Source organism: Nitrospinota bacterium, from assembly GCA_029881495.1.
In the GTDB taxonomy this organism is placed as follows: domain Bacteria; phylum Nitrospinota_A; class UBA7883; order JACRGQ01; family JACRGQ01; genus JAOUMJ01.
Window position 1 is genome coordinate 1 of the sequence record JAOUMJ010000014.1, and the last position, 56,540, is coordinate 56,540.

Genomic DNA, 56,540 nt, shown 5'->3' on the forward strand with positions numbered 1-56,540 from the left:
CGGCGAGAATTATCATGTCATTTTCTTTAATCATCTTCTCGTTGTCGCCGGAGGTTTGTACGGAGTACTCCCGTTCCATGTACTCAAGCCTGTCGGCCCGAATGTCAGTCATGGTGATGTCGGCAGGTTTTGCCATCCCTGATTTCCGCAATCCCTTCACCAGCGCCTCGGCCATGAAACCGCTTCCGATGAAACCTATCTTCCTTCCGCTCAGCATCCGTCTACCCTACGCGTCCCTTTCTCCGAAAATTGCCGTACCGATTCGAACGATCGTGGAACCCTCCTCGATAGCGACTTCATAATCGCCGGACATCCCGAAAGAGAGGATATCCATCGATACCCCTTCAAATCCTCTTTTGGTTATCTCCCCTTTAAGCTCCGCCACTCTTTTGAAAAACGGCCTGCTATACTCCGCGTTGTCATTCGGTGGAGCCGGAGGTATCGCCATCAAACCCCTTATCCTTGCAAAAGGGAGGAGAGATATCCGCTCGGTTTCCGCGATTACCTCTGAAGGGTGCAGACCGTGCTTTGAATCCTCTTCCCCGATATTCACCTGCAGGAGCATATCCTGCGGCGCCAGCTTCCTCACGGACGCAAGGCGGTTTATTTCAATCGCAAGTTCATACGAATCAACGGAATGTATTAAACAGAAATTACCAAGGACGTATTTTACCTTATTTTTCTGAAGGTGTCCGATAAAGTGCCAATCGGCAGGGAGACCTACCATCTCCTGTTTTTCCCTCGCCTCCTGCACCCTGTTCTCTCCAACAGCCGTAATACCGGCCCTTATCGCCGCGCGAATGGAATCTATCTCAACCATCTTTGTTACGGCCAGTAGGGTTACCCCGCCGGGATCGCGCCCCGCTCTCTCGGCCGCTTTGGCAATCTTCCCTTTTATTACAGATAGATTATGCGATATCCGCTTTTCCAAAAGGTCATCATTTCCGATTGCCATATTGAATCGGATTATATCCCAGTTTTACTACTATTTCCCCTTATGTATCAAAATTGATACACTTTAAAAAACAATATCAATATTCATTGACAACCTTACAAGTTTCAATATATTGTATCTGACAGGGAAATAGAAATTGAAAGAGCCGTAAGATTCATGGCTGTCTGGAAAAGAGAGAGTCGGTTTTACGGGACAAGGCTGGAAAATCAAGAGGTTTTCTGTAGGAATGATTTTTAAACTGATAGGGTTTCTAATCGGCTTGAAGAGGCCGGTAATTTGTGGCGCCGGGGAATTAAACTTCTCCACATCACGGATAAGCAAAAATGACGATTCCAGTAACCATAATGGTTACAGATGGAAAAATGAATTAAAAGGTTCTTTGAAAACTGTTCAGAACATTTTCGCAGAATCTACAGGTATTGCAATACCGGTTCAAGTTCATTCGATAGCAACAAGATAGAATAGACCTTTCAGTTTAATGGATCGCTCCTCGGGATCCTTCATATCCAGTCTTGTATTTGCCTAATGGTCAAAGGACTTAGCGCCTTTTTTTAGGAGAGATATGAGATGAACGGTACTTCGACACTAACCTACTTCGGTATCAGCCTTGCGGCATTCGGGCTTGGTTTCGCGGTGAACTGGCTGATCGAATCAAGAAAAATAATGAAAGCCAAGAACAAGGCCGCACAGATACTTCGAAACGCGAAGAAGGACGCGGATAACATCATGCGCGACTCCCTTCTTGAATCGAAGGAAGCGATACTCAAGGTGCGCAATGAATTCGAAAAAGAGATGCGCGAATCAAAGCGGGAACAGATGAACACCGACAGGCGTCTGCAACAGAGGCAGAATACGCTCGACAGGAAACTGGATCAGATAGAACAGCGTGAAAACGAGTTTGAAGCCAGGGAAAAAGAGCTACAGCACCAGATGGACAAGGCTAAAGCCTCCGAAAAAAGATATGAGGACATGCTGTCGGAACAGATCGCCAGGATGGAAAAAATCGCCAACATGTCGAGCACAGAAGCAAAGGATGAACTCAAAAACCAGCTTTACGAACAGGCCCGAAATGAATCCGCAATGACCATTAAAAAAATAGACGACCAGGCAAAGGCAGAAGCTCATATCAAGGCGCAGAAGACTATCGGACTTGCAATACAGAGGTGCGCGGCCGACACGGTAGCGGAATCCACAGTCTCGGTAGTGCCGCTTGAGGGTGACGAAATGAAGGGGCGCATTATCGGTCGCGAAGGGCGAAACATCAAGGCTATCGAAACCCTCACTGGCGTAGACCTCATAATCGACGATACTCCGGAAGCGGTCATCCTTTCATGCTACGACCCTATCAAAAGGGAGATCGCCCGCCGTGCGCTGGAAAAACTTATTCATGACGGACGAATTCATCCGGCCCGCATCGAAGACATTATCAACAAGGTCAAGAAGGAGCTCGACAGGGCGATCATCGAGGAGGGTGAGAAGGCGGCGCTGGAAGTCGGTTGCGACGGCATCCACCCCGAGATCATCAAATCTCTTGGGCGCCTGAAATACAGAACCTCATATTCGCAGAACGTGCTTCTCCATTCCAAAGAGGTAGCGTATCTCGCGGGGATGATGGCCGCGGAACTAGGACTGGATGAAAAAGTTGCCCGCAGGGCGGGACTCCTTCACGACATAGGAAAAGCCACGAGCCACGAGGTGGAAGGAAAACATACCACCATAGGAGCCGACCTTGCCAGAAGATACCAGGAAAAACCGATCGTTATTAACTCGATCGAATCGCACCACGAGGACGTGGAAGCGGAATCTGTAATAGCAACTCTCGTTGCCGCCGCGGACGCCCTTAGCGCCTCCCGCCCCGGAGCGAGATCGGAAATGCTCGAAGCCTATGTAAAAAGACTCAAACAGCTTGAGGAGATAACGAACTCTTTCGCCGGAGTGGAAAAGACCTTCGCCATTCAGGCTGGCCGCGAAATAAGGGTCTCTGTTCTGCCCGACAAGATAGACGACGGAAAAGCGTATATTCTCGCCAAGGATATCGCCAAGAAGATCGAGAACGAGATGTCCTACCCTGGCGAAATAAAGGTAACCGTTATCAGGGAAACAAGAGTTACCGAGTTCGCGCGGTAATCCGGCGGACGCGCCCCAGATGAAGACACTAATTATTGGCGACATAATCGGCAATATCGGCAGGGAAACCCTGAAGGCCACTTTGCCGAAGGTTGTAGACATGTATAAGGTCGATTGCGTGATAGCCAACGGCGAAAATCTCGCCGGCGGTTTCGGGATCACCAAGGGAACAGCCGATCAGATCTTCGAGATGGGTGTGGACGTTATCACCTCCGGCAACCATATCTGGGACAAAAAGGAAGCGCTTAAACTCCTTGACCACGAAAAGAGGATATTGCGCCCTCACAACTACCCGCCGAACACGGTGCCCGGCACCGGCGCGAGGGTTTATGACATAAACGGTTTCAAGATCGGCGTCATAAATCTCATGGGGAGGGTATTCATGAACTTTTACGACGACCCTTTCAGGTCGGCTGACGAGATACTGGGGTGGATTAAAAATGAAACGAACCTGATATTCGTCGATTTTCACGGCGAGGCAACCTCCGAAAAACAGGCGATGGGATACTATCTCGACGGGAGGGTCACCTCCATAACATGCACCCATACGCATGTGCAGACCGCCGATGAGAGGATACTCAATGGCGGATCGGCATACATCACCGATGTCGGGATGGTCGGCCCGATAGATTCCATTATCGGGCTGAAAAGGGAAGAGGCTATGCGCCGTTTCCACACCCTCATCCCGCAACGCTTCATGGAAGTGCCGGAAGGGGAAGGAATAATGTGCGCGGTATTGGTGGAAGCGGATGAAAAAACCGGCAAGGCGAAATCAATTACCAGGCTCCAGCTGAAATATGACGGAAAAAGGAAAATGCATTAGCCCGGCAACTCCGGCACATACCGACCGGTCTCTGCTGAAAAACTTTTAAAACAGCGCTATATGGCGTTATATCAAGTTGGGTGTATAATGCTCATCTTTGCATGGGGCACCGTCGCCAAGTGGTAAGGCCGCGGACTGCAAATCCGCTATCCCCGGTTCGAATCCGGGCGGTGCCTCCAATTAATCCCCGCAAAAGGAATTTCCCGAATGTTGTCACGGTACAGACCCTCCTTTGGCGTCAGTGAATTCGCCGCCGCACTCCGCATCCCTCGCACAGACGATGTCGAAATATTCGAAACTGCGTTCGCGCAAAAACTTGGACACAAACACGCAATAGCCTTCCCGTACGGACGCACAGGACTCTCCCTTCTCCTCGAAGCGCTTGGAATAAAGGGGAAGGAGATCATCTGCCCAGCCTACACATGCGTTGTAGTGCCGAACGCAATCGCGCATAGCGGGAACTCCCCGGTCTTCGTCGACTGCGAAGAGAACGGGTTCAACATGGATCTCGATTTGGCGCTTGAGGCGATTACCGAAAATACGGCGGCGATCATCGCAACATCCCTTTTCGGCGAACCTGTCGACCTCGACAGGCTGAATGCCATCCAGAGGGAACATGGACATATCAAGATCATCCAGGACTGCGCGCACGCTTTCACCGCCGAATGGAAAGGGAGGCCTGTGCGAAAACATGGCGTCGCCGCCCTCTACGGCCTTAGCATAAGCAAGCCGATGACATCCATCTTCGGAGGGATGGTCGCCACTGACGACGATGAACTCGCCAGGAGACTCCGAAGCATTTCCAGGGAACGTCTGAAACCGGCGCCCCTTCTCAAGTCGATAAGGAGATTTTTCTATCTTCTCTTTGCATCCTTCGCCTTCATCCAGCCCGTTTACGCGCTCCTTAACAGGCTGGAGAGAGCCGGGATATCCAATCCTATATTCACCGACGATGACGGAGGCGAAACAGGGATGCCGAACGATTTCCTTATCGCGATGTCACCGCTGGAGGCGAGGGTCGGCATGGCGCAACTGGAGAAGCTGGACCGGATAGCGGAGAGCTGTAAAAAACTCGCGAAAATCTACAATGAAATCCTGGATGGCACACCGTTCCTCCGCCTCCCCCCGGCAACGGAAGGTTCCGTCTACTCGACCTACGCGGCGCGCATCTCACCGCCGGAACCGCTCGTCGAATTCATGGAAAAACAGGGGATAGAGCTTGGGCGGTTCATCGAATACTCGGTTGAAGAGCTTGAAGGTTTCAAATCGTGCAAATATATCGGGAACAAGCTGTCGCAACGATATTCCGAAACGGTGCTGAACCTTCCGACAGGCCCGCATATTGACGAAATTTCGGCAAGGAAGGTCTGCCGTCTTATAATGGAATTTACAGGATAAAACATGGTCGAGAACGGATGAAAGAGAGAATGGATGTTTCGAAACAGCTTATTTATTTTTAAGGTGCGGATGTTTATCTGGCGGTTTGAGCCTTTCTTCCGCAGATTGAAAAGGATCGTGGTCCTTTCCGCCCTGGTGACCATCCCCGCGGGGGGACTTGTAGGATATTCTCTGACCTACCCCGACATCTCCTCACTTAAAACCAAAAACCCGAAGAAAACCTCTTTCATGCAACTGAGGGAGAATGAGTGGGAACGAAAGGGGAGGAAGAAGAAGGTTGTCCAGCAGTGGATCCCGCTTGCGAATATATCACCGTTCCTTGTCGACGCAGTGCTGATACGGGAGGACGACAAGTTCTGGAACCATGACGGATTCGATATCGACGGAATACAAAACGCCCTGATAAAGGATATCAAGGAACTGGAACTTAAAGCGGGAGGGAGCACAATCACGCAACAGCTGGCGAAGAACCTTTTCCTCTCCGCGAAGAAAACGCCGACCCGGAAGCTCCGCGAAGCGATAATCACATGGCGGATGGAGCAGACATTATCCAAGAGAAGAATTCTCGAACTCTATCTGAACGTCGCCGAGTGGGGCGATGGGATTTTCGGCGCCGAGGCGGCCGCACGGCACTACTTCAATAAACCGGCGACGGAACTGACGCTAGAAGAGGCTACACGTCTAGCAATAGCTTTGCCGAACCCGCGCAAGATAAATCCCATCGGTGATTCGGAGTATGTGACAGAGCAGTCGGCAAACATCTACCGTGCGGTGGTAAAGCGGCACAAGGGTGAGGCTTTATACGAGGGACTGGAGCCTGAGCCGGAGGGATAGCGCACCCATCTCACTGCTATTCCAAACCGTTAGGAACAGAACTTCACAGCTCTCCTCGATTCTGACGGAGGATCAAGGAACGATCTACTGCCAAATCTACTACCCCTGCAGCAACTCAGGCTCGACAGCGATATTCCTCTTTGAATCGTCGAGCCAAATCTGCCCATCCTGAATGGTGCACTGAAGAGCCATCGTCCTGTCGGCCATCTCGCCTAGCGCTTTGGTTGCCGGGTATGGCAGGGCGATAACCTTCAGGTTCTCATGGCGCGCTACTTTTTCGCCTATACCGTCCCACCACGGTTGAACCGGTCGCCCGCCGTAGGCGTAAACGTAAACCTGTTTTGCGCGGTTGCACGCCTTCTTTATTCTCCGCTCGTCCGGGAGACCAACGTCTATCCAGATTTCGATTTCGTCCGTCATGCTTTTCTGCCAGATATCCGGCTCATCCTCGGAAGAGACCCCTTCGGTAAATTTGAGATCCTCCGAGGCGTGAAGCGCGAACGCAAGAAGGCGCACCATCATCCGCTCCGCCGTCTCTGATGGATGTTGCGCGATAGTAACGGACATCTCCTCGAAATAGCTCCTGTCCATATCCGACACATTGAGTTTTACTTTATATACCGTCGCCTTCGTCGCCATCTTGTTCTACTTCTTCTCCATCGCTATAAACATTTCGACTCCCTTTCTCATTCCTGCCCCGCTCTTCCGCGTCATTCCCGCCCCGCATAAAGTGCGTGGTAAACTCCGGCGGGGATCCAGCTTTCAACATACTTTATCCCTTTGCCGTAAATATAACCATAGCCACTGACCGGCATTTGGGACTAACCAATACAGCGCTCCTCACTTCACAGGTTGCCTTTTCCTCTCCCGCCTCCGCGCAGAACAACTCCATTGCTGGCCGAACTGCTTCCGATAATTTAACCCCCTAATACAAATTCGGCTATAATCGAAACGAAAGCAAAACTGCTCAATAAATAGAGAAGCGGAGGTATGTATATGAGCGAGGTTTACTTTAAACTGCATCTTGAAGCTCTTGAAGAGGGCGGGTACGTTGCCACTAGCAAAGATCTCCCCGGTCTTGTAGCACAAGGGAGAACATTGTCTGAAACTATCGAAATAGCCCATGACGTAGCCAGAAAGCTTATAGAATCCTACAAAGAACATGGCGACCCTATGCCCGAAGGAATCAGGAAACCGGACAAGGAAATTGATATCGATATCGCAGTCGGAATTGGTTAATGGGGCCGCTTGCAGGCTTTCGGTATGTGGAAGTAGTACGCAAACTTAAAAAGGCCGGATTTGAGTTCGATAGAAATGCCAAGGGGAGCCATGAAATATGGAGAAATCCCGTTACCCGTTTAAGGACAACCGTTCCAAACCATCCTGGCGATATGCCGGAGGGAACACTAAGAGCCATACTGAAACAGGCCGGAATAAAAGTAGAGGATTTTCTCAATATTTGACCTGATAAAGAGACCCATAAAACGAATATCAAAGATGGCACTTTCATTTGGAGAGAGAATAAAATGAAAAAGAAATGGATGGGCGAACTCGAAACAATCATGGAACAAAAGGATCCTAATGTTCGGAGACAAAAGCTTAATGAACTGGCAATACATATGGGTGTTTCAGTAGCCGCTATTGCAACTGCAAACGGCGTTATCGAGGAAAACCTTATCATTGAAAGAATAGAACAAAGAATTCTTTTACATAATAGAGAAAGGATAATTGAAAAGGAGAATTTAGACCTTATCTCACTTCGCTATCGGCATGAAGGAGGAGGCGTGTTTGATGAGGAAGGCGTCAAGCTCGTTATCCCCCACTATCTTTTGCGCTTCCTTTAACGCATCATCTAAAGTTCGGACGGGGGTCATCCCCATCCTGATCACAGCTTCATCCGGCAACGATGAAAGGAGGAACACCTTCACCGCTTCCGTTTTCTCCCTTGTCGCCATCGCTGTCTGTCCGTTGATGACGAAATTTTTCCGCAATGCCATGTCCATCTCGCCAACGGAGCGATGATCGAACCACTTTAAAAAATCGGCGTTCCCGATACCGTCGCGGCACTCCGCCAGCAACACCAGTACGCCGCCAGGCTTCACGCCCCTGTATGCAAAATCGAGCGACTTCTGCGACTGTATAAAGTTGATATCCGCCGGATAACCTCCGCATGAAGCGATGACAACATCACCCTTCCCTTTAATCGGAACCACCGAGAGCGATTCCGCCTCCTTCACCGCCTCGGCAAAGGAATCCTCTAACGTGCCGCCATTTATGAATACGATTATCCCCTCCTCATCCAGCACCGTATTGATGACGAAATCGACGCCTGCCATCTTCGCCGCTTCCGTCGCCGCTATGTGCATCGGGTTCCCTTCCAGTATCCCCGCCCCGATACGTGGATGCCGTCCGCTCCCTTCCGCATTCAGCGACAGCCTGTGAAAATCGATGCAGTTCTCATGCGATGCGACACCCGGCATTATCGCTTTCCGCCCACCGCCGAATCCGGCCAGGTAATGGAGCTTCACCCCGCCGATGATAATCTTCCCATCCGCCTCGGCGACATCCCTGTTTAGCATCAGCGGTTTGCCGAGAAAAGCGCCGACATCCGCCAGTTCCCCCCGCGCATCGTGGTCGACGCATCTGTATTTCGAATATATCTCTTCACCTACGATGGCGCGCTTCTCTTCCTCGCTCTGTCCCGGATGTATCCCGGTCGCAAATATGATAGTGATATCCGCAATTCCGATTTTCTCAAGCCGTTCCAATACCGTCGGCAAAAGAATATCGACCCCGCACCTCCGCGTTTTATCTGGCACGACTATCGCGACCCTCTTCCTGTCTTTGAATATCGCATTGAAAGGCCGGGAGCCGACCGGATTATCAAGTATCTTTTCCAGTAGCGCAGTTACATCACGGAGAGGCTTCTTCTTCGGCGCGGTCAGCTCTTCAAGCCGCCAGTTTTGGGGAACGCTCGCGCCAACTTTTCCGGAACCGTACGGTAGAGAGATATTCCGCGCGGACGGCACCCTAAGGCACCCTCACCATGCACGCGGCCCGATGGCTTCCGCTTGAGGAGGAGGCTACACCTTTCAGTGATTGACGGATATCCCTGCACGCTTCCACCTTTACCGGGCATCGTGTATGGAAATAACAGCCCGACGGGGGATTTGCGGGGGAAGGAATATCGCCGCCTATGACAATCTTTCCGGTTTTCCTTTTCGGGTCTGGCACCGGCACGGACGAGAGGAGCGCTTCCGTGTACGGGTGGACAGGGTTGGCGAAAAGCTCTTCCCTTGTCCCCTCTTCGACTATCTGGCCTAGGTACATCACGGCGACGCGATGGCTGACATGTCGGATGACGGAGAGGTCGTGCGAGATGAAGAGGTAGGCAATCCCGTAATCCTCTTTCAGCTTTTGCAGAAGATTGAGCACCTGCGCCTGCACAGATACGTCAAGCGCCGAGACCGGCTCGTCCGCGACAATGAAATTCGGGTTCAGTGCGATGGCGCGGGCGATCCCTATCCTCTGCCTCTGCCCCCCGCTGAATTCGTGCGGATACCTCCGGGAATGCTCAGGCCTTAACCCCACCTGGGCGAGGAGCGATGCCACTCTCTCATCGAGTTCGCTCCCGGAAGCCAGTTTATGTATTTCAAGCGGTTCAGCGACTATCTTCCCGACTGTCATGCGAGGATTCAGCGATGCATATGGATCCTGAAAAATTATCTGCATGCGCCGTCTTGTTCCGCGCAGCTCTTCGCGCTTCATTGAAAGGATATCCTTCCCTTCAAACCGCACTTCGCCGGATGTTGGCTCTATCAGGCGGAGAACGGAACGCCCGAGCGTTGTCTTGCCGCACCCGCTTTCCCCAACAAGGCCAAGCGTCTCGCCGGGATATACTTTGAAGGATACATCGTCGACAGCCTTTACGTTTCCGGTCCGGCGCGCGAGGATCCCCCCATGGATGGGGAACCATGTCCGCAGATTTTTCGCTTCAAGTAACGCTCCATTATTCACGCGCATCATTATATAACGGGAACGCCCCGATTCGGTTTTCCCGCCATTTTTTTATTCCCTGCCGGTTATGCATTAGGCATGAATTCCTCATATAATACCCTGAGAGGAGCAGTTTCCCCGGGGGGAGTTAACGCCGAATAATTTGGGAAGAAGATATGACCGTTGAGATACCGGAAACTATCGGCCGCTACCAGATAAAGAAGAAGGTCGGCCAGGGAGCCATGGGTGTCGTCTATCTCGGATATGACGAGATGATAGACCGCAAAGTCGCCGTAAAATACCTGCGCCTGGAGAAGATCAAAAATGACTCTGAAAGGAGCAAGATCGTCGATCTTTTCTTCAAGGAAGCGAAGATAATCGGTAAGCTGAACCATAACCACATTACCTCCATATACGACATAGGTATCCATGACGATTACCCCTTCCTTGTGATGGAATTCGTAAGTGGCAGGACCATAAAAGAGTACATTGCGAAAAAGGTACCGATACCGATAGACAGCCTCCTTAGGCTCCTGGCAATGACCGCAAGAGGTCTCCACTACGCCCACCTGCGCGGAATACTGCACAGGGACATCAAGCCGGCAAATATTATGATAACTCCGACCAATTACCCGAAAATAATGGATTTCGGCATTGCCAGGATAATGGACAGTTCAAAACTCCCTTCGTCACCTGAAACTGGCGGAAAGGAAGAGAGCGAAAAGGGCTTTGTACTGGGAACTCCTCACTACATGTCGCCAGAGCAGATACGGGGAAAGGATCTGGATCAGCGGTCGGATGTCTTCTCCCTCGGTGTTATGGCCTATGAATGGATATCCGGCAAAAAACCGTTCAACGGGAAGAATCTCCAAGAGGTAATTACATCCATCATCAAGCAGGAGCCGGAACCCCTGGACAAGATATCGAACATCGACAAGAGGATAAGCGACCTCATACATCGCGCGATGGGGAAAAAACCGGAGCACCGATATCAGAATGCCGAGGCTTTTTCCGACACCATTGAGCTGGTGCTGACCGCCATTGAGAAAAAGGCGTCCGAAGAGGCCGAAAACCTCAGCGCCACCGGCACCTTCTCCTACGACCAGCTCCGGGTGGTGCACGAGCTGAAAAAGAACTACATCTTTTTCGCCGATTTCACGGAAGATGAACTATTCACTATTTTCAGCATGTCAAACAAAGAGAAATTTGAAAAAGGGGAAGTGATAATCCAGGAGGGAACATCCGGCGCAAAGATGTACGTCATTCTGAAAGGCGCCGTAATAATCACCAAGATAGTCGATGGAAAGAATGTAGAGGTAAAGAGGCTAAAGGCGGGAGAATGTTTCGGCGAGATGACTATAGTTGACAAGATGCCGAGATCCGCAACCGTTGCAGCCATGGAATCTACCCTTCTGATTGCCATTAACGAGATTGTCCTTCGAACATCAAAGCCCGAACTATGCCTGAAACTTTATAAAAGTTTGGCGGCAATGATCTCCGAAAAACTGAGAGCAAGAGACACCGAATACGCGGAAATGATAAGCTCAAAGCCTGCCAGATAGGAAATCCCCGGCATTTTCCACCTCCCCCTTGCGAATAGAGCGGCGTCAAACAATACGCTCCTTCATGTAGTATCATTAGTGACTGGGAAATATTTAAAAAAATGGAAAGAAAAGCTGTTTTTATCATCGAGGACGACTTCACGCGAAAGGGAGAACTGCCATCAAATCTTAAAAAGCTTGGATTCCAGGTTGAAACGGGGAGCGGTGATGGGCTTCTTGCCAAGATGAAAGCGGCAAAACCTGAAGCGATTATTACGGGCGCAGATGAAGCCTCCAGTGATGCCGACAATATCCTCAACCGGATCCGCGGGGACGCTGACTTGAAAGATTGTGAACTTTTCGTCTACGCGGAAAAGATAGACATAAAACTTGAAATAAAGCTGAGAAAGCTCAAGGTGAACAACTTCTTCGTACTGGAAGAGGGCACCAGCCACAGGATTCTCGAACAGCTGAATAAGTTTTTCGAGGGATTTGGAGAAGAAGAACCGATAGATCTCGTCCAGCTTATCGGCCCGGAAGATACCGAAGAAGATCTCACAGAAAAATTTTTCCCCTACCTGGAACAGGATATCCCGCTCCATGAAACGAAAAAGGAGCCCGAACCGGCGCAAAGGCTGAAGCCGGATGAGGAATTTAAAAAAGCAAAATCGTTCATGGATGCCAGCAAAAACCATGAGGCTATCAATCTTTTTCTCCATCTGGCAGGGAACGATGAATACCGCGAAGAATCCAACCTCCTCGCTGGCGTATGCTATCGTAACCTGAAAAAATACAGGAACTCTGTCGATATTCTGCAGAAGGGGGCGAAAGAGGCATCTACCAGAGATAGAAAAATGGAGTTTCGATATGAACTGGGGGTAACATTGCAGGAAGCGGGAAAACTTGAGGAAGCCTCCAAATTCTTTTTCTCCGTCTATAAAAATGATAAATATTTCCGGGACACCGCCAAGCGCATCCAGGAGATACAGAAAAGCATTAAGGATATGTGATCAATGAACAAAGCCAAAAATCTTCAAAATGACAACTCCATAATAATCCTTGGACTGATAGTCGTAGGTGTGCTCGCGGGCGGAATCTCTGGATGGTATTTCGGGGAGTCGATGATCGCCGTTGGATGGCTGGGCGACCTCTTTCTGAATGCGCTGAAAATGACCATCGTTCCGCTTGTCGCCTCCTCGGTCATATGCGGGGTTGTCTCCATGAAAGAGACATCCGGCATCGGCAGGATGGGTGGAGTAACGCTTGTTTACTACATGACGACGACTGCGGTTGCCGTTTTTATCGGCCTGGTGGTGGTAAATATCGTCCAGCCCGGCGCTGGGCTTAGCATCCCGAACATTGAAGCGCTTGACAGCATTCGGGACAAGACCGAAACAGGCATCAGCGACATTGTCCTCTCCCTCGTTTCGCCAAACCTTGTCAAATCGGCAGCGGACGGCCAGCTCCTTCCCATAATTATTTTCTCCATCATGCTTGCGATCGCCATGAGCCAAGTCGGCAAAAAAGCCGATCATCTTGCCGGATTTTTCGAAGGACTTAACGAAGCGGTGATGGTGATCGTCACATGGATAATGTACTTCGCCCCCGTGGGGATATTCGCCCTGATAGCCGCGAGGCTTGGAAAGGCTGGCGGCGGTGACGCCTTCTTCTCCGAAATAGAAGCGGTAGGCTGGCATGTGTTCACGGTCCTTTCGGGACTTACTATTCATTTCGTGTTCCTCTCCATTCTCCTTTTCCTGATTACGCGCCACGGCATCGGATACTACCTCGGCATGTTCCGCGCGCTTTTCACTGCGTTCGGCACGGCAAGCTCTTCTGCAACACTGCCGATAACGATGGAATGCGCGAAGGAGAACGGCATTAGCGACCGTAGCGTGCGATTCGTCCTCCCTCTTGGTGCGACGGTAAACATGGACGGCACGGCGCTTTATGAAGCGGCGGCTGTCATGTTCATCGCTCAGGCGTACGGCGCAGACATGGGGGTCACCCAGCAGGTGATCATCTTCATTACGGCAACGCTCGCCGCCATCGGCGCCGCGGGCATCCCAGAAGCAGGGCTTGTGACAATGGTCATCGTCCTGCAGGCGGTACACCTCCCCCTTGACGGCATCGCGCTTCTCCTTGCAGTTGACTGGCTACTTGACCGTTTCCGCACATCCTTGAATGTCTGGGGGGACGCGGTCGGCGCGGCGGTGATAGACAAGCTTATGGCCGGCAGGAATTTCTCCGGCAAAATTTCATAACGTGTCTATATCCAGCTCGGAACTTGCGGCTGTCGCCCGTGAAATACTCGACATCGGCAAACGGCAGGTAGAAAAGATCTTCCAGCCTTCTGAATACGAACTTGTTTTCGTATTCAGGGAAGAGAAGGGGGTACGGCTCTTCATAAACGCCTCGCTGAACAATGGAACTATATTCCTTACGCGGGAAAAAGAGGAATCGCCAAAAGCACCGACACCTTTCGCCGTGATGCTTCGTAAACATATTTCCGGGAGCCGCCTCGTAGCTATCGATAAATCACAGAACGACCGGCAGATAGCCCTCCACTTCTCTCCGGCGGAAATTCGGCTTGTCTGCCGATTTTTCGGAAAAGGTGGATTCATACTCGCCGGAAGCGACGGGAAAATTCTCGGCCTTAGCGGATTCGCCACATCCCCCACACTCCGTGCCGGAGTTATTTATCCCCTGCCGTTGCCGGACAAAAACGAAGAGCCTGCCGTTTTCGAAAGATCACCCTCGCTGGAACTAGAGCAGAGATTCAAAAACGACTCCAGCGAGAACGAAAAGGAGAAGATTCTCACAGCCATTAACCGTGAGCTGAAAAAACTCGGCAAACTTAGGAAAAATCTTGAAACAGATCTTGAAAAACTTTCGGACTACAGCGGCTATCAAAGATTGGGCGACCTTTGCAAAACGTACTTCAATAAACTCGAAAAGGGGAAGAGCGAGGCGATCCTTACAGACATAGAAACCGGCGAGGACGTAATAATCCCGCTCAAGCCTGAGCTCTCCCCGGCTGAGAATATCGGTCTCATCTATAAAAAACATCACAAGTACATCAGCGGCAAGGAGAGACTTCAATCCGCGCTCGCCGATACAATTGAAAAAATCAATTCCCTGAAGGCCGATTCCGGAAAGATCGAAGCGGCGGCTTCCACTACCGAAATCGCCACGCTCTCGGAAAAACATACAACTTCTCAAAAACCGCAACCCGGCAAACCTGCCAAAAAAAAGGAACCGGTAAAATCCGAACCGTTCCGCAGGTTCTCGTCCTCGCAGGGGTTCGAAATATATGTAGGAAAATCGGGAGCGAAGAACGACGAGCTCCTCCGCCAAAGCAACGGCAATGATCTATGGTTCCATGTGAGGGGCTTTCCCGGCTCCCATGTGGTGATGAAAACTTCGCGCGCGAAGGATGTCCCACACGACGCGATCGTGGAAGCGGCAAAACTCGCTTTGAAATATTCCACAAGGGCAAAAGACGGCAAGGGGGAGATCGTTTATACGCATGTAAAAAACGTTAAAAAACCAAAAAATGCCCCGCCGGGCAAGGTGCTGGTTACGAGAGAGAAAACGGTGAGCGTAAGGCTCGACTGAACAATTGAACGAAAAGAAGGACATCGACGCATGGGAATAGTATCATGTCATCAATAGTGAATATGAAACAGACAGCAATTGACATGAAACTCCCTTGATAAAAGTTTAAAATGCAAAAATCATGAAAATCGGCGACAAGGTATCGGACTTTTCAAAAGAGTTCACTTGCAGCATAGCCACTGTCGGGAACTTCGACGGACTCCACCTGGGACACCGCGAGATAATGAAACAGGTGAAGGAAGAATCGGCAAGGCAGAACTGCAAGTCGCTTGTGATAACCTTTGAGCCCCACCCCTCGTCCATCCTTTACCCCACAAGAAATTTCTTCAGGCTCACATCCCCGGAGCGAAGAGCGAAGCTGATAGCGGAATGCGGAATAGACGGGCTCCTCGCGATACCGTTTACGATCCCCCTTTCAGAGAAGGACCCGAGGGCGTTCGTCGAAGAGATAATGGTACCCCTTAAACTGCGCAGGCTGTATGTAGGGCACGACTTCACATTCGGCTCTGGCCGCAAGGGGAACGTGTATACGTTGAAGAGAGAGGGGGAGATCCTCGGCTTCTCGGTGCACGAAATACCGGAGGTCGAAATAGACGGCGAAACAGTTAGAAGCACAAGGATACGGGCGCTCCTTGCCGAAGGGAACATTGAAAAGGTCACCAAGCTTTTAGGGAGGGAGCACGCGGTTTCCGGCGTCGTGATAAAAGGCGCAGGGCGGGGCAAGATCCTCGGCTTCCCCACCGCGAACCTCGGCCAGACGGTAGAGACGGTCCCCGGCCCTGGCGTATACGCCACGAAAGTGGAGCTTGACGGAAAGCTGTACGATTCCGCCACCCATGTCGGCGTCATACCCACCTTTGATGTGGACGTGCCGGGGATAGAGGCGCACATTTTCGATTTCAATAGCGAGATAACAGGCCAAAATATTGAAATACGGTTCATTGCGAAGGTACGCGACACGGCTCGCTTTGCCTCGATCGACGAACTGAAGGAACAGATAAGAAAGGATTGCGAAGACATCCGCCGCCTCCTCTGAAAAGTGGTAAAATAAGTACCTAGAAGGAGGTGAGCGCAATGGGAATGGTCGCTGTGCCTGTTACGAACCTGATCCTGTTCAGCATCTTCCTCCTTTTCCTCGCGGGCTACACAATCTCGGCGTTAAGGAAAAGAAGGGAAATGAAAATCTATCACCCCGACATGATGTTCAAGGTCAAAGGTCTCGGCGCCACTAAGAAACTTGAGATCATCCCGATAGTCGACTGGTATTCCGAACATGGCGAAATGAAAGCCGAAGAGGGTGTCTCCTACCTCATCAGGACAGACAATAATACAGTCCTTTTTGATGTCGGCGTCGACTTCTCGAAAGGTACCCCTACCCCGCTGACTATTCAGATGGAAAAGATGGGGATCACATGGGATGACTTCGACACCGTGGTGATATCGCATAACCACCCCGATCAGTGGAGAAAACACCACAACTACAACCTGAATGAAAAACAGGTGGAACTTGGCGAAGAGAGCTTCTATGTGAACGACAATCCTCAATACCCCGTTCTGGAGCCGATGTGGAACGACAACCCTATCGCGATAGGGAAAGGGATAACCACCACCGGCACTATCCCGAACAGGGATTTCATGATGGGATGGACCGCCGAACAGGCGATCGTCGTAAACGTCGAAGGAAAAGGGTTGGTAGTTATTTCCGGGTGCGGACATCAGACTCTCCAAAGAATACTCGACCGCGTGGGAATGATGTTCGATGAGCCGATGTACGGGATAGTATGCGGATACCACTATCCGGTCACAGATTCGAGACTCCGGATGCTCGGTGTGGAAATGCAAAAGCATATGCCGGGGCACGATCATCCGCTGATAAGCATCTCGGATGCCGACGTGGAAGAGAATATCGGCTTCCTTAGGGAGAAGGATCTGAAACTCGTCGCGATGTCGCCACATGACTGCTGTGACAACGCCATCGACGAGGCGTTCCGCAATACTTTCCACGAAACATACAGGAAAGTTACCGTTGGTGAAAAGATAATCTGCTAAAGCCTTTTCGGCCCGCCATGAAAATCGGGCGGGCCGACGCGGTAGTGGCGCGCCCCCTGTCAAAGCTGTATAGTCTGGTAAACACAACTTTAACAACAGGGAGCCGAAACTGATATACCTCAATAACGCCGCCACTACACTGCCAAAACCCCCTTCCGTGATCCGCGCGATAAGGAACGCCCTGGAAGGTATCGGCGCAAATCCCGGCAGAGGGGTGGACAAGCTCGTATACAGGGCCGACAAGCTCATATACTCCGCCCGTCTCCGCGCCGCCTCGTTCTTCGGCCTTTCCGATCCGTCGAGGCTTATCTTCACTCCCGGCTGCACATACTCCATAAATATCGCCATCAGGGGAACGCTGAAAAGCGGCGACCATGTCATCACCACCGGAAGAATGCACAACGCCATCTCGCGGACGGTTTTCGACAAGCGCCTCGGCCTGAATGTATCCCCCCTTATGTGGGACGAAAAGGAGCCTATCACCGAAGAGATGTTCAAAGCTCATATGACCCCCGAAACAAAGGCGGTGATCGTCAACCACGGGAGCAACGTAGACGGACTCCTCTTCCCTATCGACGCGATCGGCAAGATAACCAGATCGCTCGGACTTCTATTGATAGTCGACACGGCGCAGACAGCCGGCGTGGTACCCATCGACATGGCAAAAAACGGCATCGACATCCTCTGCGCCTCGGGACACAAGGGGCTTTACGGCCCGGCAGGCATCGGCATACTCGCCATATCCCCCGGCGTCGATGTCGAACCTCTCGTCACCGGCGGCACCGGGAGCTTCAGCGAAGATATGGATATGCCTACAACCTCCCCCGACCGGTTCGAGCCTGGCTCGCCGAACTTTGCAGGCATCGCGGGGCTCGACGCGGGGATAGAGTTCATCCAGAATACCGGGATAGAAAAGATATTCCGCCGGAAGATGGATCTCTGCATGGAGGCATATGAAGGGATAGTGAACATCCACGACGTGAAAATATTCTGGCCGGAAAAGGAAGCGAACCGCCTCCCTCTCTTCTCGTTCACCGTGGCGGAGATAGACCCTTCCGACGTAGCCGAACATCTCGATAAAAAACATGGGATAGCGACCCGCACCGGACTGCACTGCGCGCCGTTCACGCATCAGGAGATAGGCTCATACCCGATCGGCACCGTCCGCGTATCCCCCGGCTTCTACAACAAGAGGAGCGACATAAAAAAATTCATCAAAGCTGTAAAGGAACTATCGGTAAAGAAGGAGCGATGAGCGACTGTATAGCGGTGTTCGCCACGACATATGAAACGCTACGCGCCGAGGATTTTTTCCGCGCCGAAAAGATAAAGTTCAAGCCGATCCTGAAACCGAGGAAAATAGGCTCCGCCTGCCGTATGGCGCTGAAATTTTCGGAGAAGGATATTGAAGCGGCTAAACGCGCCGTCTCCGCCGGCAACCTGGATATCCTCTCCTTCTACCGAAAAGAGAACGACACATGGGAAAAGATTTTGGGTCGGATACTCCCATAAGATAAATATGCAGTTCATCAAGTATATCTACATGGCTCCCTGCTCCCCTTAGTTGGCAGGTATTTTGTAACATTTCGGTAGAATTTTGCGCTCTTCCCTTTGTTCTTAACTGATGGTAATCTTTACACATAATGCCGTTAGTAGTTTTGGGAGTTAATCATAATTCAGCCCCTGTGGAGGTGCGCGAAAAGCTCGCGTTCGACCTCAAGGAGCTGAGCGAGGCGGCCGGGGACGTATTCTCGAAGATGCCAGGGGTCGACGAGAAGGTTATCCTCTCCACCTGCAACAGGGTGGAGATCTACGCCCATGTGGACGATATCGAAGACGGCCTCGCCTCCATCAAACGCTTCATCTACAACTACCACGAGATACCCGCCGGGGTACTCGACAAGCATTTCTACAGCTACACCCTCGACGAGGCGATAGAACACCTCTTCGAGGTATCGGCGTCGCTCGACTCGATGGTCATCGGCGAGCCCCAGATACTCGGCCAGGTAAAAGACGCGTACCAGTCCGCCAGACAGGTGAAATCGACCGGAAGGGTGCTGAACCAGCTCTTTGAAAAGGCGTTCAGCGTGGCCAAAAGGGTGAGGACAGAAACAAGCATCGCCGAAAGCGCGGTCTCTATCTCCTATGCCGCCGTGGAGCTGGCCACATCCATCTTCGGCAGTCTTGAAGGGAGAACGGTGCTCCTGATAGGCGCGGGGGAGATGATAGAGCTCGCCGGGAAGCACCTCGTGAGCCAGGGGGTAAAGACCATCCTGGTATCGAACCACAACTACGACCGCGCCGCGAAACTAGCCACGGAGCTTGGCGGGAGCGCGATACATTTCGACACCTTTTCGGACGAGATGAAAAACGCCGACATTGTTCTCAGCTCCACCGCCGCCCCGCACTACGTCATCAAAAGGGAGAAGGTGGAAGAGGCCATAAAGCTCAGGGGTGGTAAGCCTATCTTCTTCATCGACATCGCGGTTCCGCGCGACATCGAGCCTTCAATAAACGACCTGAACAACGTATTCCTCTACGACATCGACGACCTGAACAGCGTGGTGAACCAGAACAGGGCCGAGAGGGAGAAAGAGGCCGAAAAGGCGAGAGAGATCATCAAGGCGGAAGTGACAAGCTTCAACAGCTGGCTCGACCGGCTTGAGATGGAGCCGACCATCGTCGCTATGCGCAAGAAGGTGCAGGAGATACAGTGCCGGGAAGTAGAGAAAACCTTCGCGAAGGTAGCCTTCGATGAAAATCAAAAAGCGGCCATAAAGGCCATGACCGCCTCCATTACAAATAAAATCCTCCACGATCCTACGCTTCATCTGAAACGCCAGGCATCAGCGAATAACAATCAGGAACATCACAAGCGTTCCGTTACAGAGTTTGTAAAAGAGCTCTTTAATCTGGAATAGGCCCCCGTTACATTGAGCTTGAAACTTAAAATAGGAACAAGGGGCTCCCCGCTCGCGCTCTGGCAGGCGGAATGGATCAAGTCGCGCCTCCTCGAATTCGACGACATCGGCGATGTTGAACTGATAAAAATAAAAACTTCCGGGGACAAGATCCTCGACGTGCCGCTTGCGAAGGTCGGCGGCAAGGGGCTCTTCACCAAGGAGATAGAGGAATCGCTCCTGAGGAACGAGACCGATCTCGCGGTGCACAGTCTGAAAGACGTCCCTACCGAAGTTCCGAAAGGGCTGAAAGTCGACGTTATCACCGAAAGGGAAAATCCTTACGACGTTCTCGTAAGCAGAGGGGTCAAATTCGTCGACCTCCCCCCCGGCGCAAAGGTCGGTACAAGCTCCTTAAGGAGACGCGCGCAGATAAAAAGGGTGAGGCCCGATCTCGTCATCGTCGATATACGGGGGAACGTGCAGACCCGTCTAAAGAAACTTGAAACCGAAAATCTCGACGCCGTCATACTCGCCGCCGCGGGGATGATAAGGATGGGGTATGAAGATGAGATAACCGAATATCTGGAGGAATCGCTGGTACTCCCGGCGGTCGGCCAGGGAGCGGTGGCGATCGAAACAAGGGAGAACGACCCGGTTGTTGAAGAGGTCGTTCAAAGGCTCCACCATCAGCCGACCGCGTACTGCACCACGGCTGAGCGCGCCTTCCTGAGAAAACTCGAAGGGGGATGCCAGGTGCCGATAGCGGCGTTCGGCAAAGTCGACGGCGACAAACTCACGCTCGAAGGGCTTGTTGCCGATCTCGACGGGCAGAGGATAATAAGGGAAACAATTTCCGGCCCGACAAGCGAAGCGGTATCGCTGGGACAGAGGCTTGGAGACCTTCTCCTGGAACAGGGAGCCAAGGAGATACTGGACGAAGTCTTCGGCAACAACGAAGAGTCGTAAGCGCGCCCGATCCAGCGCGTCCTAAATCAATAACGAGGTTGCGCTATCCGCCGTCTTTCAATGGTCAGGCGCAATTCAAACATATTTCGGAACTGCTCATATCTACAAACCGTAAAACTCGATAACTTCTTTCCCCCTCCTTGTGACAAATTCATTCGGGCGACCGGGCTCGCCTATGCTTGCCGCCATATTGTTTATCTTTTTCTCCAAATTCCATCTCCCGTCTGGCATCCGTTTTGACCGCAACAGATCAACCGCCTGACCAACTTTTTCCGATCTTACCTTTTCCCTTTTCAAAAGCCATAGTATCTCCAGAAAATCACTCCTGTACATATTGGGAAAGGTCAATTTGTCGATATCCTTAACCATCACGCGATCCTTGCGGCGCGAGCTGAGATATACATTGTGCAATAGAATAAAATCTATGCATTTCTTTAACAGCATTTTTATAGAACTATTTCTTTTCGTTTGCGGGATGAACGAAAAGCCTTTGAACAGTTTGACCACGCCCCAGTAGCATGTATGCTTGCCGTAGCAACTCTTGTTCTCGCAGTATTTGTTCTTCTCCGTGACGTATTGCCCATCGTCGAATCTTTGGTATTTATTGAAAAACTCGATCACCTTCAAGCTTCTACCGCTTATCGAACCTGTAAAATAACATTCGAGATAAATGATATTTCCGTTCAGGCATGGGATGGGGAAATGATCCTCTTTCAAGGAGTAGATACCAGCCTTCGGATCATAAAAATGATTTCTGATAATTTTTAACGGCTTCTTTATCCTGACGTCGTTGCTGTCGTGACAGAGGTCGGCCAGGAGTATCAATGTCCACAAGGTGGCCTTGAAATTTGGAGAGTAATGGAGGAGTTCCGGATAATGCCTGTCGGATTCCTTTAGCATTTTCCAACAGCCATTCTCTCCTTGCTGGTCAAATATACTCTTTATGATCGCTGAATAGTCATCCATGCTTCACCGGCATATACTGGTTAGATGTCATGGATTCATTTTTTACTAACAGCTTTGTCGTGTCAATTAAGCATTCACCCTTTCCATATATGAACTCGCCAGGCGCTCTCCCGGTGAAATATCGCCCCCTCCACGCACTCCCTTTTTTAAGACTGCATATAAGCTGGACTTGTCTCCCGCTCTTTAATACCATTATAAAATGTATTACCGCTATGGAACATTTCGTCCGATATCCAGAATCGTTGCCATGCTGGCAATCATTCTAGCTTGCTACGAGTCAGCCGATGCCCGGACATTCAAGACAAACGCCGTGAAGGATTATCCGCTACGAGAGGTGGATAGACCGCTCACCATGCCTTCGCAATTGACCGATATCGGTTTTTCCTTTTTATTTGGGAAGAATTCATCCAATCCGGAAGACGGATGGGTGGGAATGTTCATGAATTGGCACATCGGAATTACAGATAACATCGAGATGGAAAATCTCGGCTTCAACTACTCCGGTAAACTTTACGAAAACGAATACCTTATCGGAGCCCACGCGCTGGGGATCGGCTTCTCAAGCGATGCAGGGGTAAGCGCGCCTCTCAAGGCACAATTCAAATCAAGACACTACGTCGACCGCAACTTCTCCATCCTTATGGAAATATTTGAAAAGCTGATATATGAGGAAGGAGTTAATACCGCGCAAAGCATCAGGTTCTTAGCGGGAGGGATTTTTCAGTTGACGGATAATATCGCTCTTTCAGTCAAGGCAGGATATGGAGGTTATTTAACCGATGACAGGCCGGATAGCGCCAACATCGCAATGGAGCTGAACATCAACAGCAGGCATTACTTTGATATCACGCTGTTTGGAGGCTTCAGCTTCATCGACGAAAAGGATAGAGGGGATAACAAGTTGTTTGATGAAAACAGAAGGTCGATAGGCGGGGTTCGCGCAGACATGGTATTTTAGACCGCCGCCTCCACCCGCTCCCCTATTTAATGAGCAACATCATGCCGTTTTCCGGTATCCTATTTGCCGATGCGACATAATCACGAAGGGGAAGCTTTAGCATGAGCGATGAAGAACTGACGAGCCAGCAAAATCCCGTTAGGATGTGGGGGCTTATAGGGGGCGTTGTTGCCTCTGTGCTCTTTCTTTTACTGTTCGACCTCGATCCGGCCCACCCGGAGATAACAAGGACCGCCGCCGTGGTGCTCCTCATGGCTGTATGGTGGATAACGGACGCGATACCGCTCTGGGCCACTGCGCTCCTCCCGGTATTCCTCTTCCCGTTTTTCGGCATCATGTCCGGAAAGAAGGTTAGCTCGCTCTATTTCAACGAGGTGATATTCCTCTTTCTCGGCGGATTTCTTGTGGCACTCTGCATGGAGCGGTGGAACCTGCACAAGAGAATAGCTCTCAAGATACTTCTTTTCTTCGGCGCGAATCCGCGCGGAATACTCCTCGGCTTTATGACGGCAACCGCCTTCCTTTCGATGTGGGTTTCGAATACCGCCAGCACCATGCTGATGCTCCCCATCATCATCGCTGTCATACTGAAGCTGGAAGAATCGGTCGGCGTGGCGCCAATCAAAAAATACGCTGTCGGCCTCCTTCTTGGAACGGCATATTCCGCGTCTATCGGAGGAGTGGCGACCCTCGTGGGAACCCCGCCGAATCCGGTACTTGTAAAGGTCTTTGCGATAAATTTCCCGCAGGCTCCGGAGATTTCGTTTGCCTCTTGGTTCGCGTTCGCCCTACCGGTCAGCGTTGCCTTTATCGCCTTCGTTTACTTCTACCTTGCATGGTTTTTCAAACCGGGAACGGAGATATCCATCGACAAAGAGGAGTTTCAGCGCGAACATGACGAACTGGGCAAAACAACCTTCGAGGAGAAGGTGGTTTTCGCGGTGTTCACAAGCCTTGCGATACTCTGGCTCTCAAGAGCGGACATCAATATAGGAACGGTATCGATACCGGGTTGGGCAAACCTCTTCCCAAATCCCTCTGATGTGAATGACGGCACCATCGCCATAGCGATGGCGACGATATTTTTTCTCGTGCCGTCGAAGGCTCTCCCCGGCGAGCGGATAGCCGACTGGGATATGGTGCAAAAACTCCCGTGGGGTATCATCCTCCTCTTCGGCGGAGGTTTCGCTCTTGCGAGCGGATTCAAGGATTCGGGACTTTCAACATGGCTCGGAAACCAGCTCGCTTCACTGCACGAATTCAATCCGGTTACGATCGTTGCCACCATCTCGCTTATGAGCACCTTCATAACGGAACTGACGTCGAACACGGCAACCGCGCAGATACTCCTCCCGATCCTCGCCTCTCTGGCTGTTGCGATAAAACTGAATCCGCTTTTGATAATGCTCCCGGCGACCATGTCGGTATCTTTTGCCTTCATGCTTCCGGTAGCAACCCCGCCGAACGCGATTGTGTTCGGCGCTGGGAGGATAAGGATCATCGATATGGCAAAAGCGGGGCTGATACTGAACATTGCGGGGGGGATTATCATAACCGCCGCGGCATTCATCCTCGGCCCTATCGTATTCGGAATAGACCTTGGAACATTCCCCGATTGGGCAGTACAGAAATAAAATGCCGTGAAAATAGTGTCTATCGAGGGGAGGAGTTTCCACCCTCCCTTCACGATTTAATAACCCCCCAGGGAAAAGGCTACTTTATATTTATATCTGAACCTTTGAGGGACGCAATCTGGTTTACCACCAAATCACGCCTTGAGGAAACCTGATACTTCCCCAGGAATTCCACATATGTCTCAAGCGCCCTGTCGGAATTGCCTGCCAGCTCATAGTTCAATCCCAAGAGATAATCTATCTCTTCCATAAACGCTTCGCTTTTGCTCCCCTTCAGTTTTTCAAGGACGCTCGTGGCTTCCGAATATTTCCCCTGATTCTGTGAGGTTCTGGCGAGACCGATACCGCTTAGACGACCGACAGTATCCTCCGCGCCCTCGGATTCAAAAACCTGTTTATAGAGCGCTTCGGCTTCCGGCATCTTCCCATCCTTATAATGGACATTTGCCTTGTAGAACGACGCAAGCTTTCCAGCTACCGTTCCGGAAAAACGTTCAGACACCTCGCCGATAGTCTCCGCGAGTTTTGGCAGGTCCACATTATCCTTCGGCTGGGCATTCGCCTCCGTTGGGCTGTCGCTTGGGTATTCCACAAGGGCCCTGTAGAGCTCGCGCTGGGCGGTGTTCTCCCGCGAATCCGCGTAATACATGTATCCGGCAGATATCATGATGATAATTGCCAGCCCGACCAGCGGGTAGATCACTTTTTCACTGTTGTCCGTCACCCAGAAGTAGACACTGTCCCAGAAACTGATGAATTCATCCGGTGCTTTCAGGTCTTCCTTACGTTTTATCCTTTTATAACGCGCCACTTTTTGCCTCCACTATCTTTTGCGAGTTGCCCAATGTTTCGAGCGCACTCTTTTCGTCCAATCCCGCGCCCAACAGCACTTTCATCGCCATTTGCCGGTCCATTAAATCACGAGGAGCGTGGGTATCAGTATTAAAAACCAGCCTCGCCCCCGCTTCCATCGCGGTTTTTGCTACGTGGCCGTTTGTAAAACTGTGTCCCCCGCGTCCGCTTATCTCCAGCATCACCCCGGCCAGAGCCGCTTTTTTTGCGACAGCCAGCGAGATCAGTCCCGGATGGGCTATTATATCCACTCCGGCGTCTATCGCCGAATCATTAGTTCCTTCCTCGACCGGCTCCACCACCGATTCCCCATGCACGATTATAATCTTGGCCCCGGCATCCCTTGCCAGCTTTGCAATCTCCGATATCATTGAAGGCCTCACATGGGTTATCTCCACGCCGGGGAGCACGCGGATGCCATGATCGTCCTCGCAGAACCTGGCAATCGCCTCCGTAACCCTCTCGACATTCGAATAATCAACATGATCGGTAATCGCGATCGCGCGACACCCGATCTGGCGCGCACGTCTGACCAGTTCGGCAGGAACCAGCCCTCCATCGCTAAAAATCGTGTGCATATGCAGGTCAATCATCCGAAACAGCCTACGTTAAAGTTGTATTGTTGTCCAGTAATTGAATAACCTTTTTCGAGAAAATATTTCCGGCTGGGAAAAGGGGTGTCTCCGGGCGGACAGCGCCGCCCGGAGACTGCGATCTTGGCTAAATGTATTTCTTGCAGATATTGGCGCATTCACGGCACGACTTGGCGCACTCAACACACTCCTTGTGCTCCTTGTGTTTCATGCAGATCTTTTCCGAAGCTATGCAAACACCCCGAACCACCTTCGCCATTGGGCCGATATGTCTCGACCCAAAAGAGGCCATCTTCATCATCGCTTCGCAGGTAGCTACCAGGTCCTGCACCGTCCTGCCGCACTCCGCCATTGAGATGTCTCCCTTCTCCAGGAGGTTGATGCTCAAACGGAGCGTCGTCTGCCCCGTACGGGCGCAATCGGCTGCTGACCTGGCGAGATCTTCCTGGATCAACATGCCTGAATCGTGCTTATGTTCTTTTTCCGCGGCAAATGCCGTCCCTACAGTACCGGCCAGGAGAGCGCCACCTGCCGCCATTATTACTTCTCTTCTATCCACCAAAACCTCCTTTTTAAAAACGGTTTCTATTGCAACGCAAATTCCATCTTCAGCTTTACGGGGTATGGCGCACCGGAAGGGGGGGGAGGCAATGGGCTTGCCTTTTGCACAGCCTCCCGTGCCGCGTCGCACAGGATGTTATCTTTCCCTTCCACTACCAAACTTTCCACTTCCCCGTTCGGAAGCAATGTCATATGCACCTCTATCTCCCCGGTTATCCCTCTCCGCCTCGCCGCGGCCGGATAATATTTGCATCTCTCTATGCAGTCCATTACGACAGAGAGATAATGCTTCTTCTCCCGTTCGGTTTCCTCCTCGTCGAGTTGCGCAACCTCCTCTGAAATTTCTTCTTCAGGCTCGACTACCGGTTCCGGCTCCTCCACAGGTGCCGGGATCTCCTTTTTAACCACTTTCTTCGGTTTTGGTTTTGGTATCTCCTGTATCTTTTTCGGTTTGACGATCTTTCTGAACTTCGCTTTCACACTCGTGCTTTTGTCCGACTTGCCTGATTCGATTGAAATCAATTCGGCATTATTAAAAAACGCCGCGTGAAATCCTATCGAGACGGCCAGAGCAAGAGTTGCTATCGCGAAATCTTTCACTATTCCGGCCTCTCCGTAATGATATCCACAGCCTCGGCTCCCGCTTTCCTTGCAGAATCGAAGATAGATACTGCGACGCCCAGGCCTGCCCTCTCATCCCCTCGAATGGCTACCTTTTTGTTCTTTACCCCGGAGAATTTCTGGATAAAAACCTCTTCAACTTCCCCAAGCTCGACTGTCATGCCCGCTATGCTGACTTTCCCATCACCATTGATAACAACCTCGACGGCCTTGTCGATATCAAGCGGAGTGGCGCTGTCCGCCTCCGGGAGATCCACCGTTACCGCTTCGTTCTTTACGAAATGGGCGGTGAGCATGAAGAACACCAACAGGAGGAAGACTATGTCGATAAGCGGAGTGAGGTTGGGAATATTGCTTGCTCTCCTAAGCCCGTCAAACTCCATCTGCCGCCCCTTTCCTGTGATGGATAACATCGACCGGTATTTCGCGTTCATGATGATGATGATGCAGTTTTTCAAGAATCATCGATGCGATCCGTTTCATCGAGTTCGCCCTGCGGTCAGCCGAACCTTCCAGCAGGTGAAGGAAAAAGAGTATCGGTATGGAGACGGAAAGGCCGACGCCTGTCGTTATCATGGCTTCCCATATGCCGCCGGCAAGGGCGTTTGCGTCAACCTTCCCCCCCGCCTGCTCGATCACCATAAATGCCTTTATCATTCCGGTTATCGTTCCAAGTAGGCCGAGAAGAGGAGCAGTATTGCCGAGAAAGGCAAGCGTCCTGAAACCGCGTTCCATTCGTTGCAGTTCCTCCGAGCCTACGCGCGAAGCGACTCTGCCGATGTCATCAACGCCGCGCGAGGACGCCGCAAGCATCTCCCTTATGATGGCCGCTTCCGGCCCTTTCGTAATTGCCGGGTCTTTCAAACCGCCATCCGAGATCGCATTTCCAAGACCCTCTTCGATACTGCGCGGGGTAAATCCCATCCTTATGAAATGTATGTAGCGCTCAATTACAATTGCGAGGGCAATGACAGAGTAGAACGCCAGGATATAAACTACCGGCCCGCCCCTTGTGAAAATATCAGCAGTATCCATCGCCTACCTCTTGGTTGCCGCGACTTCGTTTGCCGCCGTCATGACGGCGCGCGGTTCGCGACGTGCCAGATTCAAATATCCTTTTAAGCTCGGCTTCCAATGCCTCCATAATCTTGTAAGGCCCGTAACAACAAGAATAAGACCTATAACAGAAACAAGGTCGTTCACCCATTTCCACTGTTCATGGAAGATCACGCCGCTATGCAATCCATCCAGAAAATAGAATATCGGAACGCCCGCGAGGATCGGCATATCCATTCGAATGGTTTCATATTCGTCGCCGTTTACCCGAGCCTTGATCCCGCCATGTCCTTTCCATCCTATTCGTCCGTCGGGCAATACCAGCATATCGCTAGGCATATGTCCCGTACCCTTGGCTTTTTCCCATTTCTTGCCAGGGAGTTTCATGTAGTTAGGAGAACCCATCCCCCCCGTGTATAAACCATCCCCGATACGCCTAAGCGTCCAGACGAATACCGCGGGTTGACCGGGGAGATCTTCCCTGATCCACGTCCTGCCGGAATCGGCCGTCGTGAAGAGACCGGCGCGGCCTCCAAGGCTCAGCTTTTCGCTCTCTCCCGGATATCCCGCAACGGAATATATTTCATCGTCCCATGATCTCATCTCATATACAGGCGGGAGCCATTCCCTCCCGACGTTGACCTTTTTCATCCAGTCGCCAAGCACATCGTTGTGGTCTATCAGTATCCCGGTAATTGCCAGATAGACAAATGGAATTACGGTAACTATCCCGAAAACGGTTGAATGAGAATGGAACAGCAGGCGCATAGTGCTTTTCTTGGTGAGATGTGTTTTCCGCGTCTGCGTTCCAATCTCTTTTTTCCATTTTTTCGGCATCCACCAGAACAGAAAACCTGTCAGCGACAGCGCCATCATCCCGATACCGCCCGCATCGTTTATCAGCAAAGAGCTTATCCCGGTAAATAGCCCTCTGCCGTAATGAAGGTCCCTTACAAATCTGGAAAGCCCGAAAGAATCGGGAAGCTGATCCTCCGTCAATCCGGAAAAGAAGATCCAAACCGGCTCTGATGTATCGGAAAGGTTCAAGCGGAAAACTTTGGTCCTTGACACACAGCCAACCAGTTCATCAGCACTTGAGCCTTCCGTAAGCGCGGTAATGAGGCTCCCTTCCAATGCAACCCTTGTCGCGGTCGCGCCCTTGTCGGAAGATAACCAAACGCCGTCATCGGTGGCAAGCCAGAGCTTCCCCCATCCATATACCGCATCCTCTACTATCGAAAGTATCTGGGGCGAGCCATCAAGCCCGATGAAATAGGTTTCCACCCAGTTGGCGCCGGCATCACTGCTTCTCCAGAGCCCCCGTCTCCCACCCGCAAGACGAACATCGCTCGTCGACGGGTCAATCCGGTACAACTGAATCGCACTGTCGGTACTTTTTTCAAGCACCTTCTGCGAAACGAGATATTCCGGAACGGTTACCTGCCAGAGCCATCTCCACTCTCCGCGGTGATCGATAAGAAAACCGGTAATTCCAAGAACAAATATCCAGAGCGCCGCAACCAATCCTCCCCACTTGTGGAGCCTGTGCATATTTAACGGGCGCTTCCTTTCGGAAGCGCCCGGTGCAACAGTCTCCAACCAGGGGTGAGGTGGTTGAAAATTCTGTTTAATACTATTCATAAATAACTCACATGAAGTCGTAATTGATCCCAAGGTAGTAGCTAAGCGGCGTTCCCGGCGCGTACTCTATCTTCTCGCCAAACTTGGAGCTTGAATACGAAGCTGCCGTAGCCCATCGCTCGTCGGTAACGTTCATAACGCGCCCGAAAACTTTCATCTTGCCGACAGGCATATTCGCCCTGAGGTTTAAAAGGGCGTGCCCCTCATACTTCATCGTATTTCCGTCATCCATCCAGGAATCGCCAACCTTAACCCATTCAATTTCTGCCATCCCGCCGTTCATGAAGCCCGGGCGGAAACCGAGCCGCGTGTTGCCTACAAGCTTCGGAGCGGAGTTCATCTCGTTCCCGCTGTAATCGACGCCAGGTTTCGGTTGCCATGTACCGAATGTGTGTTCTGAATAGGAAAGACTCACTCCGAGATTCATCCAATCCGTCAGCGCAATACCGGAACCAAGCTCAACGCCCTGATGCTTTGTCTCGCCGGCATTGAGGCTCTCTCTCGTATTGTCATCATTCGTGTAGCTTACGATGTCGTCGGTCTTTATCATGCTGTAAACCGAGAGTTCCCAATCGGTCTTCTCTCCAACTTCACCTCGAAGACCAACCTCATAGCTGTCCACCTTTACAGGTTTCAGACCTACCGTATTCTCGGCCTGTCCCTGCCTGAAGAGCTGGCTCTGTGAAGGTGCGCGGAACGCGTGGTTATAGGATACAAAACCGTTGAACGAATCGCTGAACTGGTACGTCGCCCCCAGCTTTGGGCTAAGGTGCGTGTAGTCGACGGTAGTAGACGCCGGGCGACGATACTTGCCGGTATCGAGGTCTGTCAGCTTGTTTGTATAGTCATAGCCGATTGAATCGTACCTCACGCCGCCTGTGATCCTCAGCTTTTCGGCAGGTGAAAGCTCGGCATGGACGTACGGGGAGATACCCATGAATGTTACGTCGTAGTCGTATATCGTGTCGCCGTCCGTATAGCTGGTATAGATGTTTCCTTCCTTCACCGGAGAGATAGCCTGCTCGTTCTGGTTGCCGGGACTGTTGTCCACATCAACGCCCATGATCAACCTGGTCCTTAAAGGCGCAAAGTCCTTTCTGTATTTAGCCATGACGCCATATGAATCGTTGTTCGAATTCAAGATGGCCGGATCGTAGCTTAGCGACCAGTTCGCTATATACCCGAGGCTGTTCTGACGCACATACGGCGTAACGCTGACAAGCGAATCAGCCGACTCTTTCGTCATCTCTGCGGAAACCCTTAGAGCCCCCACCTTTCGCCAGGATATCGGAGTGTAATTAAGCGTTGGATTGTTTTCATAATCTTCCTTTGAGATCCTGGAGGAGCCTGCCGTCTGCTGATCGATATTTGAATACGCGACCACCGTCTTCATGGCAATTCCGTTTGAGAAAAAGGCATCCCAGCGGACATTCGCGCTCTGCCTGTCGTAATCGGTCGCGTCGCGCCAGCCGTCGGTATGGGTCATGTTCAGGTCGAGCCTTACTCCGTTATCGCCAAATTTGTCGCCAACCGACAACAGCGCCCTCTGCCATCCAAACGAACCGCCTTCAAGGTCCAGGTTCAACTCAGGCTCAAGTGGGGTTGGCCGGGTCAGGACGTTAATAACGCCGCCAATCGCGTCGCTTCCATAAAGCGCGGTTCCCGGCCCCTTATTTACTTCAATTCCGCCCGACTGCGGGATATTAACTTCGTATAACGCATTGTGGTTGAAAAATCCCGTTGAGCGTGTCGGTATGCCGTCCTCAAGGAAAAGGTAAACGGGACTCGTGGTTATCGGCTGTCTGATGGCAGTCTGATGCCCCTCGCCCCCTGTTACGTTTACATTGACGCCGGGTATCCTGTTCATAATATCCGATGGATGAGCAGGCCTTACTTCCTCTATCTCTTTGCCTGAAAGCGTGTCGACAGTCGCTGTCGCCTCCGATTTCGGCTGTTCTTCGCGCGTACCCGTAACTGTAATTTTGCCGACCGCGGCGCCATCCGATTCAGCCTTTACGTCTCCGGCTACCGCCAGGGTTATGAAAAAAACCGCCGCGGAAAACCATCCAAATCTCTTTGCACTAAACATCTAATACCCCTTTTTAAAATTCATTCGTGTTGCGGGCCGTTCATTGCGGCCACTGCCTGATGTGTTTTCCCAGGCTTTCGGAGTGGAGATTCGGCAGATCAGGCAGAAACCTCTTCTGACTGCGCACATCACCTTCCGGAAAAAACTCTCATCCAGTGAAGGGAACTATCAGCAGATGCATGAAGAAATGACTTTCTGCCATAAACATCGCTTGGTGCAGCTCCCCGCAAGAACGGAGAAAATCCTGGGAAATTTTGAAGGATTAGGCGATTGGGGGTCGATCGGGGATGAATGAAAATGCAAAATCGCTGACGGACTCAAAGCCGCGCTCCAGCTTGAACACCCCGAAGTTCGAGACTTCGGGAACACTTACAAAAATAATATCGCTATTGAACTGGAATGCCTGATCCGGCGCGCCGTCCATGCCGGAACAGCTCCTTATCGTGCAACCACCTTTATGCAGATCGCATTTGCCGTGACTGTTGAGATTGCACTTCATAGCGGCATGTTTGCAACTCCCCTTCGCTCCCGACATTGCCATTTTGTGGCCGGTCATCGGTATCTCGGAGCCATGCGTTGCTTCCATCATTTTTCCGTGGTGCTCCGCTTTGGACATGTCGTGGGAATTGCCGTGGTCGGTACAGCCATGTTTCGCCGTGCCGGCAAGCGACGCCATAGGCGTGGAAGCCACGTAAAAAACAACGGTCAATATCGCAAATGTTTTTCTCATCCCATTCCCATGCTTGTTAAATCCTGAATGCGGATCCCCATTTCCAAATCAGGGTACAACATATTAGAAAGCAAATTGTACATTCTGTCAAATTTGGGGCTAAAAAATGTTTTCCAGAAGGGAATCGACATGCTTGATGCCGACAATTTTCAGTTTGCCATTATCGGCAAGTTTTTCCGCGCCGACCGCTGGAACAACGGCCCTCTTCATCCCCATCCTCTGCGCCTCCTTGAGCCTAACCTCAAGGGAAGATACCGGCCTCACCTCGCCTCCGAGCCCTACTTCACCGATGAAGACCGTCCCCTTTGCAACGCTGATATTCCTGAAACTCCCCGCAATCGCCGCGGAGACTGCGAGGTCGCTTCCAGGATCTTCTATACGCACTCCACCTGCCGCCGAAACATAAATATCCTCAACGTCCAGCATCAAACCGGCGCGCTTCTGGAGGATCGCCGCCAGAAGAACGAGCCGGTTGTAATCGAATCCAACCGCTGTCCGCCTGGGGTTACCGAAACTCGTTGGGGTTACCAGCGACTGGAGTTCCACGAGTATCGGTCGCGTACCGGAGAGGGTGCATGTAATTACCGACCCGCTGGAGGGCTTTTCAGATGAATTGATAAAAAGCTCCGACGGGTTTTCCACCTCCACCAGCCCCGACCCCCTCATCTCGAATACCCCTATCTCCTGGGTGGAACCAAAGCGGTTTTTCACCGACCTGAGGATACGGAACGAGTGATCCTTGTCCCCTTCAAAATAGAGAACCGTGTCGACCATATGCTCCAGAACCCTCGGCCCGGCAATCGCGCCATCCTTCGTGACATGGCCGACAAGGAACAGCGGAACATTAAGCGTTTTTGCCGTCCTCATAAAACATGAAGTCGCCTCTCTCAACTGCCCCACGCTTCCGGGGGCCGCTGAGAGCTGTTCCGTAAAAACCGTCTGTACCGAATCGACAACCACAAACGACGGCATCAACTCCTCTATTCTGGCGGTAATAATCTCGACATTTGTTTCCGGAAAAACATATATGGAGGCTGAGTCTATGCCTAATCGGTCAGCTCTTATCTTTACCTGTTGCGGAGATTCCTCGCCGGTGACGTATAGCACCTTGCTGTTTGCGGCGAGCTTTCCGCAAAGCTGAAGAACCAGCGTAGATTTTCCTATACCGGGGTCGCCTCCGATAAGAACCAGAGAACCGTCCACAACACCCCCGCCCAAAACACGGTCGAGTTCCACGATTCCGCTCTTTTTTCTCCCTGCGGATTCCGCCGGAAGGTCAGAAAGGGGAACGGGAGCGGACGGAGATGAACCGAGGGAGAACGCCCCCCGCTTGACGACCGGTTTTACCGCCTCCTCCTGAAAGGTGTTCCAGCTATTGCAGTCGGGACAGCGCCCTATCCATTTCGGCTGGCTGGAGCCACACTCCTGGCAGACATACTGGGATCTTGCCTTTTTCGCCATTTTCTTTAATAGACTACCCCTAGATTGTTAAAAGCTACCCGTAGAGTATAAACCGCATCATTTCACTGGTTACTTTTTATTATTAGAACCAAATATTTTAAAGAAAAATCCTTGAATAAAAGGCCTGTTGCAAGCGAAGAGATCTATTCGTCCCCGCAAAAAACCGGTATTTGTAACATTTTCGCATTTCCGTTACATATGCTATTCTAAAAAGAAGAGATAAAATATGGATAACAATGAAGAAATGATTGAATCTAAAAGTGAAAACAGGCATAGGGACAAGTTTCTTCTGCACCTCTGCTGTGCTCCATGCTCCCCGCATCCAATATTGAAACTGAAAGAAGAGTTTGACCTGCACCTCTACTTTTACAATCCCAACATACACCCCGAATCTGAATACCAAATGCGTCTCGAAGAGGTGGAAAAGCTCGCCCGACTGGAAGATCTGCCGCTTCATTTGGGGGAGTACCGAAGCGAAGCGTGGTTCAACATGACCAAAGGCCTTGAAAATGAGCCTGAAAGGGGGGCCAGATGCCGACTTTGCATACTCGACAGGCTCGAATACACCGCCAGAAAAGCGGGTGAACTCGGCATACACCGCTTTGGATCGGCCCTTACCACTTCGCCACACAAGGACTCGGTCATGATAAATGAGGCGGGCAAACATGCCGCCCTTGAGCTTGTTCTGTTCGGATACGATATCGCGTTTTACGAAGCAGATTTCAAAAAGGATGACGGCTTTAAGATCTCATCGGAATTGAGTAAAAAATACGGCTTCATCAGGCAGGACTACTGCGGGTGCACATATTCCCGGACCGAAAGGGAAAAGAGCAAGGCAAGCGCCAAGATGAAAAAAAAAGCAAAGACCCCAACGATAGATCAGGGGACGGTCAAGCCGACAGTTAATCCCGCTTGATTTTAATGAATGAGTCTCTCTATAATTAACGGAAGTTTCCGGAGTGGGCGCGTAGCTCAGGGGTAGAGCGCTTGCTCGACACGCAAGAAGTCAGTGGTTCGAAACCACTCGTGCCCACCATTTTCCGAGGCGATAATGTGTTGGAATCCCTGTTTCTCGGTTGCACAGAACATGGATTTCACTCTTTTTGCCAAAATGGCAGATTGAAAATGATTTAAAGTCTTTCGTTTAAAAAAGTGGATAATTTGCACGAAAGCATTTATAATTCTGCGATTGAATATTGAATTGATGATTAAACATAAACTTAATAACAGGAGCAAATATCTCTAGGGATTTTGAAAGAGACCCCCGGAAAGACGCCGGCTTAAGGGTAAACTATAAAATTAAGGCGGCCTCAGTAAAGGTTATCGACGAGACGGGCGCGCAGATTGGCGAAATGAATGTCGTCGAGGCTGTTGAGCTCGCCAACGAACGAGGTCTTGATTTGGTGGAAGTGGGAGCTTCTGAAAAACCTCCCGTATGCCGAATGATGGATTACGGTAAATTCAAGTACCGTAAGAATAAAAAGGCGCACGAGGCGAAGAAGAACCAGAAAACCGTCAAACTGAAAGAGATAAAGATAACGCCGAGAACGAGCGAGCACGATTATCAGTTTAAGCTGAAGCATATTACCCGCTTCATAAAGGAAGACGGAAGCAAGGTAAAGGTTACGGTGTTCTTTCGCGGGCGACAGATTACGCATAAGGAACTTGGCAAGGTAATGCTCGACAAGTTCATTGAGGATACAAAGGAGTTTTCGGTGCTCACGCAGGAAGCGAAAATGGAGGGGAGAGTCATGAACATCGTGCTCGAACCAAAAAAGACTTCCGTAGCGCCAGCAAAGAAGGTAAAGTCCGAAACAGGAAGCGAAGCTGATTCGGATGATGAGTTAGTAACTATGCCACAGGAAGAGGATAAAGGAGAATAGTGTGCCAAAATTAAAGACAAGCAGAGGGGCCGCGAAGAGGTTTTCTCTTACAGGTTCCGGCAAAGTAAAAAGGAAAAAGGCCTACCTGCGACATATACTTACGAACAAGGCGACTAAGGCGAAAAGGAATCTGCGCCAGGGTGCTATTGTCGCGGCTGTTGACCAAGCCCGCGTAAAACGTTTGATTCCGTATTTATAAGGATTAGGGAAAATGCCAAGAGCTACCAACGGACCGGCAACGCGCCGCAGAAGAAAAAAGATATTAAAGCTTGCCAGGGGATACTACAGCGCAAGACGAGCCTCATACAGGAAGGCCCACGAAACCGTCACCAGGGCGCTTAAGTACGCTTTCCGCGACAGGCGTGTAAAGAAGAGGGATTTCCGCAAACTTTGGATCGTCAGGATAAACGCCGCCGTAAGACAGCAAGGCCTTTCCTACAGCCAATTTATTTATGGCCTTAAAAAAGCGGGCGTAGAGTTGGACAGGAAGATGCTTGCCGACCTAGCCGTTCACGAGGAAGCGGTATTCAATGAGCTCGTTGCCAAGGCCAAGGAAAGTCTTAAGCAGGCTGCCTAAGCCGGTTCATGGTTTGATTTTCCGAACCTACACCGGACAGCAGTAGTGATCCCGGAACTAAAACAGCTCAGGGTGAAGCTCGACACCCTCGACAAACCCGCTGACGAAAAAGAGCTTAACGACCTTCGCGTAAAATATCTCGGCAAAAAGGGGGAGGTTACTCTCCTCTCCCAGAAAATGAGGGATCTCTCCAACAGCGAGAAGCCCGAAGCGGGCAAACTCCTAAGCGACATTCGCAACCACCTCGAAACCTTTATTTCGAAAAACGCCCAGAGGATCAAACAGGAAAAGATCCAGCGGGAGATCAAATCAGAATTCTTCGATGTAACCCTCCCAGGAGTGGAAGTCCCTTTCGGCACCAGGCATCCGATAAGCGCCGTGATGGAGGAAATTATCGATATCTTCGTGAGTCTCGGATTCCAGGTGGAAGAGGGGCCGGAGCTTGAAAGCGACTACTACAACTTTGAGGCGCTTAACTTCCCGCCGGAACACCCCGCGCGCGACATGCAGGATACCTTTCACGTTGAAGGTTATGACCTCCTCCTCCGCACACACACATCCCCCGTGCAGATAAGGTCGATGGAAAAATACCCGCCCCCCCTGGCCGTTATCGCGCCGGGTAAGGTTTACAGATGCGACGCGGATGTAACCCATTCACCGATGTTCCACCAGATCGAAGGGTTCGCCATTGACGAAAACATAACCTTCGGCGACCTCAAGGGGACGCTGAACACATTCATACACCGCCTGTACGGTCCCGATACCAAAACCAGGTTCCGCCCCTCGTTTTTCCCGTTCACGGAGCCGTCAGCCGAGATGGACGTTTCATGCGTGATATGCGGGGGGAAAGGATGCCGCGTCTGCAAGCAAACAGGGTGGCTGGAGATCCTCGGGTGCGGGATGATACACCCAAACGTTCTTCGCATGGCGAAGATCGACCCGGAAAAGTGGCCGGGATTCGCCTTTGGAATGGGGCTTGAGCGCGTAGCAATGCTGAAACACGGCATCGCCGATATAAGGCTCCTCTTTGATAACGACATCAGATTTTTGCGGCAGTTCAGGTAGAAAAAGATGCTTACAAGTTATCTCTGGCTTAAAGACTGGATAGACCATAACCTCGCTCCCCAGGAGCTTGCGGACGCCCTCACCTCGCTTGGACTTGAAACTAGGGTTATCGACGACAGGCGGGGAAAGTTCGCCAACATCGTCGTCGGAAAAGTGCTCTCGCGCAAACCGCACCCGGACGCGGATAAACTTAGCGCGACGGAAGTCGACGCGGGAGACGGAAGAAAACTCTCTATCGTATGTGGCGCGCCAAATGTCGCCGAGGGGCAGAGCGTAGCTGTCGCCCTGGTGGGGGCGGTACTCCCCGACGGCCTCAAAATAGAGAAAAGAAAACTTCGCGGAGTGCTCTCCGAAGGGATGATATGCAGTGAACGGGAACTCGCCCTTTCGGATGAATCCGACGGCATACTCGTGCTGGAAGGGGCTCCGAAACCGGGAACCCCAATAAACGAGTTCCTTGAAGTAGAGGATGCCATACTTGAGATAGACCTTACCCCCGATAGAGGCGACTGCCTCAGCCTTCTCGGGGTAGCAAGGGAGATAGCCGCCCTTACGGGAAACAAAATAAAGATCCCTCTCGACGAACTTCCGAAGGGAAAACCGGTCGAGGGCTTGAAGGTCGAGATAAAAAACGAAGCTAACTCCCCCCGCTATACCGCAAGCGGAATAAACGGCGTGAAGGTAGCCCCCTCCCCTCTCAGGATAAGGAGGCGGCTGAATGCCGTCGGCATCAGGCCGATAAACAACATAGTTGACGCTACGAACTACATAATGATGGAGACGGGGCACCCGCTCCACGCCTTCGACAGACGCGATATCGCCAAAGGCTCCATCATCGTGAGGAACGCAAACGAAGGGGAAAAATTCGAGACACTCGACGGGAGAAAACATACCCTGAACGGCAAAGACCTCCTGATAGCCGACGCCGAAAGAGGGATCGCCCTGGCGGGGATCATGGGTGGGCTCAACTCCGAGATAAAGGGAGACACAAGCGATGTGATCCTTGAAGCGGCGTTCTTCAACCCGGTCTCAACAAGGGTAACGTCAAGGCGGCTTGGTCTCTCCACCGATTCCTCCTACCGGTTTGAGAGAGGCGTAAATCCCGATTCCGTCCCATTTGCCAACGCGCGCGCCACGGCAATGATATGCGAACTCGGAGGAGGAAAAGCATCGGGATATACCGATATCTGTGCCGTAAAGAACGAGCCGAGATCGGTGCGTGTGCGGACCGAGAGGATAAACTCCATCCTCGGCGTAGCGCTGAAGGAGAGCGAGATATCCAGCCTCTTCAAAAGGCTCGCTTTCGATTTCGAATCGAAGGGGAGTGAATTCACGGTGAAAATACCACCCTTCCGCCACGACATTTCGGAGGAGGCTGATTTTATCGAGGAGGTCGCCCGGCTCTACGGGTACGACAATATAAAAGCTACCTCGCCCCGCCTCTCACAGCATGACGCGGACGGACACAGCGGATACCGCGACCGAAGGGAACTCAACAGGCTCCTCTCGGCCTCCGGTCTTCACGAGACGATAAACTACTCCTTTATAAACAGCGAGTGGAGAAAGAGCTTTTTCGGCGCGGATGACCCCGGAAAACGGGAACCTATCCTGCTGAAAAATCCGATTAACGCCGACTGGGCCGAACTGCGAACATCGCTTCTTCCCGGCCTTATGAACCGCGCCGCTTTCAATATCCGGCATGGAGAGGAGAACGTATCCATATATGAAACCGGCGCAGTTTTTCATCCTGGGGATAAGGGCGCCGTATCGGAGGAGTTCCTCTGCTCCGGCGTAATGACAGCGGGCTCTGCCGGTACCGAAGAGATATTCGGCACAAATGTTCCGCGGGATTTCTTCAGGCTCAAGGGGATAATAGAGAATGTCATAGGAACCTCCAGGGGAGAACGTCCGGTTTTTAAAAGACCATCAAAACCGAGAGGCTGGCTGTACGATCACAGGCAGCTCGATATCATCTTCGCGGGAAAAACGATAGGGTTCATGGGGCAGGTGCACACCCTCTCCAGTGAACCGTTTGAGATCGATCTTGATATCTGCTGTTTTGAATTTTCTGTCAATGGTCTGCTAGAATTGCCTGTAAAGGAAACTAAGACCAGAAACCTTGCAAGGTTCCCCGGCATAAAGCGGGACATCGCGCTGGTTGTAGATGAGAAAGAAGAGGTCGGCGGTATAGTGGGGACTATCCTCGAAACGGACAGTGACAGGATCAAGTCCTGCAGGCTCTTTGACCTGTATAGAGGCAAGCAGGTAGAGGAAGGGAAAAAATCACTCGCCTTTCGCCTCCTTTTCGTCGACGAATCGGCTACACTTACGGATGAAGCTGGGGATAAAATAGTGCAGGAGATCATGGAAAGACTTAAAGAGAAGCATAACGCCGAACTTAGGGGATAAATGATGAAATCCAAAAAATTCGATGAGCTGAAAAAGAAAGTCGACTGGCTCTGCAAGGAACTTCTTGAATCGAAAAAAGAGAACGGACGGCTTGAAAGGCTTCTACTTGTCGCCGAAGGGAAGATCAAAAAAATGTCGGAGACGGGCGGGAACGGCAACGGTAACGTGCTCGACCTCACCAACCAGCTTGAAAAACTGAAAAACGAAAGAAAGATAATAAAAACCAAAGTCGAGAAAATGGCTTCTAAACTTGAACAGTTCTACGAGGAGTGACATGGCCGAAATAACGATCAAGATACATGGCCGGGACTACAAGATAAACAGTTTCAAGGACGAGGAGTACACCAGGAAACTCGCAACATATTGCGACGAGATGATGAAAAGCGTAGAAAAGGGGGCAGGCTCCACCGATTACCTCAATCTCACCGTGCTGACCATGCTCCAGATGGCGCACAATTATTTTGAAATGGAAAGAAAATCGGAAGACAGCACCGAAACATGGGATCCGGAGTTCGCGAAAGTCATCGCCTCAATAAAGAATACCGAAAAGGAACTCTCCAAACTCGATACAAAAACCGCGAAAGTCAGATAGTCCGGCAAGCCCTGATACCGCACTTTAACTATCCTCCACTATCTGGTTTAATACCACTCCTATGGCTATAAAAGCGGTTAAAGGGGTGAAGGATATCCTCCCCGATTCAATTGGAAAATGGAGAGAGGCCGAAAGGCGGATGCGAGAGATCTTCGCCCGGTTCGGGTTCCGCGAGATAGTTCTCCCAATCTTTGAGAAGAGCGAGGTATTCATAAAGAGCGTCGGCGAAACGACCGACATCGTGCAAAAGGAGATGTACACTTTTGAGGATCGCGGAGGTGATTCGCTTACCCTACGCCCAGAAGGGACCGCTTCCGCAGTCCGCGCATACATAGAACATTCGATGTACCACCCGAAAGGGACGGTTACCCCGCTTTTCTACTTCGGCCCGATGTTCAGAAGGGAGAGGCCGCAGGCGGGACGGTTCCGCCAGTTCTTCCAGGTCGGCGCGGAGCTGTTCGGCCCGGACGAGCCATACTCCGACGCAATGATCATCCAGATGCTTACTCTGATAATCGAATCGGTCGGGATAACGGACCAGACGCTCCTCCTGAACTCACTTGGATGTAGCGACTGCAGGCCCAAATTCAAGAGCGCGCTTGTAGCTTTCCTCAAAGAGAGGAAGGGATCGCTCTGCGAACTCTGCCAGGAAAGGTACGAGGGGAATCCACTACGCGTCCTTGACTGCAAGAACGAAGGGTGCGGAAAAATTGTGGAATCCGCCCCGACTATAAACGAACATCTCTGCCCGGCATGCGTGGAACATTTCGACGGAGTGAAGGAACATCTCGCGGTTCTAAACATCAATTACGAACTCCGTCCCAAAATGGTGCGGGGTCTCGATTACTACAACAGGACGGTTTTTGAAGTTATCGGCAAGGGGCTTGGTGCGCAGAACTCCGTGGCAGGCGGCGGGAGATACGATTCGCTTGTAAAGGATTCCGGCGGGCCGGACATACCCGCCATCGGATTTGCTATCGGTATCGAACGTCTTCTGGAGTCCGCCGGTGACGGTATCGAAACGAAGGAAGCTCCCCCCGACATTTCGTTGATACTCCTTGGCGACCCCGCAAGGAAGGAAGGCTTCAGGCTTGCCGGCGAACTGCGCAAGTCGGGCCTTATCGTCGATTTCCCATACAGGGATTCCGGCATGAAAAACCAGATGAGCAGGGCAAATAAAATGGGGGCAAAATTCGCCATGATCATTGGAGAAGACGAGATATCCAAGGGGATCTGTATTCTTAAAAATCTTTCTTCAGGCGAACAGAGCGAACAGCCGCTTGAGGGCGTGGTGGGTCATTCTTCCTTCCTTATCTGCGGCTGAAAACCGACTTAAAATCCTCATGACTAATGTCATTTCATTTGACCGCACTCTGGTTTATCTTTGACAGATGAATAAGAAGGAACCTGGAAAGACCGAATACCTCGATCACCCTGAGCGAAAGGCGAATCTCGCGCCTTACATCCCTAACGGTGTTGTCTCCATCGACGATTTACTGGAGATGGCAGAGACGCTGAAAAAGGAGGGAGCCAAAAATGTAAAGCTCGGGGGCGAACTGATATTCGTATGGGAAGGGAACCATCTCCCCGCCGGTATCAAGGAGAGGATAAGGTGGGACGCAAACGACTTCAAGGCATCCGCGGTACGACCGGTAAAGACTTGCTCAGCCGAAACATTTTGCCAAAGGTTCCGCCAGCCGGTACTCTCCCTTGCAAAAAAGATAGACGAGAAGTTCAAAGGTATTCATCTACCTGTAAAGGTGGTAATCGGCATAGCCGGGTGCCAGAGGTCGTGCAGTGAGCCGGGGACAAAGGATATCGGAATACGGGGCAATCCGAGGGGATACGAGATAATGGTCGGCGGCTCGGGAGGGATGAATCCGACCATCGCTCAAAGCATCGGCACATACCCTGATGAAAAATCTGTGCTGAAAGTCATTGAGCGTACAATCGAATACATGAAACAGAAGGACAGGAAATCGATAAGGCTTGGAAAGGTGATCGAAAAAGATGGGATGGATGATTACCTTGCCTTTATAAATTCTGCCGGATAGCTAATACCTCACAAACCATCCGCGCCTCGTATTATTGAACCATCTCCCCCTCCCTCTCCTCCATGCTCAAACCGTATCGACCCAAAACGTGCCCAGGCATAATGATAAAATTCTGTTGCAAAACAGATATTCTCAAAAGCATAATTAATCACATACAAAAAAGGGGGATATTCTTATGATTTTTGAAAGAATCCTATTAACGTCTCTGATATGTTTTTGTTTCGCCATGTTCCCGCGTACCTGCAACGCGGATAGTTTCGGCAAGGAGTTGTATGTAGGGATAGCTGTCCCGTTCCAGGGATTCGGCTTTTATGAAGATCCGGAACAAGGTGTGGCAGTTTGGAACCTGACCCCGCTCTCCCTGGAAACCGGATTGAGCAATAACTGGGGTTTCCGTTTTTCCGTATATACGGTCTATTCCACCCCTCAGCCGGAAAAGGTCCGAGAGTTCGAGTTCAATTTTGAATTCTCGCGATACTTGAAATATAAATCGTCTCAACTTGACCTGTCAGGATTATATGTCGGCCCCATGTTTATGGTGCAATACATGGATCAGGACACGGGCGCGACACTCGGCGGGCCGGGGGTCACGGCTGGATACAGAGGCATTTTCTCGGGTGATTACTGGTTCCGCATCGGGAGTTACTTTGCATATCATCAATATCTCTCCGGCCCAAAGGAGAAGCTGCGCGAAATTGTCGGTGACTCCCTCTCCGGCGGACTTTTCATGGGAAACACCTTTTTCGAGATCGGGAGAGTATTTTAACGCTGAGAGGTTGAGCTCTACTTGCCGTCGGGATTGGCGCGCGGATCCATCTCCAGCGCGACCTGGGATGTCCGCACCAGCGGAATATACTCCGCTCTCCTCTCCGGCGGTACCGGTAGCCGCCTCGTAACGCGATAAAGCGAATAGAGTCCCAGCAGAACAAGGAGAAAAGCTATCATGGCGAATAGCGCGCTTGAGCCGAAATTCTGCATGAGTATCCCCGCTACGACCGGACCGATCCCGGCTCCGAACCCGTTTGCAAAGAGCATCGTTCCGGTCGCCCCAAGCACCTCATGCGGCTCAAGGTAATCGGTCACATGCGCGATACTTAACGCATACACGGAAAACACCGGGCCGCCCCAGAAAAAGGCCAGAAAGAAGAGCGCCTTTACCCAAATATGCAAAACGAAATACGACATTACCGTAAAGAAGGCGCCGAAAATACAAATGAAAAATATCAGCTTCCTCCGGTCAAACCTGTCCGACAGCTTCCCTATAGGCCATTGGAACACCCCCCCTCCGATAGCGGTTACACACATGAACATGGCAACCTCCACCGGCGGCATCTTGATGCTGTATGCGAACACCGGCCCCATGCCCCAGAACGCCCCACCTATCAGGCCTGCTACAATGGCCCCGGCTATCCCGAGCGGGACCGACGAAACCATACGGGGAATATCAGGCTTAGGAATACTTATATGCGCCGGTTCGCTAAGCGTTGTCATCGCAATCGGAATGAGGGAGAGGGACAGCAAGATCGAAGCGAGGCCGAAATTCTCGAAATTGCTGATATCGCCGAATGTAATCAGGAACTGCCCGACGGCAATCGAAAGCATCGATATTGAAGTGTAGACGCTCAGCACTTTGCCACGGTAGCTTTTGGGCGATTCAACGTTCAGCCAGCTTTCGATAATGATGTGCCACCCGACTGCGCAGAATCCGGACAGCACCCTTAATACCCCCCATGCGAACGGATTCAGCACCAAAATATAAAGTATTGCGACAATTGAGGCGGAGGTGGCGATTACCGCAAAGGCGCGTATATAGCCGACCCGCCGGATAATTCCGGGCCAGATGAAAACGCCTGATACAAACCCAAGAAAGTAACAGCCCATTATCAGGCCTATCACCTGAATCGAAAAATTCTCTTCACTGGCGCGGATGCCGATAATGGTGCCGAGAAGACCGTTCCCGCTTGCCAATATGCCGGTGACCAGGTAGAGGGAGAAAACCGATCTAATAACCGGATACATTTGTAGATAACCCTGTTGTCATAAATTTGTTTTCGAATAACATTATCTCACGAATCCAACCCGTAAGTATATTTCCATGACGCAAAGCGGAAAAGGATACTACAGAATGCCGTTGGTTAAAAGTCCTGCCCGTCAACCTTTGGAACTGCGCTGTTCCAGGTGCGGCATTTTGGGCAGTAGATAAAGTACTCCCCGTCGTTCCATCCGCAACTGCCGCAAATATAGCGAAGATAGGAATCCCACTCCGCATGAAGTGCCTTTTTAAACCGCTCATAAACGACATAAACTTTTTCTGACTTGTCCGTTTCCGGCAAGAGGCTGATTTCAACAACCCCCCGGGCGAGATTGTAAATAGCGGCTGATTCAAATTCCTTGCTTGCCCTGTTCAATGTGCCGTCGGCCCCGATATGATCGCCGCTCTTTATCTGCGCCATGGCAAGGAATATCAGGAGCCTCTTGGATGCGGGGGTCTCACCCATATTCCCCATCGCCCATCTGTAAAGATCCACTGCGTTTTCCTTCATCCCCTCATTCATGAAAACCGTTTCAAGCTTCCTGAGAAGAGCAATGGAGTGGGTTCGCTTGAATTCCCTGCGCAAAAGCTTTTCGGCGTCGTCCGGCCTGGAGCTTTCGACGGCAATGTTGGCAAGCAATACGGCCGCCGGGAGAAATCCGGGAGATACCCTTCCTGCCATAACCAATTCATCTTCCGCCTTCACGGAATCCCTTTTCCTTAAAAGCTCAAGCGCATGCTTGCAATGTAGGGTGGCAAGAACCTCCTGCCCTTTGGCAGTGGCTTCCTTATTCTTTAATCTTTTAATGGTCTCCTTTTGAAGAACTATCGAGCGCTTCAGGTCGCCCATTGTTTCGGCAAGATCCCGCATATTCTCCATAATCTCTGTATCGTCTGGATGGAGAACCCGTGCGCGCTCCAGTATCCTGTATGCCGCGTCGGGACGCCGGGCCTTTGCGTAATCCCTGTTCAGCTGGATTATCGCCTCCTTGTCCTTTGGCCTTTGAGCCAGGGCGAGCGAATGGATTTCTACCGCATCCTTGAACTTCCCCTCGTCCCTGAGGATATTCCCTTTCAGCATGAGAGCTTCGAAATTCCCCGGATCTATCGCAAGCGCCTTTTCAACCGATTTCAGCGCTTTGGCGTTTCTGCCCCCCTCCATTTTCTCGATAGCGTCGCGAACCTTCCTTTCGCTCCTCCCTTTCCTGAACAGGCTGTACCGTTCTGACAATAAATCCAGATACTGCCCGATATAGAAAAAGGCATTGAAGATCGCGAAGCTGAGTGCTCCGCTGAAAAAAGCGATAAGGAGCACAACGACAAACGGAAGATTTATGGTTTTGTCGGGAGCATATGCAAATGAAAGGTTGGAAGGATTCAGGTATCCCAGATAAAGGAAAAACGAAAATGCCAGCAATAGCGGCGTTAACAGGCGAAAAGCCATATCATCTCTGCTGAATTACAGTTCTAATTTGAGCCTCTCCTCGTACATAGTCTTGCAGTCAACACATCTTTTCACATACGGCGCCGCCTCAAGGCGCTGAAAGGGGATCTCTTCCTCGCAGTCGATGCAGATGCCGTATTCAGTTTCGTCGTGCGCGATAAGATCAAGCGCCTCTTCTACAAGCTTCAGCTGCTGGCGGTCGACCTCCCCCTTCGAAAGCAATACCTGTCTGCTGTATGTGCGGGTGGCTTCGTCGTTTACATCAGGGACTTCACCCTGGAATTCATCATTGGAGTGTTTGTTAAGTTTGTCAACGCCTTCAATAAGATCGTTCCGCAGGTTTATAAGCCTGTTTTTAAGTGATTCCAATTCCTGTCTTGTCATATTAATTCACCTTCCAAGATTCTATCTCTTCCGCCTCAAGCGTTCCTGCGTCTACCCAAAGATTTTCCAGAGCATAAAATTTGCGCACATCCGACTGGAACACATGGATAATAATATCCTTGCAATCCATCAGTACCCATGTCCCCTGCCCTTTTCCTTCCACATGAAACTGCTTCATTCCGTTGTCGCGCAAAGCCTTTTCAACGCTATCCGAAATGGCATCCACCTGCCGCGACGAAGATCCCTCGCAGATCATGAAAAAATCGGCTATCGAGGATATCCCGCGCAAATCAAGCACCCGGACATCAATTGCCTTCTTGTCTACAACAGCATTGTAACATAATTTCAGCTTTACTTTTTCCCTTGTTGTGAGTTTGCTCATTTACCTGCCTTAATATAAATACCTTTGTCAATAATAAATTGTTCAACATCTTCCGGCACGATATATTTTATTGAGCCCCCTGCTGAAAGGATCTCGCGTATTATCGTCGACGATACGTCCAAAAGGAGAGTTGAGTAAAAAAATATCCTGTATCCCGTTTCCGCAATTAAATACACATCCGCATCGGCGCTATATGCGCCTTCTTCCCTTACAATACCGACTCCAAAGCGCGCCAAGTCTGTTGCCGCTTTATCGACCACTGTTTTAGTATCCCATCCCGGCCTGCCGGTGACAATAAAATTACATAATTGGAAAAGCTCCCCGGCTGACCTCCATGTATGTATCTCAGAAAACGCGTCGGTGCCGATTATGAAATAAAGGTCCCCCCCGGTTCTCTCCCTGAATTCTCTTATGGTGTCAATTGAGTAGCTCGCTTCCGTCCCTCTCCTGTCAATCTCCGTCCTTGAAACCTCGAATAACGGATTCCCCCTGGTCGCGATCTTGAGCATTTCATATCTCTCTTCGGCGGAGGCATGTATCTCCGTCTTATGCGGTGGAACAAGAGAAGGGACGAAAAAAACCTTTTCCAGGCCAAACCTTTGCACAGCCTGTTGCGCGCAGCTTAGATGCCCGATGTGCGGGGGATCAAACATACCCCCGATGAGACCTATCTTCAAACTTATCTCCTGACGTGGCCTTCGCCGACTGCGACGTATTTATATGTAGTCAGTTCCTCAAGCCCCATAGGGCCGCGAACATGAAGTTTTTGGGTGCTTATCCCCATCTCCGCGCCGAGGCCAAACTCCCCTCCATCGTTAAACCGCGTGGAAGCATTTACCATTACAGCTGAAGAATCGACCGCTCGAACGAACTTCTCCCCCCTCTCTTTGGAAGGGGTTACTATCGAATCGGTATGGTGGGAGCCGTACTCTTCGATATGATCCACCGCCTCCTCCATCGAATCTACCATCTTTGCCGAAATGACAAGCGAAAGGTACTCCTCCGTCCAGTCTTTTTCCGTAGCCGGTTTCGCCTTGGCATAAAGCTCGCAAACCCGGCTGTCGCCCCTTATCTCCACCCCTTTCTCCGCAAGCGCATCAAGGAGCTTCGGGAGGTTGGCTCTCCAGGCCGAATGGACTATCAGCTTTTCTGCCGCGTTGCACACGCCGGGCCTCTGTGTTTTTGAATTTATCACTATGTCGCGCGCTGTCTCAAAAGGGGCCCCTTCATCCACGTAAACGGAGCAGACCCCTGCGTCATGCTTCACCACCGGAATAGTGGAATTTTCCGAAACGAATTTGATGAGGCCGGGACCGCCGCGCGGGATTATCACGTCAATATATCTGTTTAGCTTCAGCATACTCAGCACGGCCTCCCTGTCGGTTGTGGCTATGAACTGAATCGCGTCGGATGTGATGCCCGCTTTTGAAAGTGAATCGGAAAGAACCTTCACGATGGCAAGGTTTGAATTGAAAGCTTCGCTCCCGCCGCGCAGTATCACAGCGTTGCCCGATTTTATGCATAGCGCGGAGGCGTCCGCCGTGACATTCGGCCTCGATTCGTAAATTATCCCGAAAACGCCGATAGGTATCCTCACCTTGTGCACCTTGAGACCGTTCGGGCGCACTATTTCATCGTACACCCTCCCGACAGGATCCGGCAGGGCGATAATGTCCCTTATTCCCTTCGCCATCCCTTCGACCCCTTTCGCGTCGAGGCGCAATCGGTCGAGCATCGCGTCGGTCAGGCCGTTCTTTCTCCCTGCTTCAAGGTCCTTTCCGTTCTCCCCCTGGATGAACGATGAGCTTTCAATGATGGCCTTCGCCATGATCTCAAGCGCCCTGTTCTTCTCCTCCGTATCAAGCAGGGCAAGAGCGCGAGCGGCGCTTCGCGCCCTCCTTCCAGTTTCCTCTACCGGTATATCCATTCCTATTTCCTCTTAGCAGCCGTTTCTTCCAGCACTACAAGATCGTTCCTGTGCACCACTTCGTCAAATGTTTTGTAGCCGAGAGTCTCTTCGATATCGGAGCTTTTTTTACCCATGATCTGCCTCATTTCAAAAGCGTGATAATTGACTATCCCGCGGGCGATCTCTTTGCCGCCATCCGCCTTGATAATAACCGATTCGCCAGATTCGAATTTTCCATCCACCCCAACCACGCCGGATGGCAACAGCGATTTACCCTTGTTCACTATCGCCTCCCGCGCCCCTGCGTCCACTGTGAGCGTTCCTTTCGGCTTCAGGACGTGTCCTATCCAATGCTTGCGGTTCGCGATCTTCTCCTCCTTCGGATAAAAGAAAGTTCCCCCTTCCCCTTTGAAAAGAGCCTTCTCAATCGACTCCTCCACTTTCCCGCCGATTATCCATGTCGGCACGCCGTAGGCCGAAGCCTTCTCCGCGGCTATTACTTTAGCCTTCATGCCCCCCGCCCCGGTGGCGGTACCGCTTTCCCCGGCGAGGTTTCTTATATGGTCGTTTATGACCGGGACCGAATCGATTTTTTTAGCTCCGCTATTCTTTATCGGATCCGAATCGTACAGACCGTCAACATCAGAAAGTATAAGCAACAGGTCGGCATCGACAACGGAGGTCATCATCGCTGACAGGGTATCGTTATCTCCAAATTTTATCTCGTGCACGGCGGCAGAATCGTTCTCGTTAATGATAGGGATGACTCCCAGGTCCAGGAGGGCGGAAACGGCGTTCCTCGCGTTCAAGAACCGTCGTCTGTTCGAGATATCGTCGTGTGTCAGCAGTATCTGCCCGATCCTCCTCCCATGTTCGGCGAATGCTTTTTCGTACATGTTCATAAGGGCAACCTGCCCGACCGCGGAGGACGCCTGCTTTACCGGTATCGAAAGATGCTCCTGCGAAAGCCCCAGCGCGCGAGATCCGGCCATTACCGCGCCGGATGTAACGACTATTACCTGAAACCGGTCATTCTCCTCAAGGCGGCAAATGTCTCTCACCAAGCGTCTCATCGTCTCCACGTTTACCCCAGTTCCGTCGCTGGACGCAAGAACCCCGCTCCCGATCTTGACGATTACACGTTTTACCTTCTTGAGTATCCCAAGCCTGTTCTCTATGCTCATAACAGCTTAAAGTACCAAATACATGGAGCCTATAACAAGTCGATCGGATACGCGCCGATATACCTACCTTCAAATAAAATATATACTGGTGGCGAAATGAAAATTTTTGTCGAATTATTGTCGATACTGTTCGCTTCGCTGGCGGCGGTTTTCGTCCTGGGGAGGTGGTTCGAAAACTTCAACATGTTCGCCCCGGACAGGGAACATTCCATCTCCCCCGAGGAGTTCTCGCTTGCTCCGTCCGAGTCCTACGTCCCTTCCGGCAAAAAAGGGGAAAAAATACACTGCTGGTTCTTCAACGCGGGGGGAACAAAAACCATCCTCTATGTGCATGGCAACGCCGGCAACGTTTCGGACAGGATACCTGTCATTGCCGGCTACATCAAAAATGGATTTAACGTCTTCATCTTCGATTACCGTGGATACGGAAAAAGTGAAGGTCGGGCCACCAAATCGAATTTCCTGGAAGATGCCTTCACCGCGTACGCCCATCTCACAGGGGAGATCGGTATTCCGGCGGAGCAGATAATCATACTCGGTCAATCACTCGGAGGGATACCGGCTACCAGGCTTGCCACGCAGCGTAAAAACCGCGGGTTGGTATTGGAAGGGGCGTTTTATTCAGTCAGGGAGGTCGCTCGCGATATCTCCGACAGGTTCCCTATATGGATACTCGCATCACCCGATCTGGATAACGGAAGGGAGCTTAAAAAGCTTACCGTTCCGCTCCTGGTACTCCACGGCGAGCTTGACGGGACGATACCCTTCCGCCATTCGGCCCTGGTATTCGGCGCGGCGCCGGAAAACTCAGGGAAAAAGCAGAAAAGACTGGTGACATTCGAAAGCGGCGGCCACACCGACCTTTTCGCGATAGATCCCGAAAAGTATTACGGCTCCATCAACTCTTTCGCGGAATAAAAAGAACTTTCGCCTCTGACGTACAAGCCAGCGCTACTCCTTGCCGGCGATCATGTCTACTGCCTTGTTCAGCTGGCGCGAATTTCCGGCCAGATGCAGGACATCTCCCGTTTTCAGCTCGAAATCGGGCTGTGGGCTGGCGATGGTTGTTCCCTGTCTTTCAACGGCGATAACCATCGCGCCCGATTTTTCATGCAGGCTTATCTCCTTAAGCGTCTTGCCGGATGAGGCGCATTGAGACGGCAACCTGTATGTGACGATCGTGAATTTTTCAGTGATGGCCGTGTAGTCGGGAGACTCAGGCTTTTCCTTTACCGACCTGAGCATCATGTAGGCGGAACTCCTGACACTCTCCACCTGTTGCCCAACGACCTCATTGGTAACGCCGAAAACATGCAGAACATGGGCAAGTATCTCAATACTCGTTTCGAACTCTTCCGTTATCACCTCATCGGCCCCAAGCCTCAAAAGTGGCTCGATCTCCGTAACGTACTTCATCCTAGCAACGATGTGGAGCGCATGATTCATCTGCCTTGCGAGAGGAACAACCCTCCTCTCCATCGCCGGGTCGGAGATCGCCACTACAAGCACTCTTGCCGTCTCTATCCCGGCATGCGAAAGCACCCGCTCCCTGGTGGCGTCTCCATAGTGAATTGGCTCTCCAAGAGCGGCAAATTTCCGCACGGTCGCCGGATTCATCTCTAGGATGTTGTATGAAATGCCGGTCGCCTTTAAAACACGCGCCAGGTTCTGTCCGTTCAGTCCGAACCCGATTATGACCACATGCCCCTTTATCTTTTCATAAACTCCGAATGGACTTGCGTCAGCTTCATCCTTCTTGCCGCTTTTGGATCGATGATCTATCCATATATCCCTCAGCTTCTCGCCAAGTTTCATCATGAAGGGGGTGCTCCCCATCGTTAGAACAGCCGCCGCCAGGAACGGCTGATAAATGTCGCCGAGGTCCAGACCTATCCTTTTTCCGAACTGCAGAAGAATGAAGGAGAACTCCCCTATCTGGGAAAGGGAGAGGCCTGTGACAATCCCGAACCTGAACGGGTACTTGAATATTACGGAAGGGAGCGCGGCGGCAGGAAATTTCACAAGCACAACGCAGATGGATAAAATCAGAACGAGACCGATATTATCAATCGCGTAATGCAGGTCTAGAAGCATCCCTATGGAAACGAAGAAGAGCGAGTTAAGACTGTCGCGGAATGGAAGTATATCCGCAACAACCTGATGGCTGTATTCCGAATCGGAGATCATCATCCCGGCGAGGAACGCCCCGAGAGCAAGAGAGAGTCCAACCAGGTGGCTTAAATGCGCCGTGCCGAGACTTAGTATCAATACAACTATGACGAACAGTTCCCGGTTTCTCGTTTTTACTGTCTCATGCAACACCCATGGAACCACCCATTTGGTGCCGACTACCACGGCGAAAATAAGGAGAAGACCGGTACCCCCCATTTTTATAAATTCCGAAACGTCCGCCTTCCCGCCGACGAGCATCGGGGTTATAAGCATCATCGGTATTACCGCCATATCCTGAAACACCAGGAGACTTGTTATATCCGCCCCCTGTTTTGTGTGTACCTCCCCCTTATCCATGAGGAGCTTCAGCACAACCGCCGTGCTGGAAAGGGATACAAGCATCCCGGTAAAGACAGCCAGTTCAAACTGCCCGAACACAAGGTACATCCCTACCGTAACGATACCTATTGTTACCAGCACCTGTATTGATCCGCCGATAAAAACCATTTTCCCCATCTGGATTATCTTGGTCATGGAAAATTCAAGGCCGACGGTAAACAGGAGGAGCGCAACACCGATCTCGGCAAGCACCTCGATAACCTCCCTGTCCTGTACGAGTGAAAAACCGCTCGGGCCCAGAAGACCGCCTGTAACAAGGAAACCTACAATGGAAGGTATCCTTATTTTTCCGAAAAGGAACACTACAAGCGCAGAACCGGCGAAAATTATCAGAATGTCCTGTAAATAACTGCCAATCATTTATTGAATCTCACAAAGGGGTGATTTTATATCTTGCACAATTATAGCCGTTTCAACGACGGCGTGCCGGGGCCAAACTTCAGCGGCGTCATTCCGCTCTCCCTGATGACCGTCTCGACCCCCTTTCTATTGGAAGGGTGGCAAAAAACGGCGAAACATCCCCCACCCCCCGCGCCGCATATTTTCGGGTGGCTCCCTCCCTTTCGGAGTGTATGAAATACCTTTCCAAGCCTTTGCGGAATTACGGACGGCCCGAACTTCTCCCTTATCCGGTTCTCCCTGTCCATCAGCGATCCGACCTCTTCCCAATCCCTTTCCGAGAGCGCTCCTTCCATTTCCAGCGAATTCGCCGCTATCTCGCGAAATATTTTCCTTGCCTTGAAATCCCCCTCTACCCCTCTTTTAAACATTACCCAGTTGGCCTTACCCGAAACGCGGGACTCCCCCGAATAGGCCAGAACCAGCCTGCTGCAAAGCTCGCGCGAATCGACGTCAAGTTTCCTGTATGCCATCCCGCTCCCATCCATTACGACCCCGCTTACCCCCCCCTGCAAGGCGGCGATATAATCCTGCGTCCCGGTCGGGATCCCGAGATGGCGGGCTTCGAGGTTTTTGGCCATCTCCAATATCTGCAGTTTGTCCATCCTGCGGCCTGATATTTCGCAGAAGGTTCTGATAACCGCGATCAGGAGCGACGACGATCCCCCAAGCCCGGCCCCTGCGGGCGACATGCAATCCACGGCAAGCTCCCACCCGCCGGTAATTTCAGGGAAGCATTCATACCCCCTGTGGAAAAGTGTCTTCGCTTTTTCGTCGACTCCCCTCTCCAGATGAAAAACCTTCCCCATGTGCCGGGCATTTACCGTCACTGCTCTGGAGCCAGGGATCTTCCTCGCCTCGACTGTCGCGTACAAATTGATGCCGATGTTTATGCAGACAGCCGGCGCGAAAAGCGCCGATAAGGGCCATATATCCAGTGTCCCTCCGGCCAGATCTATGCGCGTCGGCGTCCTTGCTGTTATCATTTCCTCTATTATTGATAAGAATCCGCTTTCAGTCTATAGTTGTTACATGACAAATAAAATGCAACTTGACAGTTTAAAAGGCGCTCATATTCTAATTGTCGACGACCAGCAGGCAATCGCGCAAAAGCATCAAAAATTTCTGGCCGAATATGGGTGTGATTCGGACATTGCCGAGGACGGCAATACCGCTCTGGAGATGGTCAAGGGAAAATCTTACGACCTGATTATCGCCGACATAAATATTTCAGGGCTTGGCGGGATTGAATTGATCGGGAAACTGCGCAAAATAGACAAAATGCTCTATGTGATAATTATCACCGGAATGATGGAAACGGACTTGACCATCAAGGCTATCAAATTCGGGGTTGTCGATTATCTCATCAAGCCGGTTCAGCAGGTCGATCTGGCGGACTCTGTAAAAAAGGCGCTCGAAAGAGGAAGGAGAGCCCCTGCCCCCGAGAAAACCATCGGAAGCGAAGAGATAGGATTCACCGAAAGCGCCTTCTATTCGGCCTCGCTTTTCATAGACGCAATAGAGTCGAAAACAAAATATTTCAATAACTGGTCCGAGGCGGTCGCCGACCTATGCATGAAACTAGGCAAGGCGCTCAAGATGCAGGAAAACGATCTATGGAACCTCCGCTCCGCCGCGATCCTGCACGATATAGGAAACTACGATTTTGAGCACGGCCTGATAGAGAAAAAAACTCTCTCCAACGAGGAGAAAGAGATGCTTAAAAACCACACCCAAACATCCGCCAGCATCTCAACCAGCCTGAACGCCAGCGAGGAAGTAGCTGAAATTATCCGGCACCACCACGAGCGGTTTGACGGTCTCGGTTATCCCGACGGCCTGAAGGGGGATAGCATACCGCTTGGGTCGCGCATCCTTACTATCATCGATGCCTATGTGGCAATGCGCTCCGAACGACCATACCGGGCTAGCCTCGACAAGGAAACCGCCATTTCAGAACTCCGCAAACACTCCGGAGAGCAGTTTGATCCGGTGATCATCAAGAAATTCATAAAAATCCTGGAACGCGAAGGAGATGCCTGAAAAGTTCTCAACTAGCGCGGCCAGATACGCCTCTCTTGACCTCGGTTCCAACACGATACGCCTTCTTGTCTCTGAATCCACCGCCAACGGTTTCCATACAGTATTGTCCTCCCAGATCATCACAAGGCTTGGAGAGGGGATGCACCGCACCGGAACCCTTTCGCCCGTCGCGATGGAACGCACCATCAAAGGGATCGAATCCCTCCTGGCGGAGGCTGAAAGACTAAAACCGTTCCGTATCGCCGCGGTCGCGACCCACGCGGTGAGAAGCGCAAAGAACAGGGAAGAATTCGAAAACCTTTTCCGCAACCGCACGGGATTTCCCCTGTCGGTCATAGAATGGGAGAGCGAAGCGGGGCTCGCTCTAAAAGGGGTTGAATCCGCCATAAATAAAAGCGGACCGATACTCCTTTTCGACATCGGCGGCGGAAGCACGGAATTCATATACCGCGACGCCGGAGGGGGGATAAGGTCGGTCGGCACGAACATCGGGGTCGTAAGGCTTACCGAAAGCTATATCAGGCACGCCCCTCTGGAGATGAGTGAATATAAGACTCTTGAATCGGAGTTGAAAAATGAGATCCGCGGGGTAAAGGAGAAACTCGATATCAAGGACGCATTCACCCTCGTAGGTACAGCGGGAACCGTCACCTCCATAGCCGCGCTCCACCTCGGGATGGAAGAGTACGACCCGGACCGCATTACCAATACCATCCTGCGTGACATGGATATAAGAAAGGTGCTCGAAGAGATAGGAAAAATGTCCCTTGAGGAGCGCGGGAAATTGAATCCCCTGAAGAGCGGGAGGGAGGATCTCGTGATCCCCGGAATCTGTATAATACTCTGCATAATGGATATCTTCGGCATCGACAAATTGACTGTGTGCGATTCCGGGCTGAGGGAAGGGGCTCTCCTTTCGCTGAAGGATTCAACACTGCCGGGGTACGACATATGAGAATACTTTCGCTTCTCGTTCTCTCCCTCTTTCTCCCTGCTTTCGGCGATAGCCACTACTCGCATGTAGTCGAGGGGAACAAGGAATACGAAAAGGGTGATTACTCGAAAGCGGCGGAGGAGTATACCGAGGCGCTGAGATCGCGAAGCTCCGATGCCGCGAAATTCAATCTCGGCAACTCCCTTTACAAGGCCGGGGAACATGAAAAAGCGGCAAGTCTTTATTCGCAGGTTTCGAAATCCCCAGACAAATCTATCTCGGACAAGGCCCTCCTTAACTTCGGGC

The 56,540-nt window shown here is 51.3% G+C and carries 60 protein-coding genes, 2 tRNA genes and 1 pseudogene (1 of these 63 running past the window's edge); 37 read left to right on the forward strand and 26 right to left on the reverse strand.

The annotated features are described in order from the left end of the window. A partial coding sequence (locus OEY64_07495) for an NAD(P)-binding domain-containing protein (protein MDH5542793.1) occupies positions 1-217 on the reverse strand: 217 nt, incomplete at its 3' end. A gap of 9 nt (positions 218-226) precedes the next feature. Next, entirely contained in the window at positions 227-955 is a 729-nt protein-coding gene (locus OEY64_07500) for a YggS family pyridoxal phosphate-dependent enzyme (protein ID MDH5542794.1), read from the reverse strand. 226 nt (positions 956-1,181) lie between these two features. Here OEY64_07500 and OEY64_07505 point away from each other — a divergent pair, with 226 nt between their 5' ends. From OEY64_07505 to mtgA, 6 genes are all read left to right on the forward strand, one after another. After that, the gene (locus tag OEY64_07505; GenBank protein ID MDH5542795.1) at positions 1,182-1,415 is read left to right on the forward strand and encodes a hypothetical protein; all 234 of its coding nucleotides are present in this window, start codon (positions 1,182-1,184) and stop codon (positions 1,413-1,415) included. A gap of 107 nt (positions 1,416-1,522) precedes the next feature. Continuing rightward, positions 1,523-3,082 (forward strand): ribonuclease Y, encoded by a 1,560-nt coding sequence (rny, locus tag OEY64_07510; protein MDH5542796.1) that lies wholly within the window; start codon positions 1,523-1,525, stop codon positions 3,080-3,082. Positions 3,083-3,101: 19 nt separating this feature from the next. After that, positions 3,102-3,905 (forward strand): TIGR00282 family metallophosphoesterase, encoded by an 804-nt coding sequence (locus OEY64_07515; protein ID MDH5542797.1) that lies wholly within the window; start codon positions 3,102-3,104, stop codon positions 3,903-3,905. Between the two features lie 105 nt (positions 3,906-4,010). Then, positions 4,011-4,084 (forward strand) — tRNA-Cys (locus OEY64_07520). 28 nt (positions 4,085-4,112) lie between these two features. Then, positions 4,113-5,303 (forward strand): DegT/DnrJ/EryC1/StrS family aminotransferase, encoded by a 1,191-nt coding sequence (locus OEY64_07525; GenBank protein MDH5542798.1) that lies wholly within the window; start codon positions 4,113-4,115, stop codon positions 5,301-5,303. A gap of 69 nt (positions 5,304-5,372) precedes the next feature. Further along, the gene (gene mtgA, locus OEY64_07530; GenBank protein ID MDH5542799.1) at positions 5,373-6,137 is read left to right on the forward strand and encodes a monofunctional biosynthetic peptidoglycan transglycosylase; all 765 of its coding nucleotides are present in this window, start codon (positions 5,373-5,375) and stop codon (positions 6,135-6,137) included. Positions 6,138-6,236: 99 nt separating this feature from the next. Here the strand turns inward: mtgA and OEY64_07535 are convergent, their stop codons facing one another. Together OEY64_07535 and OEY64_07540 are read right to left on the reverse strand one after the other, a co-directional pair. Further along, entirely contained in the window at positions 6,237-6,776 is a 540-nt protein-coding gene (locus OEY64_07535; protein MDH5542800.1) for a YaeQ family protein, read from the reverse strand. Next, the gene (locus OEY64_07540) at positions 6,751-6,906 is read right to left on the reverse strand and encodes a hypothetical protein (protein MDH5542801.1); all 156 of its coding nucleotides are present in this window, start codon (positions 6,904-6,906) and stop codon (positions 6,751-6,753) included. Before OEY64_07540 ends, OEY64_07535 begins: the two co-directional genes overlap by 26 nt. A 227-nt stretch (positions 6,907-7,133) precedes the next feature. Between OEY64_07540 and OEY64_07545 the strand changes: the two genes are divergently transcribed. The 3 genes from OEY64_07545 to OEY64_07555 all read left to right on the forward strand — a co-directional run bounded on the left by OEY64_07545 (position 7,134) and on the right by OEY64_07555 (position 7,981). Then, complete coding sequence (locus OEY64_07545; protein MDH5542802.1) at positions 7,134-7,376, forward strand: type II toxin-antitoxin system HicB family antitoxin; 243 nt, start codon at positions 7,134-7,136, stop codon at positions 7,374-7,376. Continuing rightward, complete coding sequence (locus tag OEY64_07550; protein ID MDH5542803.1) at positions 7,376-7,600, forward strand: type II toxin-antitoxin system HicA family toxin; 225 nt, start codon at positions 7,376-7,378, stop codon at positions 7,598-7,600. Before OEY64_07545 ends, OEY64_07550 begins: the two co-directional genes overlap by 1 nt. Before the next feature lie 63 nt (positions 7,601-7,663). Continuing rightward, positions 7,664-7,981, forward strand: coding sequence for a hypothetical protein (locus OEY64_07555; protein ID MDH5542804.1), 318 nt, complete (start codon positions 7,664-7,666; stop codon positions 7,979-7,981). Here the strand turns inward: OEY64_07555 and larA are convergent. Then, positions 7,892-9,166: a nickel-dependent lactate racemase gene (gene larA, locus OEY64_07560; GenBank protein MDH5542805.1), complete on the reverse strand. Its 1,275-nt coding sequence runs from the start codon at positions 9,164-9,166 to the stop codon at positions 7,892-7,894. The genes OEY64_07555 and larA overlap by 90 nt on opposite strands. A gap of 1 nt (position 9,167) precedes the next feature. Continuing rightward, the gene (locus OEY64_07565; protein ID MDH5542806.1) at positions 9,168-10,163 is read right to left on the reverse strand and encodes a dipeptide ABC transporter ATP-binding protein; all 996 of its coding nucleotides are present in this window, start codon (positions 10,161-10,163) and stop codon (positions 9,168-9,170) included. 146 nt (positions 10,164-10,309) lie between these two features. Between OEY64_07565 and OEY64_07570 the strand changes: the two genes are divergently transcribed. The 10 genes from OEY64_07570 to hemC all read left to right on the forward strand — a co-directional run bounded on the left by OEY64_07570 (position 10,310) and on the right by hemC (position 21,210). Then, on the forward strand, positions 10,310-11,695 hold the full coding sequence (locus OEY64_07570) for a serine/threonine-protein kinase (protein ID MDH5542807.1): 1,386 nt from the start codon (positions 10,310-10,312) through the stop codon (positions 11,693-11,695). Positions 11,696-11,796: 101 nt separating this feature from the next. Then, positions 11,797-12,684: a hypothetical protein gene (locus OEY64_07575; protein ID MDH5542808.1), complete on the forward strand. Its 888-nt coding sequence runs from the start codon at positions 11,797-11,799 to the stop codon at positions 12,682-12,684. Between the two features lie 3 nt (positions 12,685-12,687). Continuing rightward, positions 12,688-13,938 carry a dicarboxylate/amino acid:cation symporter gene (locus tag OEY64_07580; GenBank protein ID MDH5542809.1) on the forward strand — a complete coding sequence of 417 codons (1,251 nt, stop codon included), beginning with the start codon at positions 12,688-12,690 and terminating at the stop codon, positions 13,936-13,938. Position 13,939: 1 nt separating this feature from the next. Further along, entirely contained in the window at positions 13,940-15,292 is a 1,353-nt protein-coding gene (locus OEY64_07585; protein MDH5542810.1) for an NFACT RNA binding domain-containing protein, read from the forward strand. Positions 15,293-15,413: 121 nt separating this feature from the next. Beyond that, on the forward strand, positions 15,414-16,328 hold the full coding sequence (locus OEY64_07590) for a bifunctional riboflavin kinase/FAD synthetase (protein ID MDH5542811.1): 915 nt from the start codon (positions 15,414-15,416) through the stop codon (positions 16,326-16,328). A gap of 38 nt (positions 16,329-16,366) precedes the next feature. Beyond that, complete coding sequence (locus tag OEY64_07595) at positions 16,367-17,341, forward strand: MBL fold metallo-hydrolase (protein ID MDH5542812.1); 975 nt, start codon at positions 16,367-16,369, stop codon at positions 17,339-17,341. A 112-nt stretch (positions 17,342-17,453) separates the two neighbouring features. Further along, positions 17,454-18,596 carry an aminotransferase class V-fold PLP-dependent enzyme gene (locus tag OEY64_07600; protein ID MDH5542813.1) on the forward strand — a complete coding sequence of 381 codons (1,143 nt, stop codon included), beginning with the start codon at positions 17,454-17,456 and terminating at the stop codon, positions 18,594-18,596. After that, the gene (locus OEY64_07605; protein MDH5542814.1) at positions 18,593-18,853 is read left to right on the forward strand and encodes a DUF3343 domain-containing protein; all 261 of its coding nucleotides are present in this window, start codon (positions 18,593-18,595) and stop codon (positions 18,851-18,853) included. Before OEY64_07600 ends, OEY64_07605 begins: the two co-directional genes overlap by 4 nt. A gap of 131 nt (positions 18,854-18,984) precedes the next feature. Beyond that, positions 18,985-20,262, forward strand: a complete 1,278-nt coding sequence (gene hemA, locus OEY64_07610; GenBank protein MDH5542815.1) for a glutamyl-tRNA reductase — start codon at positions 18,985-18,987, stop codon at positions 20,260-20,262. A 12-nt stretch (positions 20,263-20,274) separates the two neighbouring features. After that, complete coding sequence (hemC, locus tag OEY64_07615) at positions 20,275-21,210, forward strand: hydroxymethylbilane synthase (GenBank protein ID MDH5542816.1); 936 nt, start codon at positions 20,275-20,277, stop codon at positions 21,208-21,210. A 102-nt stretch (positions 21,211-21,312) separates the two neighbouring features. Here the strand turns inward: hemC and OEY64_07620 are convergent, their stop codons facing one another. Further along, complete coding sequence (locus tag OEY64_07620) at positions 21,313-22,110, reverse strand: hypothetical protein (protein ID MDH5542817.1); 798 nt, start codon at positions 22,108-22,110, stop codon at positions 21,313-21,315. A gap of 313 nt (positions 22,111-22,423) precedes the next feature. On the opposite strand from OEY64_07620, the gene OEY64_07625 reads away from it, so the two are divergent. Then, complete coding sequence (locus OEY64_07625; GenBank protein ID MDH5542818.1) at positions 22,424-23,134, forward strand: hypothetical protein; 711 nt, start codon at positions 22,424-22,426, stop codon at positions 23,132-23,134. A gap of 101 nt (positions 23,135-23,235) precedes the next feature. Further along, positions 23,236-24,768: an SLC13 family permease gene (locus tag OEY64_07630; GenBank protein ID MDH5542819.1), complete on the forward strand. Its 1,533-nt coding sequence runs from the start codon at positions 23,236-23,238 to the stop codon at positions 24,766-24,768. Positions 24,769-24,847: 79 nt separating this feature from the next. Here the strand turns inward: OEY64_07630 and OEY64_07635 are convergent, their stop codons facing one another. The 10 genes from OEY64_07635 to radA all read right to left on the reverse strand — a co-directional run bounded on the left by OEY64_07635 (position 24,848) and on the right by radA (position 34,372). Continuing rightward, on the reverse strand, positions 24,848-25,579 hold the full coding sequence (locus tag OEY64_07635) for a tetratricopeptide repeat protein (protein MDH5542820.1): 732 nt from the start codon (positions 25,577-25,579) through the stop codon (positions 24,848-24,850). Then, entirely contained in the window at positions 25,566-26,213 is a 648-nt protein-coding gene (locus OEY64_07640) for a histidinol phosphate phosphatase domain-containing protein (protein MDH5542821.1), read from the reverse strand. The genes OEY64_07635 and OEY64_07640 overlap by 14 nt, the downstream gene beginning before the upstream one ends. A gap of 127 nt (positions 26,214-26,340) precedes the next feature. Then, on the reverse strand, positions 26,341-26,772 hold the full coding sequence (locus tag OEY64_07645; GenBank protein ID MDH5542822.1) for a Csp1 family four helix bundle copper storage protein: 432 nt from the start codon (positions 26,770-26,772) through the stop codon (positions 26,341-26,343). 26 nt (positions 26,773-26,798) lie between these two features. Then, complete coding sequence (locus OEY64_07650; protein MDH5542823.1) at positions 26,799-27,374, reverse strand: energy transducer TonB; 576 nt, start codon at positions 27,372-27,374, stop codon at positions 26,799-26,801. Then, positions 27,374-27,778 carry a biopolymer transporter ExbD gene (locus tag OEY64_07655; GenBank protein MDH5542824.1) on the reverse strand — a complete coding sequence of 135 codons (405 nt, stop codon included), beginning with the start codon at positions 27,776-27,778 and terminating at the stop codon, positions 27,374-27,376. The genes OEY64_07650 and OEY64_07655 overlap by 1 nt, the downstream gene beginning before the upstream one ends. After that, positions 27,768-28,430, reverse strand: coding sequence for a MotA/TolQ/ExbB proton channel family protein (locus OEY64_07660; protein MDH5542825.1), 663 nt, complete (start codon positions 28,428-28,430; stop codon positions 27,768-27,770). The genes OEY64_07655 and OEY64_07660 overlap by 11 nt, the downstream gene beginning before the upstream one ends. Positions 28,431-28,433: 3 nt before the next feature. Continuing rightward, entirely contained in the window at positions 28,434-30,092 is a 1,659-nt protein-coding gene (locus OEY64_07665) for a PepSY domain-containing protein (GenBank protein ID MDH5542826.1), read from the reverse strand. Positions 30,093-30,099: 7 nt separating this feature from the next. After that, entirely contained in the window at positions 30,100-32,181 is a 2,082-nt protein-coding gene (locus OEY64_07670) for a TonB-dependent receptor (protein MDH5542827.1), read from the reverse strand. A 262-nt stretch (positions 32,182-32,443) separates the two neighbouring features. Next, positions 32,444-32,911 (reverse strand): hypothetical protein, encoded by a 468-nt coding sequence (locus OEY64_07675; GenBank protein ID MDH5542828.1) that lies wholly within the window; start codon positions 32,909-32,911, stop codon positions 32,444-32,446. A 99-nt stretch (positions 32,912-33,010) separates the two neighbouring features. Beyond that, positions 33,011-34,372, reverse strand: a complete 1,362-nt coding sequence (radA, locus tag OEY64_07680) for a DNA repair protein RadA (GenBank protein ID MDH5542829.1) — start codon at positions 34,370-34,372, stop codon at positions 33,011-33,013. Between the two features lie 226 nt (positions 34,373-34,598). Here radA and OEY64_07685 point away from each other — a divergent pair, with 226 nt between their 5' ends. The 12 genes and pseudogenes from OEY64_07685 to OEY64_07740 all read left to right on the forward strand — a co-directional run bounded on the left by OEY64_07685 (position 34,599) and on the right by OEY64_07740 (position 43,718). Next, positions 34,599-35,288 carry an epoxyqueuosine reductase QueH gene (locus OEY64_07685; protein ID MDH5542830.1) on the forward strand — a complete coding sequence of 230 codons (690 nt, stop codon included), beginning with the start codon at positions 34,599-34,601 and terminating at the stop codon, positions 35,286-35,288. 45 nt (positions 35,289-35,333) lie between these two features. Then, positions 35,334-35,408: transfer RNA gene (locus OEY64_07690), tRNA-Val, on the forward strand. A 202-nt stretch (positions 35,409-35,610) separates the two neighbouring features. Further along, positions 35,611-36,150: pseudogene (infC, locus tag OEY64_07695) on the forward strand (translation initiation factor IF-3). Positions 36,151-36,256: 106 nt separating this feature from the next. Next, the gene (rpmI, locus tag OEY64_07700; GenBank protein MDH5542831.1) at positions 36,257-36,454 is read left to right on the forward strand and encodes a 50S ribosomal protein L35; all 198 of its coding nucleotides are present in this window, start codon (positions 36,257-36,259) and stop codon (positions 36,452-36,454) included. Positions 36,455-36,466: 12 nt separating this feature from the next. After that, positions 36,467-36,832 carry a 50S ribosomal protein L20 gene (rplT, locus tag OEY64_07705; GenBank protein ID MDH5542832.1) on the forward strand — a complete coding sequence of 122 codons (366 nt, stop codon included), beginning with the start codon at positions 36,467-36,469 and terminating at the stop codon, positions 36,830-36,832. 72 nt (positions 36,833-36,904) lie between these two features. Further along, the gene (gene pheS, locus OEY64_07710; GenBank protein MDH5542833.1) at positions 36,905-37,897 is read left to right on the forward strand and encodes a phenylalanine--tRNA ligase subunit alpha; all 993 of its coding nucleotides are present in this window, start codon (positions 36,905-36,907) and stop codon (positions 37,895-37,897) included. Positions 37,898-37,903: 6 nt separating this feature from the next. Next, positions 37,904-40,306 carry a phenylalanine--tRNA ligase subunit beta gene (gene pheT, locus OEY64_07715; protein MDH5542834.1) on the forward strand — a complete coding sequence of 801 codons (2,403 nt, stop codon included), beginning with the start codon at positions 37,904-37,906 and terminating at the stop codon, positions 40,304-40,306. Then, positions 40,307-40,579, forward strand: a complete 273-nt coding sequence (locus OEY64_07720; GenBank protein ID MDH5542835.1) for a hypothetical protein — start codon at positions 40,307-40,309, stop codon at positions 40,577-40,579. A gap of 1 nt (position 40,580) precedes the next feature. Continuing rightward, a complete protein-coding gene (locus OEY64_07725; GenBank protein MDH5542836.1) occupies positions 40,581-40,898 on the forward strand; it encodes a cell division protein ZapA in 318 nt (105 codons plus the stop codon). 61 nt (positions 40,899-40,959) lie between these two features. Then, complete coding sequence (gene hisS / locus OEY64_07730; protein ID MDH5542837.1) at positions 40,960-42,222, forward strand: histidine--tRNA ligase; 1,263 nt, start codon at positions 40,960-40,962, stop codon at positions 42,220-42,222. A gap of 67 nt (positions 42,223-42,289) precedes the next feature. Further along, positions 42,290-42,952 carry a hypothetical protein gene (locus OEY64_07735; protein ID MDH5542838.1) on the forward strand — a complete coding sequence of 221 codons (663 nt, stop codon included), beginning with the start codon at positions 42,290-42,292 and terminating at the stop codon, positions 42,950-42,952. A 226-nt stretch (positions 42,953-43,178) separates the two neighbouring features. After that, complete coding sequence (locus tag OEY64_07740) at positions 43,179-43,718, forward strand: hypothetical protein (GenBank protein MDH5542839.1); 540 nt, start codon at positions 43,179-43,181, stop codon at positions 43,716-43,718. A gap of 17 nt (positions 43,719-43,735) precedes the next feature. On the opposite strand, the gene OEY64_07745 is transcribed toward OEY64_07740, so the two are convergent. From OEY64_07745 to proB, 7 genes are all read right to left on the reverse strand, one after another. After that, complete coding sequence (locus OEY64_07745) at positions 43,736-44,971, reverse strand: MFS transporter (GenBank protein MDH5542840.1); 1,236 nt, start codon at positions 44,969-44,971, stop codon at positions 43,736-43,738. Between the two features lie 116 nt (positions 44,972-45,087). Further along, positions 45,088-46,428, reverse strand: coding sequence for a tetratricopeptide repeat protein (locus OEY64_07750; protein ID MDH5542841.1), 1,341 nt, complete (start codon positions 46,426-46,428; stop codon positions 45,088-45,090). Between the two features lie 15 nt (positions 46,429-46,443). Beyond that, positions 46,444-46,812, reverse strand: coding sequence for a TraR/DksA family transcriptional regulator (locus tag OEY64_07755; protein MDH5542842.1), 369 nt, complete (start codon positions 46,810-46,812; stop codon positions 46,444-46,446). Position 46,813: 1 nt separating this feature from the next. After that, positions 46,814-47,194, reverse strand: coding sequence for a ribosome silencing factor (gene rsfS, locus OEY64_07760; GenBank protein ID MDH5542843.1), 381 nt, complete (start codon positions 47,192-47,194; stop codon positions 46,814-46,816). Next, positions 47,191-47,871 carry a nicotinate-nucleotide adenylyltransferase gene (gene nadD, locus OEY64_07765; protein ID MDH5542844.1) on the reverse strand — a complete coding sequence of 227 codons (681 nt, stop codon included), beginning with the start codon at positions 47,869-47,871 and terminating at the stop codon, positions 47,191-47,193. Before nadD ends, rsfS begins: the two co-directional genes overlap by 4 nt. Positions 47,872-47,873: 2 nt before the next feature. Then, positions 47,874-49,121, reverse strand: a complete 1,248-nt coding sequence (locus tag OEY64_07770) for a glutamate-5-semialdehyde dehydrogenase (GenBank protein ID MDH5542845.1) — start codon at positions 49,119-49,121, stop codon at positions 47,874-47,876. A gap of 2 nt (positions 49,122-49,123) precedes the next feature. Then, entirely contained in the window at positions 49,124-50,287 is a 1,164-nt protein-coding gene (gene proB, locus OEY64_07775) for a glutamate 5-kinase (GenBank protein ID MDH5542846.1), read from the reverse strand. A gap of 96 nt (positions 50,288-50,383) precedes the next feature. Here proB and OEY64_07780 point away from each other — a divergent pair, with 96 nt between their 5' ends. Continuing rightward, positions 50,384-51,205, forward strand: a complete 822-nt coding sequence (locus OEY64_07780) for an alpha/beta hydrolase (GenBank protein MDH5542847.1) — start codon at positions 50,384-50,386, stop codon at positions 51,203-51,205. A 33-nt stretch (positions 51,206-51,238) separates the two neighbouring features. On the opposite strand, the gene OEY64_07785 is transcribed toward OEY64_07780, so the two are convergent. Next, positions 51,239-53,218, reverse strand: coding sequence for a cation:proton antiporter (locus tag OEY64_07785; GenBank protein ID MDH5542848.1), 1,980 nt, complete (start codon positions 53,216-53,218; stop codon positions 51,239-51,241). Positions 53,219-53,259: 41 nt separating this feature from the next. Then, a complete protein-coding gene (locus OEY64_07790) occupies positions 53,260-54,243 on the reverse strand; it encodes a hypothetical protein (GenBank protein MDH5542849.1) in 984 nt (327 codons plus the stop codon). A gap of 58 nt (positions 54,244-54,301) precedes the next feature. On the opposite strand from OEY64_07790, the gene OEY64_07795 reads away from it, so the two are divergent. The 3 genes in view from OEY64_07795 to OEY64_07805 are tightly spaced (each overlapping or abutting the next) and all read left to right on the forward strand, a layout consistent with a single transcriptional unit that may run on beyond the window. Beyond that, the gene (locus OEY64_07795) at positions 54,302-55,300 is read left to right on the forward strand and encodes a response regulator (protein MDH5542850.1); all 999 of its coding nucleotides are present in this window, start codon (positions 54,302-54,304) and stop codon (positions 55,298-55,300) included. Further along, a complete protein-coding gene (locus tag OEY64_07800) occupies positions 55,293-56,255 on the forward strand; it encodes a Ppx/GppA family phosphatase (protein MDH5542851.1) in 963 nt (320 codons plus the stop codon). The genes OEY64_07795 and OEY64_07800 overlap by 8 nt, the downstream gene beginning before the upstream one ends. Then, positions 56,252-56,540 carry the beginning of a tetratricopeptide repeat protein gene (locus OEY64_07805; protein MDH5542852.1) on the forward strand. Its footprint extends 515 nt past the window's final position, so only the first 289 of its 804 coding nucleotides appear in the window; it begins with the start codon at positions 56,252-56,254; its stop codon lies beyond the right edge, outside the window. Before OEY64_07800 ends, OEY64_07805 begins: the two co-directional genes overlap by 4 nt.

What these genes read in the sequence shown, in the direction of transcription:
- OEY64_07500 (MDH5542794.1), bottom strand. Translation starts at nt 955, where the DNA reads ATGGCAATCGGAAATGATGACCTTTTGGAAAAGCGGATATCGCATAAT.
- OEY64_07505 (MDH5542795.1), top strand. Translation starts at nt 1,182, where the DNA reads ATGATTTTTAAACTGATAGGGTTTCTAATCGGCTTGAAGAGGCCGGTA.
- rny (MDH5542796.1), top strand. Translation starts at nt 1,523, where the DNA reads ATGAACGGTACTTCGACACTAACCTACTTCGGTATCAGCCTTGCGGCA.
- OEY64_07515 (MDH5542797.1), top strand. Translation starts at nt 3,102, where the DNA reads ATGAAGACACTAATTATTGGCGACATAATCGGCAATATCGGCAGGGAA.
- OEY64_07525 (MDH5542798.1), top strand. Translation starts at nt 4,113, where the DNA reads ATGTTGTCACGGTACAGACCCTCCTTTGGCGTCAGTGAATTCGCCGCC.
- mtgA (MDH5542799.1), top strand. Translation starts at nt 5,373, where the DNA reads ATGTTTATCTGGCGGTTTGAGCCTTTCTTCCGCAGATTGAAAAGGATC.
- OEY64_07535 (MDH5542800.1), bottom strand. Translation starts at nt 6,776, where the DNA reads ATGGCGACGAAGGCGACGGTATATAAAGTAAAACTCAATGTGTCGGAT.
- OEY64_07540 (MDH5542801.1), bottom strand. Translation starts at nt 6,906, where the DNA reads ATGTTGAAAGCTGGATCCCCGCCGGAGTTTACCACGCACTTTATGCGG.
- OEY64_07545 (MDH5542802.1), top strand. Translation starts at nt 7,134, where the DNA reads ATGAGCGAGGTTTACTTTAAACTGCATCTTGAAGCTCTTGAAGAGGGC.
- OEY64_07550 (MDH5542803.1), top strand. Translation starts at nt 7,376, where the DNA reads ATGGGGCCGCTTGCAGGCTTTCGGTATGTGGAAGTAGTACGCAAACTT.
- OEY64_07555 (MDH5542804.1), top strand. Translation starts at nt 7,664, where the DNA reads ATGAAAAAGAAATGGATGGGCGAACTCGAAACAATCATGGAACAAAAG.
- OEY64_07565 (MDH5542806.1), bottom strand. Translation starts at nt 10,163, where the DNA reads ATGATGCGCGTGAATAATGGAGCGTTACTTGAAGCGAAAAATCTGCGG.
- OEY64_07570 (MDH5542807.1), top strand. Translation starts at nt 10,310, where the DNA reads ATGACCGTTGAGATACCGGAAACTATCGGCCGCTACCAGATAAAGAAG.
- OEY64_07575 (MDH5542808.1), top strand. Translation starts at nt 11,797, where the DNA reads ATGGAAAGAAAAGCTGTTTTTATCATCGAGGACGACTTCACGCGAAAG.
- OEY64_07580 (MDH5542809.1), top strand. Translation starts at nt 12,688, where the DNA reads ATGAACAAAGCCAAAAATCTTCAAAATGACAACTCCATAATAATCCTT.
- OEY64_07590 (MDH5542811.1), top strand. Translation starts at nt 15,414, where the DNA reads ATGAAAATCGGCGACAAGGTATCGGACTTTTCAAAAGAGTTCACTTGC.
- OEY64_07595 (MDH5542812.1), top strand. Translation starts at nt 16,367, where the DNA reads ATGGGAATGGTCGCTGTGCCTGTTACGAACCTGATCCTGTTCAGCATC.
- OEY64_07605 (MDH5542814.1), top strand. Translation starts at nt 18,593, where the DNA reads ATGAGCGACTGTATAGCGGTGTTCGCCACGACATATGAAACGCTACGC.
- hemA (MDH5542815.1), top strand. Translation starts at nt 18,985, where the DNA reads ATGCCGTTAGTAGTTTTGGGAGTTAATCATAATTCAGCCCCTGTGGAG.
- OEY64_07620 (MDH5542817.1), bottom strand. Translation starts at nt 22,110, where the DNA reads ATGCTAAAGGAATCCGACAGGCATTATCCGGAACTCCTCCATTACTCT.
- OEY64_07625 (MDH5542818.1), top strand. Translation starts at nt 22,424, where the DNA reads ATGCTGGCAATCATTCTAGCTTGCTACGAGTCAGCCGATGCCCGGACA.
- OEY64_07630 (MDH5542819.1), top strand. Translation starts at nt 23,236, where the DNA reads ATGAGCGATGAAGAACTGACGAGCCAGCAAAATCCCGTTAGGATGTGG.
- OEY64_07640 (MDH5542821.1), bottom strand. Translation starts at nt 26,213, where the DNA reads ATGATTGACCTGCATATGCACACGATTTTTAGCGATGGAGGGCTGGTT.
- OEY64_07655 (MDH5542824.1), bottom strand. Translation starts at nt 27,778, where the DNA reads ATGGAGTTTGACGGGCTTAGGAGAGCAAGCAATATTCCCAACCTCACT.
- OEY64_07660 (MDH5542825.1), bottom strand. Translation starts at nt 28,430, where the DNA reads ATGGATACTGCTGATATTTTCACAAGGGGCGGGCCGGTAGTTTATATC.
- OEY64_07665 (MDH5542826.1), bottom strand. Translation starts at nt 30,092, where the DNA reads ATGAATAGTATTAAACAGAATTTTCAACCACCTCACCCCTGGTTGGAG.
- OEY64_07670 (MDH5542827.1), bottom strand. Translation starts at nt 32,181, where the DNA reads ATGTTTAGTGCAAAGAGATTTGGATGGTTTTCCGCGGCGGTTTTTTTC.
- OEY64_07675 (MDH5542828.1), bottom strand. Translation starts at nt 32,911, where the DNA reads ATGAGAAAAACATTTGCGATATTGACCGTTGTTTTTTACGTGGCTTCC.
- radA (MDH5542829.1), bottom strand. Translation starts at nt 34,372, where the DNA reads ATGGCGAAAAAGGCAAGATCCCAGTATGTCTGCCAGGAGTGTGGCTCC.
- OEY64_07685 (MDH5542830.1), top strand. Translation starts at nt 34,599, where the DNA reads ATGGATAACAATGAAGAAATGATTGAATCTAAAAGTGAAAACAGGCAT.
- rplT (MDH5542832.1), top strand. Translation starts at nt 36,467, where the DNA reads ATGCCAAGAGCTACCAACGGACCGGCAACGCGCCGCAGAAGAAAAAAG.
- pheT (MDH5542834.1), top strand. Translation starts at nt 37,904, where the DNA reads ATGCTTACAAGTTATCTCTGGCTTAAAGACTGGATAGACCATAACCTC.
- OEY64_07720 (MDH5542835.1), top strand. Translation starts at nt 40,307, where the DNA reads ATGATGAAATCCAAAAAATTCGATGAGCTGAAAAAGAAAGTCGACTGG.
- OEY64_07725 (MDH5542836.1), top strand. Translation starts at nt 40,581, where the DNA reads ATGGCCGAAATAACGATCAAGATACATGGCCGGGACTACAAGATAAAC.
- hisS (MDH5542837.1), top strand. Translation starts at nt 40,960, where the DNA reads ATGGCTATAAAAGCGGTTAAAGGGGTGAAGGATATCCTCCCCGATTCA.
- OEY64_07735 (MDH5542838.1), top strand. Translation starts at nt 42,290, where the DNA reads ATGAATAAGAAGGAACCTGGAAAGACCGAATACCTCGATCACCCTGAG.
- OEY64_07740 (MDH5542839.1), top strand. Translation starts at nt 43,179, where the DNA reads ATGTTCCCGCGTACCTGCAACGCGGATAGTTTCGGCAAGGAGTTGTAT.
- OEY64_07745 (MDH5542840.1), bottom strand. Translation starts at nt 44,971, where the DNA reads ATGTATCCGGTTATTAGATCGGTTTTCTCCCTCTACCTGGTCACCGGC.
- OEY64_07750 (MDH5542841.1), bottom strand. Translation starts at nt 46,428, where the DNA reads ATGGCTTTTCGCCTGTTAACGCCGCTATTGCTGGCATTTTCGTTTTTC.
- OEY64_07755 (MDH5542842.1), bottom strand. Translation starts at nt 46,812, where the DNA reads ATGACAAGACAGGAATTGGAATCACTTAAAAACAGGCTTATAAACCTG.
- rsfS (MDH5542843.1), bottom strand. Translation starts at nt 47,194, where the DNA reads ATGAGCAAACTCACAACAAGGGAAAAAGTAAAGCTGAAATTATGTTAC.
- OEY64_07770 (MDH5542845.1), bottom strand. Translation starts at nt 49,121, where the DNA reads ATGGATATACCGGTAGAGGAAACTGGAAGGAGGGCGCGAAGCGCCGCT.
- proB (MDH5542846.1), bottom strand. Translation starts at nt 50,287, where the DNA reads ATGAGCATAGAGAACAGGCTTGGGATACTCAAGAAGGTAAAACGTGTA.
- OEY64_07780 (MDH5542847.1), top strand. Translation starts at nt 50,384, where the DNA reads ATGAAAATTTTTGTCGAATTATTGTCGATACTGTTCGCTTCGCTGGCG.
- OEY64_07785 (MDH5542848.1), bottom strand. Translation starts at nt 53,218, where the DNA reads ATGATTGGCAGTTATTTACAGGACATTCTGATAATTTTCGCCGGTTCT.
- OEY64_07790 (MDH5542849.1), bottom strand. Translation starts at nt 54,243, where the DNA reads ATGATAACAGCAAGGACGCCGACGCGCATAGATCTGGCCGGAGGGACA.
- OEY64_07795 (MDH5542850.1), top strand. Translation starts at nt 54,302, where the DNA reads ATGCAACTTGACAGTTTAAAAGGCGCTCATATTCTAATTGTCGACGAC.
- OEY64_07800 (MDH5542851.1), top strand. Translation starts at nt 55,293, where the DNA reads ATGCCTGAAAAGTTCTCAACTAGCGCGGCCAGATACGCCTCTCTTGAC.